The sequence below is a fragment of the Rhodococcus sp. 15-649-2-2 genome (assembly GCF_002258645.1).
Lineage (GTDB): Bacteria > Actinomycetota > Actinomycetes > Mycobacteriales > Mycobacteriaceae > Rhodococcoides.
On sequence record NZ_NPFM01000030.1, the window covers coordinates 115,344 to 173,014 of the forward strand.

Below are 57,671 nucleotides of genomic sequence, written 5' to 3' on the forward strand. Positions count from 1 at the left end.
CCCATGCGGCCGGACGCGCTGCGCCGGGGGACACCGTCCTGCTGGCTCCCGCGGCTGCATCACTGGACATGTTCGTCGACTACGGCTACCGCGGCCGCAGCTTCGCCGAGTCGGTCCAGCGCCTCGATGCCACCGATATCGGATCGCTGCGCTCGTGACCACCGCTGCTCGGCCGCCGCGCTCTCCTCGCCGCACCTCGCCGCCCCGCACTCGAATCGGCCTGTGGTTCGGCCGTCCGTTGGCGTCGTTCCACCTCATCGTCACGATCGCCGTACTGCTGACGGTGCTGGGCCTGGTGATGGTTCTGTCGGCGTCGTCCGCCGAGTCCTTCGCGGCCGACGAGTCCGGATACGCGCTGTTCACTCAGCAGTTGATCGGCGTGGCACTGGGAGTCGTCGCGTTCTACGTCGCTCTCCGACTCCCGGTTCGGTACCTCAGGAAGCTGTCTTTTCCGCTGTTCCTGGTCTCGATCACGATGTTGATGCTCGTGCTGATTCCGGGAATCGGTGCCGAGCGTCAGGGTGCGCGGCGTTGGTTCGACTTCGGCGTCGTCTCGTTCCAGCCGTCCGAGCTGGCCAAGGTGGCGCTGGTGCTGTGGGGTGCGCACCTGTTGGCTTCGCGTCGCAGCGAACACGGCAACATCAAGTCGTTGCTGGTGCCGCTGCTGCCTGCTGGTCTGCTGATGTGTCTGCTGGTGGTGTTGCAGCCGAACCTGAGTACGGCCATCGCCCTCGGCATCATCCTGGTGGCGCTGCTGTGGTTCGCCGGCCTCAACGCCCGTTTGTTCGGTGCGGTGCTGATGACGGGTCTGGCGCTGGCGACTGTGCTCGCGTTCACCGCCGGCTACCGCTCCAACCGCGTGAAGGCCTGGCTCAACCCGGGAGAAGACACCTCGGGATTGTCCTATCAGTCGACCCAGGCGAAATACTCGCTGGCCGACGGCGGTTTGTTCGGCCGCGGGTTGGGGCAGAGTCGTGCGAAGTGGAGCTATCTTCCCAACGCGCACAACGACTTCATCTTCGCCATCATCGGTGAAGAACTCGGCACGATCGGCTGCCTTGCGGTCATCGGCCTGTTCGGCCTGTTCGTCTACACGGGCCTGCGCATCGCCATGCGTTCGGTCGATCCCTTCCTGCGCCTGTTGACGGCCGGTGCCACCTGCTGGGTGTTCGGTCAGGCCATGATCAACATCAGCTATGTCGTTGGTCTGCTACCGGTGACCGGTCTGCAGCTGCCACTCGTGTCGTACGGCGGTACGTCGACGGCAATCACCCTGTTGATGTTCGGCATCATCGCCAGCGCTGCCCGCCACGAGCCGGAAGCGATTGCGGCCTTGCACTCCGGGCAGGAGGGCCGGATCGCTCGTGCCCTCAAGCTTCCGTTGCCCGCGGTGTTCTCGCCGCAACGGGCCGCGATGGCTCGCTCGAAGTCCACTCGCCCCACCCTGGCCGCTCAGGACCGCAAGCGTCTCGAGGCCCGCAGGGGCAAAGACGGACGAGGAGCGCGGGCACCCGAGCCAGGTCGTACCCGGGTATCGAGTTCTCGGGCCGACACGATGTCGCACGCAGCGACCGACGGACGCGGCGATTCGCTCCGTGGCCGGGCTCGCCGCACCGAACCGCAGCGTCGTGAGCCGTCCGCCGGGTACCCCGCAGGATCCCGGACGTCCCCCCGGCCCCGTCCCGAACCTCAGACTTCGTACCGTCCGCGTCCGGAACCACAACCCGGTCGCCCACCCGTTCGTTCGGGTGAGCGAGGATATCGACGGTGAAGCAGACCTCTCGACCGATCTCAGTCGTGGTCGCCGGAGGCGGAACCGCCGGGCACATCGAGCCGGCGCTCGCCGTGGCCGACGCCCTCCGCGTCCTCGACCCCACCGTCACCGTCACCGCTCTCGGCAGCAGCCGCGGCCTGGAGACGACGCTCGTTCCGGCCCGTGGGTACGCCCTCGAACTGATCCCGCCGGTGCCCCTGCCGCGTAAGCCCACCGTCGACCTGTTGAAGCTGCCGGTCCGCGTCGTGCGGTCGGTACGTCGAACCAGGGAGATATTCGCGGCCGTCGAGGCCGACGTGCTCGTCGGATTCGGTGGTTACGTCGCGTTGCCCGCCTATCTCGCCGCGCGTGGACGGCTGCTCGGTCGCGGTGGCCGACTTCCCGTCGTCATTCACGAAGCCAATGCCAGGGCAGGCATCGCCAACAAGGTCGGGGCTCGGTCCGCTCGACGGGTGCTCGCGGCCGTTGCAGGATCGGGTATCGCGGCGCGCGGCGCAGCCGACGCGGAAGTGATCGGAATTCCCGTGCGCCCCACCATCACCGAACTCGACCGCGTGGCGGTGCGCGCACAGGCCCGGGAACACTTCGGTCTGCCCGAGCACGGCCCGGTGCTGCTGGTGTTCGGTGGTTCGCAGGGAGCCCGATCACTCAACGACGCAGTCTCCGGTGCCTCGACTGCGCTCGCCGAGGCGGGCATTTCGGTTCTGCACGCGCACGGACCGAAGAACTCGCTGGACGTCGAGCAGCGCAACCCGAACGCTCCGTACGTCGCGTTGCCGTACATCGACCGCATGGATCTGGCGTACGCGGCCGCGGACCTGGCCATCTGTCGTTCCGGTGCCATGACGGTCGCCGAGGTGTCCGCGACCGGTCTGCCCGCGGTGTACGTACCCCTGCCACACGGAAACGGCGAGCAGGAGCTCAACGCCCGTCCGGTCGTCGACGCCGGAGGTGGCATCCTGGTGTCCGATGCGACACTGACCGAGCAGTACGTGACCGACACGGTGATCGCGCTGCTGAACGACACGGAAAAGATTGCTGCTATGTCCCGGGCCGCGGCCGGTGCCGGGCACAAAGGAGCAGCAGCGGCCGTAGCGCAGATCGTGCTCGATACTGCGCACGCGGCGAGACGCTGATCCGGGCGGTGTCGCGCATGCGAAGAGAACGAGGGAGACGTCCGCGTGACAATTGACGGTGCGGCGATGTCGGAATTGCCGGCAGAGCTCGAGCGAGTGCACATGGTGGGTATCGGTGGTGCGGGAATGTCCGGTATTGCGCGCATCCTGCTGGCTCGCGGCGGGCAGGTATCGGGATCGGACGCCAAGGAATCACGTGGTGTGCTCGCGCTCCGTGCACGTGGTGCGCAGGTTCGCATCGGTCACGACGCCAGTGCGCTCGACATGATCGACGGCGGCCCCACCGTCGTGGTGACCACCCATGCCGCTATTCCCAAGACCAATCCGGAGCTGGTCGAGGCCCGGATGCGCGGAATTCCAGTGGTTCTGCGGCCGGCCGTGCTGTCCTCTCTCATGCAGGGCTACCGCACATTGTTGGTCTCGGGCACCCACGGGAAGACGTCGACCACCTCGATGCTGGTGGTTGCGCTACAGCATTGCGGGTTCGATCCGTCGTTCGCCGTCGGGGGAGAGCTCAACGAGGCGGGGACCAACGCGCACCACGGAAGCGGCGACGTTTTTGTGGCCGAGGCGGACGAGAGCGACGGTTCGCTGCTGCAGTACACGGCCGACGTGATCATCGTGACCAACATCGAGGCCGATCACCTGGACCACTTCGGCACCACCGAGGCCTACGTGCAGGTGTTCGACGACTTCGCCGCTGTGCTGCGCCCCGGCGGCGTGCTCGTGGCATGCATGGACGATCCGGGTTCGGCAGCGCTCGCTCGCCGGGTGGTCGAGAAGAACCTGCCCGGCGTGACCGTGCTCGGCTACGGTTCGTCCGACGTCGACGCCGGACCGGTCGAGATGGCCGTTCGTCTGTTGGCGTGGGAGCCCGAGGACATCGGCGGCGTCGCGCAGCTGCAGATCGCCGGTGAGGATGCGGCGCGCACGGTTCGGCTCGGTGTTCCTGGACGGCACACCGCGCTCAATGCGCTTGCGGCGTTCGTCGCGGCGCGTCAGGTGGGTGCCGGTACCGAGGAACTGTTGGCCGGGCTCACCGGCTTCGGCGGGGTTCACCGACGTTTCCAGTTCACCGGTCGAGAGCACGGCGTCCGAGTGTTCGACGATTACGCACACCACCCCACCGAGGTCCGTGCGGTGTTGACGGCAGCGCAGGCTCTCGTCGCCGGCCAGGACCGCGCAGGTCTCGAGCGAGGGCGCGTCGTGGTGGTGTTCCAACCGCACCTGTATTCACGGACCGCGACGTTCGCCGAGGAGTTCGGTGCTGCGTTGTCGTTGGCGGACGAGATCGTGGTGCTCGATGTCTACGGTGCGCGCGAGGAGCCGTTGCCCGGTGTGACGGGAGCACTGGTTGCCGCCTCGGTGACCAAACCGGTGAACTATCAACCGGATCTGTCGTTGGTGGCCAAGCAGGTCGCTCATCTGAGCAGGCCGGGCGACGTGGTCATCACCATGGGTGCCGGTGACGTGACGATGCTCGGTGGTCCGATTCTGGACGCACTTCGCTCGAAAACCGATTTCGGTGCTGCGACCGGCCGCGACGTACCGAAGGATCGGCCGGCGCAGTGAACCGCCGCTCCGATCGAGTTCGTTCTTCGAGGTCGGGAACAGCTGCAGCAGAGGATGATTCGCCATCGCCGATGAGCGACAAGCAGGCGCGCGCCCTGGCCAGGGAACACGAGCGCGCTCGGGTGAAGCGGTCGCGTCGCAAGGCCATCCTGATTGCGCTTGCCGTCGTCGTCGTGGTGGTGGGATCGGCTGCGCTGGTGTACTTCACGCCGCTGCTCTCGGTTCGGAGCGTCACGGTCGCGGGGGAGTCCTCGGTGTCCGAGCAGGAGATCCTCGATCTGCTCGACGTTCCCGCCGGTCTTCCGCTGGTTCGGGTGGACACGGCTGCGGCGGCGCAGCGGGTGGCGACGATTCCGGCGTTGGCGACGGTGCGCGTGCAGCGTAAGTACCCGTCGACCGTGCAGGTGACCGTCGAGGAGCGAACGCCGGTGGCGTTCTTCGATTCTCCGGACGGCACCCATCTGCTCGATTCCACCGGCGTGGATTTTGCGATCGCACCTCCGCCGCCCGGGGTTGTGCGGCTGGTGACCGAGAATCCGGTGTTCGGTGATGCGGTGACGAAAGATGCTCTGGCGGTGCTCGATACGCTGCCGCCGCTGTTGCGAGATCAAGTGGGAGAGCTGCGCGCGAGCACCTTGTCCGACATCTCGGTTCTGTTGCTCGACGGACGAACCGTGGTGTGGGGTAGCAAGGACAACTCCGAACGCAAGGCTGCGGTGGCGATCGCGTTGCTGTCGCAGCCCGGTCAGATTTTCGATGTGTCGAGTCCGGATCTACCCACCACGAAGTAGTTTCGGCGCTAGTGACGCATATTTCCGGCGCGGCGTCGGCGCGCCTAATGGCGATAGCCGTCGGGGATGAATAGCGTTCCGAGCAGTTCAGTACTTGACATAACTCTAAGCCTGTGGTTTAGGTTGAGGGTTTTCCACATTTCACGCAACAACCCATGGAAGGCGAGAGCCCATGACGCCCCCGCACAACTACCTCGCCGTAATCAAGGTCGTCGGCATCGGCGGCGGCGGCGTGAACGCGGTCAACCGCATGATCGAACAGGGACTCAAGGGAGTCGAGTTCATCGCGGTCAACACCGACGCTCAGGCCTTGCTGATGAGTGACGCAGACGTCAAGCTCGACGTGGGCCGCGAACTGACCCGCGGACTCGGCGCAGGTGCCGATCCCGAGGTGGGTCGCCGCGCAGCAGACGATCACAAGGACGAGATCGAAGAGGTGCTCAAGGGTGCCGACATGGTCTTCGTCACCGCAGGAGAGGGCGGCGGCACCGGTACCGGCGGCGCTCCCGTCGTCGCCAACATCGCTCGCAAGCTCGGCGCACTGACCGTCGGCGTCGTCACTCGGCCGTTCTCCTTCGAGGGCAAGCGTCGTGGCGGACAGGCCGATACCGGCATCCAGCAGCTTCGTGAATCCTGCGACACGCTCATCGTCATCCCCAACGACCGCTTGCTCCAGCTCGGCGATGCAGCGGTGAGCCTCATGGATGCATTCCGCAGCGCCGACGAGGTTCTGCTCAACGGTGTCCAGGGCATCACCGACCTCATCACCACCCCGGGCCTGATCAACGTCGACTTCGCCGACGTCAAGGGCGTCATGTCCGGCGCAGGCAGTGCGCTGATGGGCATCGGTTCCTCCCGCGGCGAAGGTCGCGCGATCAAGGCGGCCGAATCGGCGATCAACTCGCCGTTGCTCGAAGCGTCGATGGAAGGTGCACGCGGAGTGCTCCTGTCCATCGCCGGCGGCTCGGACCTCGGTCTGTTCGAGATCAACGAGGCTGCGTCGCTGGTGCAGGAAGCAGCCCACATCGATGCCAACATCATCTTCGGAACGGTCATCGACGATTCGCTCGGCGACGAGGTTCGGGTGACCGTCATCGCCGCCGGCTTCGACGGTGGCACCCCGACGCGCCGCCCGGTCGAAGCGGCCACGTCCACGCGCGGTCCGATCGGATCGGCCCGCTCCGGTGAGGTGTCCTCGCGCACGAACGAGAGCTCCGAAGGTGCTGTGTTCCGTGACCCGGTCGGTGCACCGAGTGGCAGCAGCCTGCCGCCGCTGAACTCGTCGAGCTCGTCCAACCGTGAGTCGTCCAGCCGGGAATCCGGCGGCGGGCAGGGCCGCGAGGGTGTCGGCTCCGGCCGTCGAGTGCCGATCGCCGAGGACGAGGGCGAAGACGAAGTCGACGTACCGTCCTTCATGCGGCGGTGAGCGGTACCGCATCCGCTGGTCCGTTCCGCGTTCGACGCGTCTCGACAACGAGAGCGGGCGGTGTCTCGGCACCCCCGTTCGACACCTTCAATCTCGGTGATCACGTCGGCGACGACCCGTCGGCCGTCGAGGCCAACCGCCGTCGTCTCGGCGAGAGATTGGGAATGGGCGTCGAGCGGCTCGTCTTCATGGAACAGGTCCACGGACGCACCGTCACGGTGGTCGACGGTCCCGTGGCCGAGCCGGTGCCGATGACCGATGCAGTGGTGACGACGCAGCGTGACCTCGGGCTGGTGGTGTTGACCGCCGATTGTGTACCGATCCTGCTCTCCGACGAGGAAGCCGGAGTGATCGCCGCTGTGCACGCAGGTCGGGTCGGTGCCCGTATCGGCATCGTGCCTCGGGTCGTGGCGGCCATGGTCGAGCTCGGTGCGGTGCCCGCGAGGATCGGTGCATTTCTCGGCCCGGCCGCGAGTGGACGCCAGTACGAGGTGCCCGCAGCGATGCGCGCGGACGTAGACAAGCATCTCCCCGGCAGTGCGACGACGACGGTTCGCAACACGCCGGGACTCGACATCCCCGCCGGTGTCCGGGCCCAACTGCTCGCGGCGGGAGTGTCCGCAGTGGCGCAGGATCCGCGCTGCACCATCGAGGACAGAACTCTGTTCAGCCACCGCCGGGAAGGGTCGACCGGCCGGATCGCCAGCGTGGTGTGGATGGACAGTGCATCGACGGACGATCGAGCCGCAGCGGTCGATCGCTGAGTCGGCAGAAGGGGATGTCATGAGCGAACCCATCGATGATGGCGGGCCGGTCGCGGACCGTGCGGTCGAGATCGAGACGGCGTTGACGTCGGTGCGGGAGCGGTTGCGCCGCGCCTGTGTCGATGCAGGCCGGACGCCCGCTGACGTGGCTCTGCTGCCGGTGACCAAGTTCTTTCCGGCGTCGGACGTGCGCACCCTGTACCGGCTCGGTTGCCGCGACTTCGGCGAATCCCGAGAGCAGGACGCATCGCCGAAGGTTGCCGAGACGGCCGAGGATTTTCTCCCCGATCCGCCGCGGTGGCACATGATCGGGCATCTGCAGCGAAACAAGGCGAAGTCCGTCGCGGCCTGGGCCCATTCCATCCATTCGGTGGACAGTGCGAGGCTCGTGGCGGCATTGTCGAAAGCGACCACATCCGCTCTGGACGAGGGCGTGCGTCGGTCGGAACTCGACTTGCTTCTTCAGGTCAGTCTCGACGGCGATGTGCACCGCGGAGGCGTCGAACGTGACGAACTCCACGAGCTTGCCGAGGCTGTGTCGAACGCAGCAGGGTTGCGTCTGGCGGGGTTGATGGCGGTGCCGCCTCTCGACGCCGAACCGGAGGCCGCGTTCGCCGACCTCGAGAATCTCCACCATCGTCTGTTGCACGATCATCCCGAGGCACTCGAGCTGTCTGCCGGTATGACCGGAGACCTGGAAGCTGCTGTGCGCCACGGATCGACGTGCGTGCGTGTCGGTACCGCAATACTCGGGGCCCGGCCGATAACCTCGCAATAACAGTCCACGGATCACATCAGTCACAACAGACACTTGCGAACCTGGGGATCGACGGTAGACACACTCCACGGAAGGCAGAACGATGAGCACCCTGCACAAGTTCAAGGCGTACTTCGGCATGGTTCCGCTCGCCGACTACGAGGACGACTACCTCGACGATCCGGACGCGCGACGCAGCTCCCGTGGTGGGCGTGACAGCTACGACGACATCGACGAGCGTGAGTTCGTGAAGCCGTCGTTCGGTGGATCTCGGCACGCTCAACTCGACGACGACTACGACGACTACGAGGCTCCCCGGCCGGCCGCCACCCTGGCCCCGATCGGCGGCCGAGGACGTACATCGGCGCCGTCGACCCGAGGTACGGCCACTCGCGGAGCCCTGGCCATGGACACCCGTATGGATGTGCGGGCGGAACCTCGACGCAGCCCGATCGTCGACGACGGAGGTCCGCTGTCGAAGATCACCACGCTGCGTCCGCGCGACTACAGCGAGGCCCGCACCATCGGCGAGCGCTTCCGCGACGGCACTCCGGTGATCATGGACCTGGTGGAGATGAGCAACGCGGACGCCAAGCGACTGGTCGATTTTGCTGCCGGTCTGGCCTTTGCGCTCCGTGGTTCCTTCGACAAGGTAGCGACGAAGGTCTTTCTGCTCTCGCCCGCCGATGTCGATGTATCGCCGCAGGAGCGCAGGCGCATCGCTGAAACCGGTTTCTACAGCCAGCAGTGAGAGTTTCTCTGTTCGGAGCGGTAGTTCGAGGCTGTGACCAGCGCACTTTGCTCAGCCTGGCGAAGTCAGGCAGAGTATAGCCGTGATCGTGTTCACGGTGATCAACATCGTATTGTTTCTTTTCTGGCTCCTTCTCATCGGTCGAATCATCGTCGAGTTCATCAGGACTTTTGCGAGAGATTGGCAACCGACGGGAGTGGTCGTCATCTTGCTCGAGGCGATCTTCACGGTTACCGACCCGCCGGTGAAGTTTCTCCGCAGGATCATTCCGCCGCTCAACCTCGGTGGAGTTCGGCTGGATCTGTCCATCATGGTCCTGCTGTTCGTCGTCTTCATCGCGTGGAATGTGACCAGCGGTCTCGCGGCCTGAGGCCGAAGATGGAATGTTAGAACGTAGGACGCGCGCAAGCTGCGTGTCCTGTGTGACAGAATGGACGCCAGTTACAGTTTGATTGTTCTGCACTCGCGCGGAATGGCATATAACTGAATGCTTGCTCTACCGCCCCAAGACGCGTGAAGGGATCCTTCCATGCCGCTGACTCCAGCTGATGTGCACAACGTAGCGTTCAGCAAGCCGCCTATCGGTAAGCGTGGTTACAACGAAGACGAGGTCGACGCTTTCCTCGACCTCGTCGAGCAAGAGCTGTCGCGACTGATCGAAGAGAACGCCGACCTCCGCCAGCGAGTCGGTGAGCTCGATCAGGAGCTCGCGGATGCCAAGAGCTCGGTTCGGCAGAACCCGCAGCCCGCTCAGGTCGCGGCACCGAAGGTCGAGCCGCCGCGCCCGGTGGATCCCCCCAAGCCCGCGCCTGTGGTCCAGCAGCCTGCACCGGTCGCACCCGTTGCCGCAGCCCCGCAGCAGAGCGGCGACTCCAACATGCAGGCCGCCAAGATCCTCGGCCTCGCTCAGGAGATGGCCGATCGTCTCACCGGTGATGCCAAGTCGGAGTCCGAGCAGCTGCTCGGCAATGCTCGCACCAACGCCGAGCGTCTGGTGTCCGATGCCCGCACGCGCTCCGAGTCGATGATGTCCGAGGCTCGGCAGAAGTCCGAGTCGCTGCTCTCCGACGCACAGACCCGCTCCGAGACCCAGCTTCGTCAGGCCAAGGAGAAGGCCGACGCACTGCAGGCCGACGCCGAGCGCAAGCACACCGAGATCATGGCGACGATCAACCAGCAGCGCTCCGTTCTCGAAGGCCGCATCGAGCAGCTCAAGACGTTCGAGCGCGAATACCGGGTGCGCCTCAAGTCGTACCTCGAATCTCAGCTCGAAGAGCTCGAGAATCGTTCGTCGGCTCTGCCCGTCGACAACGGCCAGGACAACTTCAATCAGGACAACCAGTCGTCCGGGTACAGCCAGTCGTACGCCAAGGGCAACTGACGCTCGACTGCGCCCGCCGACGCTGCCGATGACGGCAGCGTCGGACCCGGTTGTCATGGCGAATGGTGAGCGAGGAATCCCGTGTTGGTCCTGACTCTCGGCGCAGCGGCGATCGGTTTCGGATTCTTGGTTCTCGCCCTGATGACGGGGTCCGTCGTGTGGGCCTGGGCGTGCATAGTGGTGTGCATCCTCGGAGCGATTCTGCTCCTGGTCGGCGCGCTCACCGGCCGTCGACCACCGCCAGAACTCGACAGGTAGCATCACCTTCAGGACAGGTAGGTTCAGGCGTCGATCCGGCCATCACCGGGGAGCCTTCGGAAGAACGACGTCGATGCGAAGCGCCGAGGTGTTTCGGATGGACGTTCAGTAGAACCGAACGGGTGAGCCCGTCACAGCTCACGTGGAGTGGCTCGCTCCGACGGCAGGAACGTCGAGTGCGAGCAAGCGGGGTGGTACCGCGGTATCGGCGTCCAGATCGTCGAATGTCGTCCCCGTGCCAACGGATGTCGCGTCTCGTACGCGTCCGGCACGGAGGAGACAGATATGACTGATTCGAGCTCACGTCCCACGAGCGAGTCGTACCCGCTGGTGGATCTGGCCGAAGGTCGATCGGGAAGTGTTCCGTTCCCCGATCTCGAGCGCATCGTGCTGCACGAGTGGGCCGAGGACGGTACGTTCCGGGCCAGCATCGACAACCGCGCAGATGCCGAGGAATTCGTCTTCTACGACGGTCCTCCGTTCGCGAACGGCCTGCCCCACTACGGACATCTGCTCACCGGCTACGTCAAGGATCTCGTCCCGCGCTTCCAGACCATGCGCGGCAAGAAGGTCGAGCGTCGGTTCGGTTGGGACTGCCACGGTCTGCCCGCAGAGCTGGAAGCGGAGAAGCAGCTCGGCATCAAGGACAAGTCCGAGATCGACGAGATGGGCCTGGCGAAGTTCAACGCCTACTGCAAGCAGTCGGTACTGCAGTACACCGACGAGTGGCGGGACTACGTCACCCGGCAAGCGCGGTGGGTCGATTTCGACAACGACTACAAGACCCTCGACGTCGACTTCATGGAGTCGGTCATGTGGGCGTTCAAGACGCTGCACGACAAGGGCTTGATCTACCAGGGCTACCGAGTTCTGCCGTACAGCTGGTACGAGCAGACGCCCTTGTCCAATCAGGAGACGCGCCTGGACGACGCATACAAGATGCGTCAGGATCCCGCGGTCACCGTCACGATGCCGTTGACGGCTCCCGGCTCACCGCTGGACGGCGCGAACGCACTGATCTGGACCACCACTCCGTGGACCCTTCCGTCCAACTTGGCGATCGCGGTGCACCCCGATGTGCACTACGTGCAGGTGCGAGGCACGGACGGCGAGCGTTACGTGCTTGCCGCTGCGCGTCTTCCGCACTACGCGAAGGAACTGGGGGAGGAGCCGGAGGTGCTCTCGGAGCACACCGGCACCGAGTTGGTCGGACTCACCTACGCACCGCCGTACGACTTCTTCCTCGGCCACGAGAACGCACACCGCGTGCTGCAGGCCGACTACGTCACCACCGATTCGGGCACCGGAATCGTGCACCTCGCACCCGCTTTCGGTGAAGAGGACATGGACGTCGCCACCGCGAACGGTATCGAGGTGGTGCAACCGCTCGACGCGGGCGGAAAGTTCACCTCGCTGGTGCCGCCGTACGAGGGTCTGATGGTGTTCGATGCCAACCCGGTGATCATCAAGGACCTCAAGGCCTCGGGCCGCCTGCTGCGGCACGAGACCATCGAGCACTCGTACCCGCACAGCTGGCGCAGCGGTCAGCCGCTGATCTACATGGCGGTTCCGTCGTGGTTCGTCGCGGTCACCAAGTTCCGTGATCGGATGGTCGAGCTCAACCAGGAGATCACCTGGGTGCCCGAGCACATCAAGGACGGCCAGTTCGGCAAGTGGCTCGAAGGTGCACGAGACTGGAACATCAGCCGAAACCGATACTGGGGCAGCCCCATTCCGGCCTGGACGTCCGACGACCCCGCCTACCCTCGTCTCGACGTGTACGGCAGCCTGGACGAGCTCGAGCGTGACTTCGGTGTGCGTCCGACGGATCTGCATCGTCCGTACATCGACGACCTGACGCGACCCAACCCGGACGACCCGACCGGTAAGTCCACGATGCGTCGCGTTCCCGAGGTGCTGGACTGCTGGTTCGAGTCGGGCTCGATGCCCTATGCGCAGGTGCATTTCCCGTTCGAGAACGAGGAATGGTTCTCCACGCACAACCCGGGCGATTTCATCGTCGAGTACAACGGGCAGACCCGTGGCTGGTTCTACACGCTGCACGTGCTGGCGACCGCGCTCTTCGATCGGCCTGCATTCAAAACTGTTGCCGCACATGGCATCGTGCTCGGCGACGACGGTCTGAAGATGAGCAAGTCCAAGGGTAACTACCCGGACGTCAAGGAGGTCTTCGACCGCGACGGCTCCGACGCCATGCGGTGGTTCCTGATGTCGTCACCCATCCTGCGCGGCGGCAACCTGATCGTCACCGAGCAGGGCATCCGCGAGGGAGTGCGGCAGGCACTGCTGCCGATCTGGAATGCATGGAGCTTCCTTCAGCTCTACGCCTCGACGCCCGGCCAGTGGCGTACCGACTCGCCGCACGTGCTCGATCGCTACGTTCTCGCCAAGCTGTCGGCCACCCGCGACGCGATCACCGATGCGCTCGAGGGCAACGACATCGCCGGTGCCTGCGACGAGCTGCGCACGTTCTGCGATGCATTGACCAATTGGTATGTGCGACGGTCTCGTTCGCGGTTCTGGAGCGAGGACGCCGACGCGATCGACACCCTGCACACCGTGCTCGAGGTGCTCACTCGCATCGCCGCTCCACTGTTGCCGCTGATCAGCGAAGTGGTGTGGCGCGGCTTGACCGGTGGCCGCTCGGTGCACCTGACGGATTGGCCCGAGGCCGACGAACTGCCGTCGGATCCGGAACTCGTCGAGAGCATGGACGAGGTTCGTACCGTGTGCTCCACCGTGCTGGGTCTGCGTAAGGCGCAGAACCTGCGAGTGCGGTTGCCGCTGCCCGAGGTGACGGTTGCCGCCGCCGATGCGGAGCGCCTGCGTCCGTTCGTCGACATCATCGCCGACGAGGTCAATGTCAAGAAGGTCGACCTCACCGACGACGTTGCCGTACACGGAAAGTTCGAGCTCGTCGTCAACGCGCGTGCTGCGGGCCCGCGTATCGGCAAGGACGTCCAGAAGGTGATCAAGGCCGTCAAGGCGGGCGATTGGGAAGAGGATGCCGACGGTGTCGTGAGCGCAGCAGGAACAGCGCTGCTGCCCGAGGAGTACACCCGCAAACTCGTTGCTGCCGAGCCGGAGTCGACGGCACCTCTGCCCGGTAACGCCGGCCTGGTGGTGCTCGATTCCGCCGTGACCGAGGAGCTCGAGGCGGAGGGCTGGGCCAAGGATCGCATCCGCGAACTGCAGGACGCGCGTCGTAATCACGGACTCGACGTCTCGGACCGCATCGACATCGTCATCGAGGTGCCCGAGCACCGACAGGCGTGGCTGGACACTCACCGAGATCTGATCGCGCGCGAGGTGCTCGCACTCTCCCTCGTCGACGGACGCGTCGGAGACGACGGCAGCGATCTCGGTGAAGGAGTTCGGGCAGCGGTCACGAAGTCGTCGTGAGTGGAGGGCATGTGAGCGAAGGGCATGTGACCGAGAAGGCGGTGGTCGGTGCCGTTCACGAGCTCCTCGCCGGAGCTCGCGGTGGCGTCGTGCCGATCGTCGCCGCCGGTGACCCGGTTCTTCGTTCGCAGGCAGCGGCGTACGACGGGCAACTCGACGCCGACACGTTCGCGGAGTTGGTCGAGGTGATGCGGGTAACGATGCACGCCGCACCGGGCGTCGGTCTCGCTGCGCCGCAGATCGGCATTCCGCTGCAGATTGCGGTGATCGAGGATCTGTTCGATGTCGGCGAGGCGGTCGCTCGTGCGCGAGAGCGCACGCCGCTGCCGTTCCGAGTGTTGGTCAATCCCCGGTACGCGCCGGTGGGGTCGAGGACGGCAGGTTTCTACGAGGGCTGTCTCAGCGTTCCCGGATACCAGGCCGTCGTGACCCGGGCAGCCGAGGTACGGCTCGAGTGCACCGACGAATTCGGTCACGAGATCGACGAGGTGGTTCGCGGCTGGCCGGCCCGAATCGTGGCTCACGAGACCGACCACCTCGGCGGAACGCTGTACATCGACACCGCGCACACCCGATCGTTGACCACGACCGAGAACTACGGTGAACTGTGGTCGGATCCGACACCCGAACGCGCTGGTCAGGCGCTCGGCTTCACCGTCGATCCTCGCTGACCGTGCCGAACATCGCCGACGACACCCTGCGGAGTCGCCGATGGGTGCTGCACCTGGACATGGATGCGTTCTTCGCCTCCGCCGAGCAACTGACTCGGCCCACGCTCCGGGGCCGCCCGGTTCTCGTCGGCGGAGCAGGCGGGCGAGGTGTGGTGGCGGGCTGCAGCTATCAGGCGCGTGCGTTCGGAGCCCGATCGGCGATGCCGATGCATCAGGCACGTCGGCTGGTCGGTGCGAGTGCGGTGGTCCTGCCGCCGCGGTTCCCGCTGTACTCGGAGTTGAGTCGGCGGGCGTTCGAGGCACTGCGGGGGCGGATGCCCGTCCTCGAACAGCTCTCGATCGACGAGGCGTTCGGTGAGCCGATCGAACTGGGCGGCGCGAAAGTGAGCGAGGTCGAGCAGTTCTGCGCGGATCTGCGCGCCCTGGTGTTGGCCGAGACCGGTTTGGTGGCCTCGATCGGTGCCGGATCGGGAAAACAGATCGCCAAGATCGCGTCGGGCCTGGCGAAGCCCGACGGAATCACCGTCGTCGCTCCGGGAGTACAGGCCGAGCTGATGGCTGCCCTGCCGGTGCGGAAGCTGTGGGGGATCGGCCCGGTGGCTGGAGAGCGGTTGCGGCGCTTGGGAATCGATACGATCGGCAAGTTCGTGGCCACCCCCGAGTCCGAGGTGGCGTCGATTCTCGGTGCCACGATGGGGCCGAGCCTGCATCAGCTGGCGCGCGGCATCGACAATCGAGTGGTGGCCGAGCGCGCCGAGGCCAAGCAGGTCAGCGCCGAAACCACGTTCGCGCAGGATGTCATCTCTCTCGCTCAGCTGCGACCTGCCATCGAGGCCATCGTCGAGTCGACGCATCGCAGACTGCTGAAGGACGGTCGGGGTGCCAGGACGGTAGTACTCAAACTGCGCAAGTCCGACATGAGCATCATCACCAGATCGGCGACGTTGCCCTACGCGACCGTGGACAAGCAGACGATCGTGGCCACCGCACAGCGACTGGCGGTCGATCCCGTCGACGTCGGACCGATCCGGCTGGTCGGGGTCGGTCTGGCCGGGCTGTCGGCCGTTCGGCAGGGGTCGCTGTTCCCCGAACTCGAACACGAACCGGTCGTGGATGCAACAGACGCGACGGAGGAGTCGGCCGTGCCGGTGGCGGCCGCCGCGGACGTCGTCGTTCCGGACGGCCCGCGGTGGCAGCCCGGCATGGACGTCAGGCATCCCGAATTCGGTCACGGCTGGGTGCAGGGTGCCGGGCACGCGGTGGTGACCGTGCGATTCGAGACCCGCACCACCGGGCCCGGGATCGCGCGTACCTTTGCCGAATCGGACGAGAACCTGGTCGTCGCCGATGTTCTCGACAGCCTGAAGTGAGTTGTGGCAGAGCTGAGGAAACTCTGTGAGGTTTCACAGGTAGGCGTTACGGGTTGTGTCTCGACCGATCCGAGCTGACATAGTGGACTCCGGTCCGAGACGACCACTACCCGCAACGACCGACGAGTCACAGAACGATCGAGACGTGACTCAGAGTGAAAAGGACAAGCACTTGAAGCTTCGCAACACCCGACGGGCAATGGTTGCCGGTATCGCCATCGCCGGTGCACTGACCATGACCGCCTGCAGCTCCGGAGGCGACGAAACGCCCACCGCGACGACGACGACGGCTGTCACCACCTCGGCCTCCACCGCTCCCGAGGGCGGCGCGTACCCGCCCGCACCCACGGTCGAGGAGCTCAACACCCAGCTCATGCGCGGACTCGATCCCAACGTCCCGGTCGAGGAAAAGGCGGCTCTGATCCAGGGCGCGTCCGAGGACCCGGATCTGATCAACCAGGTTGCTGCGGCTGCTGTGGCCAACAACGCGCAGATCGAGATCACCAGCATCGACGACCTCGGTACCGGAGTTCTCAACGCGGGCATCACCATCACCCTCAACGGGCAGGCCAACCCGGGCACGTTCCAGTTCGTCCCCGAGGACGGCGTGTGGAAGCTCTCCAAGGAGAACGCCTGCGGCATCGTTTCGCTCGCGCAGCTGACCAGCCCGGCGTGCCCCGCACCCTGAGTCCTGCCGATCGTCTCTGACCGCACCTGAACTGCCGGTGACATCTCCCCTCGGGGACATGTCACCGGCAGTTCTTCGTTCGGAGGCTCGTACCGACTCAGGCGCTGGGAGTGGCCGTTCGGATACGGTCGGCGGCGGCCTCGGCCACGGCTGTGACAGTCGCGGGCTCGAGTCCACTCTGATCCGATACGACGATCTGCAGGACGGTCGAATCGACTACGGCCACCACGACGTCGGAGATCAACGTGAATCCCTCGCTGCTGGTGGTCAGACGAATGGAGGCGGACGCGTCACCGATCTGCGGTTGCTCGCGGCCCGCCAACGCGTAGTCGACGCTCACCCCGTCGGCATCCGTGCCGGTGAACTCGGCGCACCCGGTCCACGCCTGCTGCACCGATGCGAACGCCTCTGCTGTTCCGGTGCCCGTGTAGCTCGCCGCGTCCTCGTCGATCGACGAGAAGTTCGGCCCTGAGAAGCGAGCCACCGCGGACGACGCCGCACCGCCGAGTTGTTCCGAGACCGGTGCCAGTACGGCCGCGCACGCAGCCGGGTCGGTGCTGGACTTGTCGGGTGAGTCGTAGTCCGGGGCTGGGTCCAGCCCCAGGTCCCGGACCGGGTCCGGTATCGAGGAGAAGCCGTCCGGCAAATCGCCCAGCCCCAGCATCGATGCCGTCAGAACGGCGCTGTCGGTGATGGGTACACCGAGCAGGGGATCCGGAGCGGCGACGGCCGTGGGTGCCGGCGCGGTGGCCTGCGACGGTTCGTCCGAGCTGCATCCGGCGGCTGCGGCGAGTCCGACCAACGACAGCCCGGCCAGTAGACGCGTGGTGGTTCGTGTCATCGGTCACCCCAGGTGATCGAATCTCCGACCGTCTGCCGCAACACGGTCGTGCTGTCGGGATCGGTGTACATCTGATCGCCACCCGCGGTGATCGACCCACCGACGGGAAGCGGTTGTGTCAGGTCGATGTCCAGGGTTCCCGAGCCCGTATAGGTGTACGACGCGATGTTCAGCGTGCCGGAATTGTCGGGGAGGTTCCACACCGGTGATTCGGGTGTCTGCGTGATCGCGATATCCACGGTCGCCCGGTCGCCGTCGAGTGCTCGCAGCGTGACCGTCGTGCGCTGGTTCAGAGTGATTCCGCTCAGCACCTGCTGATCGACGGTCCACACGGCACCGACACCGACTTCTGCGTCGGGAAAGGCGACGGAGCGGTACACCGCGGCGTTGAACGAGCGTTCGATCGCTGCCCTGGCGGTATCGAGCGCGGCATCGGCCGGAGTGATGTGCAACGCAGTGATCGCTCCGGACTCGGTGGCCGCCAGCCGCGCCGTGGAGCCCTCGGACGCGGACAGTGCGTCGGTCAGGCCCTCGTCGGGTGAGGTGGCGGCCCCGATGGTCAGGTGGATCGACCGCGTCGCCCCGGTCGAGGCGTCGTCGTCCGGCACGGCATCGGCCGTCGACGCGCTCAGGGGCACCGTCAATTCGGGACTGGAGAAGTCCTGCGCCGCCCCGACGTCGATCTGTTGTTGGACGGTGGACGTGGTCGTGAGGTCGATGTTCTGCGAGTCCGTATCGGCCGTGTCGAACGCCAGCACGCGGCGTGGCTCGGCCCCGGGGTCGACGACGGTGGTGGTCGTCGGCGTCACCGCGATCGTCACCTCGTTCGTGGACGCTGTCTGCTCGGCTGCGGGTTCGGTGTCGGTGCTCGAACATCCCGCCACCAGAGCCACCGCGCAGCATGCAGCGAGGAAACCGGCACGGACGGTGCTGGAGTGGACAGTGCTGGCGCGATCGGTCGACTTCACGGCCACCAGGCTACTGACAGCCCGGCCGGTAGCCGTATCGCGCGGCACGGATGAGTGTCCGCCGCCGCCGATGCGCCATGATGGACAGGTGAGTGAAGACCGCGCCGACGACCCGACACCCGAGAGCAGCGGTGTCTCGGCACCGAACGAGACCGCGGACCCGAAGGGGACCGATTCCGACAGCGCTGTCGCCAGGCCCGTGAAGCCACTGAAAACTCGACTGCTGATCGCCATCGCGGCGGTGATTCTGCTGTTCGATCTGGTGACCAAGATTCTGGTCGTGCACTTCGTGAAGCCCGGAAACCCGATCGAGATCGTCGGCGACGTGGTGACGCTGCGGTTGGTACGCAACCCCGGCGCGGCGTTCTCCATGGCGACCGGCATGACGTGGTTGTTGACGGTGGTGGCCGTCGCTGTCGTCATCGGTGTGATCAAGATCGGCCGGACGCTGCGATCACCGTGGTGGGCGCTGGGATTGGGTCTGGTTCTCGGCGGCGCATTGGGCAACTTGATCGACCGCTTCTTTCGCGCTCCCGGTCCGTTCCAGGGCCACGTCGTCGACTTCGTGTCGGTGGGCTGGTGGCCGGTGTTCAATGTCGCCGACTCGTCCATCGTCTGCGGGGCGATTCTGCTTGTCGTGCTGAGCCTGTTCGGCTTCGAGCCGAACGGCGAACGCGTGACCAAGTCCAAGTCCGATGCCCCGGAGAAGGCCGACTCGTGAGGGAATCTCGTTCCATGCCGGTGCCCGACGGCTTGGACGGAATGCGGGTCGATGCCGGGCTCGCGCGATTGCTGGGGCTCTCGCGTACCGTCGCCGCCGCACTGGCCGAAGAGGGGTCGGTTCTGGTCGATCACGGTGCCGTGGGCAAGTCCGATCGTTTGGCCGCAGGCTCGTGGCTCGAAGTGACACTGCCCGAGCCCGCCCGTGAATTGACGATCGAAGCCGAACCGGTCGAGGGGATGGAGATTCTCTACGCCGACGACGACGTCGTGGCCGTGGACAAGCCCGTCGGTGTCGCTGCTCATGCCAGCGTGGGCTGGACCGGCCCGACCGTGATCGGCGGTCTGGCTGCTGCCGGGTTCCGAATTTCCACCTCCGGTGCACACGAGCGTCAGGGAATCGTGCACCGTCTCGACGTCGGAACCTCCGGGGTGATGGTGGTCGCGACGTCCGAGCGGGCGTACACCGTGCTCAAGCGTGCGTTCAAAGCGCGGACCATCGACAAGCGTTATCACGCTCTGGTGCAAGGACATCCGGATCCGAGCAGTGGAACCATCGATGCCCCGATCGGGCGACACGGCAGCAACGACTGGAAGTTCGCGGTGCGCGCGGACGGCAAGCCGAGCGTGACCCACTACGACACGGTCGAGGCGTTCCAGGCCGCGAGTTTGCTGGACGTGCACCTGGAAACCGGTCGCACACACCAGATTCGAGTGCACTTCTCGGCCCTGCGCCACCCGTGCTGCGGGGATCTGACCTACGGGGCCGATCCGCGATTGGCCGAACGGTTGGGCCTCGAACGCCAGTGGCTGCATGCCCGTTCGCTCGGCTTCGCGCATCCGTCCGACGGCCGCTGGGTGGAGATCGAGAGCAAGTATCCGGCCGACCTCGAACATGCGCTTGAGGTGCTCCGGAAGGCGTGATGCGCGGATTCTCGGGTGTGGTCGGTCTCGTCGCCGCTGCCACCTTGGTGGTCGGGGGCCTTGCCGTCGTCGGGAACCTGAACCCGCAACGGCAACTGGGTGTCGGTACCGACCGGCTCGGCCCGGACAGCGGTGAGCAGGTGACCGACTACCTGGCTCGCGCCGAGACGAGCCTGCTCCCAGGTGGTGCCGAACCCCGCTGGGGCTCTGTGTCGTTCGATCGCGCACTCACCGCCGAACAGGCCTATGCCGCAGCGAACGGCGTGCGCATCTCGCAGGTGCTCTTTCGAGTACCGCTCGATCGTGTGCAAACCCCGATACTCACGGTCGGCGTTCCGGGCAGTGAACGGTCGGTACTGAACGCGACCGCGCGCGCTGCCGGCCAGATCCAGGAATCGTTCGGCGCAGGGGACCGGCAGGCGCAGATAGAGGCGGTGTCGCAGCGCCGGTTGCTTGGCGGATGCGCGTGCGTGGTGACACTGGTGGTGCGGGGCACCGCGGCCGAGCTGAGCGAGGTGGCCGGCCGCGACGGAGTGCGGGCGGTGGAGGCGCTTCCACCCGACGCGGTGTCCGGGAAGTTCGCCGTCGAGCCGTTGCTTCCGGAGTACGTCGACATCGTCGGGCCGCTGCCGGACGACGGGCCGATTCCGGCGGAATGAGGGCAACTCCAGTCTCGTTCGTCACACGCGTCACGTCCTCCCAGGACACACCGACAGCTACGAAAATTCTGTCGGTTCCACCGCTTAGAGTGGGTGCATTCGCGGCTCGTATTTTCGAAAACGCACGACCTTCAGGAGAGAACCTTCGTGGCCGATTCGTTCGTTCATCTGCACAACCACACCGAATATTCGATGCTCGACGGTGCCGCCAAGATCGGGGCCATGTTCGCCGAGGCGGCGCGGTTGGAGATGACGGCGGTCGGGATGACCGACCACGGCAACATGTACGGAGCCAGCGAGTTCTACAACGAGGCCAAGAAGGCCGGTATCAAACCGATCATCGGTATCGAGGCCTACATCGCCCCGGAGTCTCGGTTCAACAAGAAGCGCGTGCTGTGGGGCGATCGGAGCCAGAAGTCCGACGACGTCTCCGGTAGTGGTGCGTACACGCACATGACGATGGTCGCCGAGAACGCCACCGGCGTCCGCAACCTGTTCAAGTTGTCGTCACTCGCGTCGATCGAGGGTCAGCTCGGCAAATGGGCGCGCATGGACGAGGAGATCATTGCCTCGCATGCGGAAGGCATCATCGCCACCACCGGCTGCCCGTCCGGCGAGGTACAGACTCGGCTCCGGCTCGGCCAGGAGCGTGAGGCGCTCGAAGCTGCAGCCAAGTGGCAGGAGATCTGGGGACCGGACAACTTCTTCCTGGAACTGATGGATCACGGCCTGTCCATCGAGCGACGCGTCCGCGAGGGCCTGCTCGACATCGGTAAGAAGCTCTCCATCCCGCCGCTCGCTACCAACGACTGCCATTACGTCACCAAGGACGCCGCCGAGAACCACGAGGCGCTGCTGTGCATTCAGACCGGCAAAACGCTGAGTGACCCCACCCGCTTCAAGTTCGACGGCGACGGTTACTACCTCAAGTCGGCCGCCGAGATGCGCGCACTGTGGGACGACCAGGTGCCCGGTGCCTGCGACAGCACGCTACTCATCGCCGAGCGAGTCCAGCCGTACGACGAGGTGTGGGCGCACCGAGACCGGATGCCCATCTTCCCGGTTCCCGAGGGCCACACTCAGGGCACCTGGCTGCGCCACGAGGTCATGACCGGGCTCGAGCGTCGGTTCCCCGACGGCCCGGCCGAGGACTACCTCGCGCGGGCCGAGTACGAGATCAAGGTCATCCTGGAAATGGGCTTCCCGGCCTACTTCCTCGTGGTCGGCGACCTGATCAACCATGCCAAGGCCGTCGGCATCCGCGTCGGGCCCGGACGAGGCTCCGCGGCCGGATCGTTGGTGGCTTATGCCATGGGCATCACCAACATCGATCCACTGCCACACGGTCTGCTGTTCGAGCGATTCCTCAACCCCGAGCGCGTGTCGATGCCCGATATCGATATCGACTTCGACGATCGCCGCCGCGGTGAAATGGTCCGCTATGCCACCGAGAAGTGGGGCAGCGATCGCGTCGCTCAGGTCATCACCTTCGGCACCATCAAGACCAAGGCGGCCATCAAGGACTCTGCGAGGGTGCAGTTCGGTCAGCCGGGCTTCGGCATCGCCGATCAGATCACCAAGGCGTTGCCGCCGCCCATCATGGCCAAGGACATCTCGGTAGCGGGCATCACCGATCCGTCGCACGAGCGCTACAAGGAGGCCGTCGAAGTCCGTGCGCTCATCGATTCCAACCCCGACGTCGCGACGATCTACAAGACGGCCAAGGGCCTCGAAGGCCTGATCCGCAATGCAGGCGTGCACGCCTGCGCGGTCATCATGTCCTCGGAGCCGCTCACCGACGCCATTCCGGTGTGGAAGCGCGCGCAGGACGGCGCGATCATCACCGGCTGGGATTACCCGTCGTGTGAGGCCATCGGCCTGCTCAAGATGGACTTCCTCGGTCTGCGCAACCTCACCGTCATCGGTGACGCGATCGACAACATCAAGGCCAACCGCGGGATCGAGATCGACCTCGACGCACTGCCGCTCGACGATCCGGCCACGTTCGATCTGCTCTCTCGCGGAGACACACTCGGCGTGTTCCAGCTCGACGGAAGCGCCATGCGAGACTTGCTGCGCCGCATGCAGCCCACCGGCTTCGAGGACATCGTCGCCGTTCTCGCCCTGTACCGCCCCGGTCCGATGGGCATGAACTCCCACAACGATTACGCCGACCGCAAGAACGGTAGGCAAGAGGTCAAGCCGATTCACCCCGAGCTCGAAGAGCCACTCAAGGTGATTCTCGGTGAAACGTACGGCCTGGTGGTCTACCAGGAGCAGATCATGCAACTCGCGCAGAAGGTCGCCGGGTACACCCTCGGCCAAGCCGACCTGCTGCGCCGCGCCATGGGAAAGAAGAAGCTCTCCGAGCTCGAGAAGGCGTACGCCGGGTTCCGACAGGGCATGTTGGACAACGGTTTCTCCGAGGCGGCCATCAAGGCGCTGTGGGACACCGTGCTGCCGTTCGCCGGCTACGCGTTCAACAAGTCGCACTCGGCGGGCTACGGGCTGGTGTCGTACTGGACCGCGTATCTCAAGGCGAACTACCCGGCCGAGTACATGGCCGGACTGCTCACCAGCGTCGGCGACGACAAGGACAAGGCCGCGATCTATCTCGCCGACTGCCGCAAGCTGGGCATCACCGTGCTGCCTCCCGACGTCAACGAATCCGAGCTGAACTTCGCGTCGGTCGGCAAAGACATTCGGTTCGGTCTCGGTGCGGTGCGCAACGTGGGCACCAACGTGGTCGCCTCGATCATCAGGGCGCGATCGGAGAAGTCGAAGTACACCGATTTCTCGGACTACCTGGGCAAGATCGACGCAATTGCCTGCAGCAAGAAGGTCACCGAATCCCTCATCAAGGCAGGCGCTTTCGACTCGCTCGACCATCCACGCAAAGGTCTGATGCTCATTCACGCCGACGCGATCGACGCGGTGATGGGCACCAAGAAGGCCGAGGCAATAGGTCAGTTCGATCTGTTCGGCGGCGAGGACGCCGACGAGTCCATCTCCGCGGTGTTCAACGTGCGGGTGCCGGACGAGGAGTGGGAATCCAAGCACCGGCTCGCCCTCGAACGCGAGATGCTCGGCCTGTACGTCTCCGGCCACCCGCTCCTGGGCGTCGAGCACATGCTGGCCGCGAAGTCCGACTGCAATATCCCGACCATTCTCGAAGGTGACATCAAGGACGGCACACAGGTCACCGTCGGCGGAATTCTGGCCTCGGTCAACCGTCGGATCAACAAGAACGGTCTGACGTGGGCGTCGGCTCAGCTCGAGGATCTGGCCGGTGGTATCGAAGTGCTGTTCTTCCCACAGGCGTACTCGGTGTTCGGTGCCGATGTCACCGAGGACTCGGTGGTACTCGTCAAGGGTCGGGTGTCGGTGCGCGACGACCGGGTCTCCTTGATCGCGAACGACCTTGCGGTACCAGATCTTTCGGCGATCGGTATCGACAAGCCACTCGCGGTCAGTCTGCCGACGCGGCTGTGCACGGCGGACAAGGTCGGTGCCCTCAAACGAGTCCTGTCCAGCCACCCGGGAACCTCGGATGTGCACCTTCGGCTGGTGAGCGGCGACAAGATCACCACGATGAAGCTGGACGACAGTCTGCGCGTCACGCCGACATCGGCGTTGATGGGAGACCTGAAGGCGCTACTGGGACCCGGCTGCTTGACGGGGTGACGCAGGCCGGGTCGGGTGTAGCTCGGTGAGGAGCAGCGTCCACCAGGCCGCGACCGCGATTGTGGCACCGGCGAGTACTGCGGCGTGCAGTGAGCCGGCGATGACGAGCGTCACGACGAACACGAATGATCCCAGCGCGAGGGCTTCCAGTTTGTAGACCGGCCACGCGATGCCTGCGATGTCGACGCTGCGCAGGGCAGCGGTGGGTCGGGGGCTCACCCGGGCGCTCGTGAAGGTCATCGCGTTCTCCTCTGCTGCGCCCGGGGTGGTGATGATTCGGCTGTCCGGCGCGCGAAGTTCAGACTATACCCATCGAAAGATTCGGTCCACCGAACTTGGCATCTGGACCAGGCAATGTGGCTGATCTCGTGGCGTCACGCGCACGAGAGGTGTTCACTGAAAGTCATGCCATTGACAGGAGAATACGAACCGAGTTCATCCGACTGGGCCCGTGAGCAGGCCGAGCGATACGAGAACTCCGGCGGAACCGAGGGCACGACGATGAACGGGATGCCGGTCGTGCTGCTGACCACCAAGGGGAACAAGAGCGGCAAGCTGCGCAAGTCGCCGTTGATGAGAGTCGAGCACGACGGCGAGTACGCCATCGTGGCCTCGTTGGGCGGAGCGCCCAAGCACCCCGTCTGGTACCACAACGTCAAAGCCGAGCCGCTCGTCGAGTTGCAGGACGGAACCGAGAAGCACGACTACGTCGCTCGCGAGGTGACCGGCGACGAGAAAGCCGTGTGGTGGGAACGCTCGGTCGCGGCCTACCCCGATTACGCGGACTACCAGAAGAAGACCGATCGCGAGATCCCGGTGTTCGTCCTCTCGCGCGTCTGAACAGGATCCGTCGGTCCGTGGAACGGTCCCGAGTGGGTGACCGTTCCACTCTGGTGGCAGCATGTGCTGGTGTCTTCATCCCCTGACCTCGCCTCCCAGCTCCCATCGTCGGTAGCCGTCACCGCTGCCGATATCGATGCCGCTGCGGTGCGAATTTCGTCGGTGGTGGCCGCAACACCCCTGCAGTTGTGCGAGCGGTTGTCGGCGGAGACCGGCGCGAGGGTCTACCTCAAGCGCGAAGACCTGCAGATCGTGCGGTCGTACAAAATTCGTGGCGCGTACAACCTGATGGACCAGCTGACCGATGCCGAGCGTTCTGTCGGCGTGGTCACCGCGAGCGCAGGCAACCATGCTCAGGGAGTGGCGTTCGCGTGTCGCTCGATGCAGGTGCACGGTCGCATCTACGTTCCCGCGAACACCCCCAAGCAGAAGCGCGACCGAATCCGAGTGCACGGCGGTGACTTCGTGGAGCTCATCGTCATCGGCGATACGTTCGATGCCGCGGCCGCAGCCGCGGCCGCCGATGTCGCCCGCACCGGTGCCACCATGGTGCCGCCGTTCGACGATCCGCGAACCGTGGCCGGGCAGGGCACCATTGCCGCCGAGATGATCGATCAGCTCGGCGGGGCACCCGATGTCGTCGTGATGCCCGTCGGCGGAGGCGGATGCATCGCAGGCATCTCCAGCTACCTTCGTGAGCGCGCACCGCAGACGTCACTGGTGGGTGTCGAACCGTCCGGCGCGGCATCCATGACCGCCGCGCTGATCGCCGGTGGTCCGGTGACGCTCTCCGAGATCGATCCGTTCGTCGACGGGGCCGCCGTCCGCCGCATCGGCGACGTGCCGTACGCAGCGTTGCAGTCGCTCGGTGCCACGGTGGTGTCCCATGCTTCGTTGCCGCTGATCACCGCGCCCGTGTTCGACAGTTCCGGCCCCGGTGCATTCCTGATCACCCAGATCGACGAGGGCGCGGTCTGTACCGCAATGCTCGAGCTATACCAGAACGAAGGCGTCATCGCCGAGCCTGCAGGCGCGTTGGCCGTTGCGGCGCTCGAGCATCTCGACATCGCGCCGGGAAGCACAGTCGTGTGCTTGGTGTCCGGCGGCAACAACGACGTCTCTCGCTACGGCGAAATTCTCGAGCGATCGCTCGTTCACCTGGGCCTGAAGCACTACTTCCTCGTGGACTTTCCGCAGGAGCCCGGCGCACTGCGTCGCTTTCTCGACGAAGTCCTCGGGCCCGAGGACGACATCACCCTGTTCGAGTACGTCAAGCGCAACAACCGGGAGACGGGTGCCGCGCTAGTCGGCATTCAACTCGGCGCTGCGGACGGCCTCTCTTCTCTCCTCGAACGTATGCGGTCATCGCACCTGCAGGTGGAGCAGCTGGAGCCGGGTTCGCCGGTGTACCGGTACCTGACCTGAGTCAGCGACCGAGCAGGCGATCGACGACGCGTTTGTGCAGTTCGGGGTCCACGGCCGGCAGGTCGAGCACGGCACCGAGGTAGATTCCGTCGCCGACGAGCCGGATGATCTCGGCCTGCACGGGATCGTCGATTTCGGTACGCAGACCCTCGTCCCACAATCGCATCATGTCGACGACGGCCTCCTGAACCTCGTCGGAATTGCCGTCCACGCTCCGCAACGCGGCCAATGTCGATCGATAGAGAGCGATCTCCTTCTCCGAGATCGAATCCGGCGGTTGCAGATACCACTCGGCCACGGACGTCCCGCCTGCTGCGGCGTCGGCGCGCTGCTCGTCCGCCTGGGCGCCGAGTCGTCGCACCATGGCCGCCACCAGAGCGTCCTTGGTCTTGAAGTGGTACAGCAGTCCGCCCTTCGATACGCCTGCGGCGGCAGCGACGCTGTCGAGGGTCACCTTGGTCATACCGTGCTCGATCAGCATCGATTCCAGTGCGTCGAGTATTCGGTCCCGCGTGTCCGATGACATGAAATTCACTTTACCGGCTGGACGGTTCGCGGTACTCTCAATCACTGTACCGGCTGGACGGTTGGTGCTCTCGAGCGTTTCGGACCCGGCGATCGCCGGCGCACCGGGCGCAGAACGTAGGAGATGTAGTGAGTGACATGCGCACCGGTTCGGTGCACGAGGTAGCCGGGGGATCCGAGCACCGGGCGACCCCGCGGGACTGGCTCGGTCTGGTGGTACTGGCGTTCGCCGTGTTGCTCATCGCTGTCGATGGCACTGTCCTCGACCTGGCATTGCCTTTCATCAGTTCGGACTTGGCACCGACCAGCAACCAGTTGCTGTGGATCATCGATGTCTATTCGTTCGTGCTGGCCGGCCTGCTCATCACCATGGGTACGCTCGGCGACCGAATCGGCCGTCGCCGATTGCTACTGATCGGTGCCGCGGGCTTCGGCATCGCCTCACTCGTAGCGGCCGTGTCGACCAGCGCGGAGATGCTGATCGCGGCCCGCGTGTTGCAGGGTATTTCCGGTGCGACACTGATGCCCGCGACCCTGGGCTTGATTCGCACCATCTTCCTGAACCCGCGTCAACGCGTTGCCGCGATCGGCGTCTGGGGTGCGATGGCCGGTGGCGGTGCCGCTGCCGGTCCGCTCGTGGGCGGTTGGCTGCTCGAGCACTTCTGGTGGGGATCGGTGTTTCTCATCAACATCCCCGTCATGCTCGTGCTGATCGCGCTCGGCCCGCTGGTGATTCCCGAGTCGAAGGACCCGAACCCGGGCCGGTTCGACCTGACGAGTTCGGCGCTGTCGATGCTCGCCATAGTGCCGCTGGTATTCGCGGTGAAGGAGACCGCAGCACACGGCTTCGACGTGGTCTACCTTCTGTCCGCGGTGGTCGGTGTGATCGCCGGATACGTGTTCGTCCGCCGTCAGCGCACTCTCGCGGCACCGATGATCGACCTGAGACTGTTTGCCAACCGGGCCTTCTCGACGGGCGTCGCAACGAACTTCCTGTCGGTGTTCGCCCTCGCCGGGGTTCTGTTCTTCGGTTCGCAGTATCTGCAGCTCGTGCTCGGCAACAGCCCGCTCGAGGCGGGTCTTCTGCTGCTGCCCGGTACCGCCGCCAGCATCGTCACCTCACTGCTGGTTGCGGTCCTGGTTCGATACTTCAGTGCGGGAACAGTTCTCGGGGTCGCAATGTTCGTCGCCGCCGCGGGTGCCGGGCTCCTGGTCGGCCTCGCAACCGACAGCGGCCCGGCCCTGTTCATTGCCGGGTTCGTCCTCGTGGGGGCCGGTGTCGGTGTCGCGCTGACGCTGACCTCCGAGCTGGTGGTCAGTGCCGTCGAGCCCGAACGGGCGGGAGCTGCCTCGGCAGTGTCGGAAACCGCATACGAACTGGGTATCGCACTGGGCGTCGCACTACTGGGCACCGTTGTCATGGCGATCTTCCGTCGCGGCATCGACGTCACGCAGCTGACCCCCGAGCTGGGGGCCAGGGCCGGTGAGACTCTCGGCGGTGCCGACGCGGTGGCCCGTGAGCTGCCGGACTCGGTGGCGACGGTCCTACTGGACTCCGCGCATGCTGCCTTCGTCTCGGGCATGCATGTCGCGGCCGTCGCCACCGCGGTGGTGCTGGCGATCACCGCCGTGTTCGTCCTGGTCAATCTACGCAGGCGTCAGGATTCCAGTACGACGACGGAGTGACCGGGAATCGTTGTGGCAGAGCCAGTTTCGTCCGATGTCGTCGGCTCCCACTCGAGCAGTGGTGAGCCGCCGACCGGCACGGTCACAGCAGATTCGGACAGATTGCACGCCACACTGAGTCGGCTGCGGCGAACGACGATCCATTTCGCGTCCTCGTCGTAGTCCACCTTCACGTGGTCCAGCCACGGGTCGGTCAGTTCGGTCCGGTCGCGGCGCAGCCTCAACAGATCGCGGTAGACGGCCAGCAGTCGTGCATGGTCGCCGTCGCCCAGTTCCGACCAGTTCAGCTTCGACCGGGTGAAGGTCTCGGGATCCTGTGGGTCCGGGATATCGCTCTTGTCCCAGCCATGTTCGGCGAATTCCGCCTTGCGTCCCTCGGCGGTCGCCTTACCGAGCTCGGGCTCTGGATGCGAGGTGAAGAACTGGAACGGCGTCGACGCTCCCCACTCCTCTCCCATGAACAACATCGGTGTGTAGGGCGAGGTCAACACCAGAGCAGCCTTGATTGCGAGCTGGCCGGGGGAGAGGTAGAAACCCGGTCGATCGCCGATTGCGCGGTTACCGACCTGATCGTGAGTGGTCGTGTAGGTCACCAGTGAACTGGCCGGAATTCGGCGCGTGTCCAGCGGGCGGCCGTGGATCCGACCGCGGAAGCTCGAATACGTTCCGGCATGAAAGAACCCCTGCCGCAGCGTGTTCGCCAAACCCTGGAGGGAACCGAAATCGCCGTAGTAGCCCTGCCGCTCACCGGAGACAGCCGCGTGGATCGCGTGGTGAATGTCGTCGTCCCATTGCGCGTCGAGTCCGTAGCCGCCACCCGACCGTGCCGTGATCAGCGAAGGATCGTTGAGGTCGCTCTCGGCGATCAGGGTCAGTGGACGACCGAGATGCGCTGACAGGGTGCGGGTTTCGATCGAGAGCTGCTCGAGCAGATGCACCGCAGTGTGGTCGACTATCGCGTGTACTGCATCCAGCCGCAACGCGTCGATGTGGAACTCGGAGAACCAACGCAGAGCGTTGTCCAGGGCGTATCGCCGAACCTCGCCCGAGTCTGCATCGGCATAGTTGATTGCCTGGCCCCAGCTGTTGGCCCCTTCGGTCATGTAGGGGCCGAAGCGTTCGAGATAATTACCGGACGGGCCGAGGTGGTTGTAGACCACATCGAGGACAACGCCGATGCCGCGGCCGTGGCAGGCGTCGACCAAGCGCTGCAACCCTTCCGGGCCGCCGTACTCCTCGTGCACGGTGTACCAGAGCACTCCGTCGTATCCCCAGTTGTGCACGCCGTTGAATCCGTTGACCGGCATGATCTCGATGAACGACACGCCCAGTTCGACCAAGTGATCGAGCTTGCCGATGGCCGCCTCGAACGTGCCCTCGTCGGTGAACGTGCCGATGTGCAATTCGTAGATCGAGGAGCCGGGTAGTTGACGCCCGGTCCACGCCGCATCGGTCCACAGCGTGGGATCGACGTCGAACACCTGGGACAGCTCGTGCACGCCGTCGGGCTGCCGCGGTGATCGCGGATCGGGCAGTGCCTTGTCTGCGTCGTCGAGCAGGTAGCCGTATCGAGAGTTCGGTGTGGCGTCGACGTCGGCATGCCACCACCCGTCCGAGGAGCGCTGCATCGGATGCACCGAGTCGTCGAGTTGCAATCGGACCGTCTCGGGGGACGGTGCCCAGACCTGGAATCGTCGTGTCGTCGGCGAAGAGGTCACTGCTGTCACTGCTGTCGATGTCACTGTGTCACCGCTTCTTCGTTGTCGCGCACCAGGAGTGCGACCGGGAGTGAGGCGAACATCTCGGCTACCGAGACGGTGCCCGTGTGTTCGGAGCCGGTGATGCGATCGCGCCAGCTGCCATCAGGCAGCGTCACGGATGTGTCGCCCCAGCCCGTCTCGGATACTCCGAGCGAGAGTCTGGTCGCCAGTGCGATCACGTCGGCGTTTCCGGGAACCGGTCCGCGTGCGAATCCGACGAGGTGCTCGGCCGCGGATCCGTCCGCGACGATCGGCGCGTAGGTGCCACCGACGAAGCTCTCCGGCCGTTCGCGGCGCACGTGCAGCGCGGAGCGAACCACAGCCAGCTTGGCAGCACCCGTATCGATCGAGAGCGCATCGGTGTTCGACGCGGCGAGCATCGATCGACGGACGGAGTAGTCGACGGGTCTGCGGTTGTCGGGGTCGACGAGCGAGTCCTCCCACAACTCGGTGCCCTGGTACACATCGGGGATGCCGGGCCCGGCCAGATTCAACAGTTTCTGACCCAGCGCATCGGAATGGCCATGGGGAGCGAGCTTGTCGACCAGCATCGTCATCGATCGAGCGACGGCACCGTCGAAGATGGCGTCGAGCCAGCTGTGTACCGCGGACTCGAACTCCTCGTCCGGAGCAGTCCACGTCGTGCGGAGGGCGGCCTCGCGGATTGCCTTCTCCGCGTAGGCTTGAACGCGCTCACGCAGCGTGGACGTGATCACTCCGTCGACCGGCCAGATGCCGAAAAGGTTCTGCCACAAAAACATTCCGGTTGTACCGTCGGGACTCGGGGTCAGTTCTTCCCAGTCCGTGATGCAGTGAGCCCACAGTTCGGGAGTCTGTGACAGCACGCCGATTCGCGCCCGTACGTCCTCGCCGCGTTTGGTGTCGTGAGTCGACAGGGTGGTCATCGCAGCCGGCCAGCGTCGCGCTCGATCGGCATTGGTCAGATGGTAATACGCTGTGCTGCAACCGAATCGGCTCGGGTCGCCGCCCACTTCCTGTAGGGAGATCAACCGGTTGGCGCGGTAGAACAGGCAGTCCTCTACGCCCTTGGCCGTGACTGCACCGCAGACCTGGTCGAAGCGGACCGGCGATTCTGCACCGGTGACGAGGGCGGTCGCCAGTGCGCCCAGACCGCCGGCCAGGTCCGGCTGCTCCTCGCCGACAGCAGCGATCACGCCCGGCAGCACGCCGGCGAGCGGCGCGTAGTCGGTCCGGTAGACCGGGACGGCCGCGACGACGGCAACGATCGCGTCGATGACGGACTCGAGGTCGACGGTGGTGCCGGACTCGCGAACCACGGCCCGAGCGAGGCGTCGCACCTCGGGGGACAGGTCGCCGCGCGCAACGGCGGTCTTGAGATCCAACTCGGTCTCGTGCAATGTCTCGGCGTCGTAGGCGATGCCCGAGCGCACCTGAGACAGAGCAGTGAGTGCATGCACGCCCTCCGGGTCGACGAACACTCCGCCGACCGCGGCCAACGCGTCGTACCCGGTCGTTCCGTCGACGGGAAGCGACTCGTCCAGCGGTTCACCGTCGGCCAGAATCTTTTCGATGACGAGCCACCGGTCGGGCCCGAGAAGTCCGCGCAGTTCGGTGAGGTAGCCGGCGGGGTCGGCCAGACCGTCGGGATGGTCGACCCGCAGTCCGTCGATCAGGCCGTCGTCGATCCAACCGGCCACCTGGCGGTGGGAGTCGGTGAAGACGTCGAGGTCTTCCTGCCGAATTCCCGCCAGGCCGTTCACGGAGAAGAACCGTCGGTATCCGATCAGCCCGTCGGACCAGCTCACCAATCGGTAGGCCTGACGGTCGTGTACGGCCTGCACATCATCGCCGTCGGTGCCGTCAGCGATGGGGAAGCGGTGCTCGTAGAACGCGAGGAGAGGCTGCTCCTCCGAGTGGTCGACGGTGAGCTCACCGACGTCGCTCGCGCTGCCGAGCACGGGGATTGCAATCTTGCCGTCGACGCCGTTGTCGGCTCCGAAGTCGATGTCGAAGTACGTCGCGTACTCGGAGTCGCGACCGCGTCGCAGCACGTCCCACCACCACGCGTTCTGCCGTGGGTCCTCCACTCCGACGTGGTTGGGGACGATGTCGACGATTATCCCCATGCCCAGCTCTGCGGCACGAGAATGCAACTGCGTCAACGCTTCTCGACCGCCCAGGGCGGCCGACACCGTCGAGGTATCGGTGACGTCGTATCCGTGTGTCGATCCGTCGGTCGCAGTAAGGATCGGCGACAGATACAGGTGTGTGACCCCGAGGTCGTGGAGGTAATCGACCACGTCGGAGGCATCGGCCAGGGTGAAGGCATCGCCCCGCAGTTGTAACCGGTAAGTACTGGTGGGCAGCGGCATGTGTCAGGCAGTCTTTCGTAGAACGAGTAGGGAACGAGCGGTGACTTCCACCGGTGTACCCGCTTCTATCGATTTCTCACCCGCTCCCGTTCGGGCTGCTGTGTCCAAGGCGACCGTCCACTCCTTGGCGTAGTTCCCGTCCGGGGTCACGAACTCGAGCGTCTCGTGATGTGCGTTGAAGCACAACAGGAACGAGTCGTCCACCACGCGCTCACCGCGCTGGTTCGGTTCCGGAATTCCTTCGCCGTTGAGGAACACGGTCAGCGACTTGCCGAAGCCGCTGTCCCAGTCCTCGGGCGTCATCTCTTCGCCCGCAGGGGTCAGCCACGCGATGTCTCGTGCCTGCTCGCCGGTTCGGATGGGACGGCCCTCGAAGAACCGGCGCCGGCGGAACACCGGGTGCTCGGCGCGCAATGCGATGGCGTTGCGAGTGAACTCGATCAGTTCGGCGTTGGTCTCGGCCAACGACCAGTCCATCCATGCCAGTTCGGAGTCCTGGCAGTAGACGTTGTTGTTGCCCTGCTGTGTTCGTGCCATCTCGTCGCCGTGAGCGATCATCGGCGTACCTTGGCTGAGCAGCAGCGTCGCCATGATGTTGCGGATCTGGCGGGCTCGGAGGTCCAGAATTTCCGGATCGTCGGTCGGTCCCTCGACGCCGCAGTTCCAGGATCGGTTGTGACTCTCGCCGTCGTTGTTGCCCTCGCCGTTGGCCTCGTTGTGCTTGTCGTTGTAGGAGACGAGATCGTTGAGGGTGAAGCCGTCGTGGGCAATGACGAAGTTGATACTTGCCCCGGGGCGACGACCGTTCGACTCGTACAGATCCGAGGATCCGGTCAGCCTCGACGCGAACTCGCCCAGCGTCGCGGGCTCCCCGCGCCAGTAGTCACGCACAGTGTCGCGGTACTTGCCGTTCCACTCCGTCCACAGGCCGGGGAAGTTGCCGACCTGGTAGCCGCCCTCACCGATGTCCCAGGGCTCGGCGATCAGCTTCACCTGGCTGACGACCGGATCCTGCTGAACGAGATCGAAGAATGCACTGAGGCGATCGACGTCGTGCAGTTCGCGAGCCAACGTGGATGCGAGGTCGAATCGGAACCCGTCCACGTGCATCTCGGTCACCCAGTAGCGCAACGAGTCCATGATCAGCTGCAGCGTGTGCGGGTGCCGGGCGTTGAGACTGTTGCCGGTACCGGTGTAGTCCATGTAGTGCTCGAGATCGCCGTCGACGAGCCGGTAGTACGCAGCGTTGTCGATGCCGCGGAAGCTGATGGTCGGGCCCATGTGATTGCCCTCGGCGGTGTGGTTGTAGACCACGTCGAGGATCACCTCGATGCCGGCGGCGTGGAACGAGCGAACCATGGCCTTGAACTCGGTGACCGCCGCACCGGGGGACTGCAGTGAGGAATATTCCGCGTGAGGGGCCAGGAATCCGAATGTGTTGTAGCCCCAGTAGTTTCGCAGTCCCTTGTCCAGCAGAACCTGATCCTGCATGAACTGGTGCACCGGCATCAGTTCGATGGCCGTGACTCCGAGGTGGTTGAGGTGATCGATGATCGCCGGATGCGCCAGCCCGGCGTAGGTGCCGCGCTCGGCCTCGGGAATGTCGGGGTGGTTGATCGTCATGCCCTTGACGTGGGCCTCGTAGATCACGGTCTCGTGGTACGGGCGTTTCGGGGCGCGATCCGCCTGCCAATCGAAGAACGGGTTGATCACGACGGTGGTCATCGTGTGACCGAGCGAATCATGCTGGGGGAAGTCGTTGTTCGGCGCGTCGTCGTGCGCGATGGGAGCTTCCTCGATGATCTCGTCGTCGGGATCGGCGAGGTCGGCGGCGTCCTCGAACGGTGCCTCGGCGTCGAGTGAATCCGCGGATTCCTCGTCGATCTGTACCTCGGCCTCGGGTTCGGGAGCGGGCGCGTCCATGTTGTACGAGAACAGCGATCGGTCGCCGTCGAACGATCCCTCGAACGCCTTGCCGTACGGATCCACGAGCAGCTTGCTCGGGTCGCAGCGATGCCCGGCTGCCGGATCCCAGGGGCCGTGAACGCGGTAGCCGTAGCGCTGACCCGGTACCACTGTGGGCAGATATGCGTGCCAGACGTAGCCGTCGGACTCCTCGAAACGGATGCGGGTCTCGGTTCCGTCGTCGGCGATCAAACACAGATCCACGGCCTCCGCGACCTCGGAAAACAGTGCGAAATTGGTTCCTGCTCCGTCGTAGGTCGCGCCGAGCGGATAGGCGGATCCCGGCCATACTGCGATGGCAGGCGTGTCGTCGGAGGCTTCGTGCAGCATGGATCAACCCTACTGTGGCGGGTGGGCCCAGGCTTACCGAGCGCGAGGCGTTCGGCTCACGGTCCGGCCCACCACCCGGTGGCCGATCCGACCTGCCGTCCCAGCTCGGTGGTCAGAGTTCGCACGTAGGTCGCGGTGAGATGATGCTCGTCACGGTAGACGAGTACGTTGCCTTGCTCGACGCGGCACACGGTCGCGTCGCAGACTGCATCGGACAGGTCGAGAGCGGAGAACCCGGGGAGTCGGAACGAGGCCGCAAGCGCCGGATTGACGGGGTCGAGCGCTTCGTCCCGTGGAATGCCGCACGAGGTGGCATTGCCGCCGTTGGCCAGGCAATCGATCGCCCGGTACGCGAGCCACGGGGTGTCCCGAACACCCAGAATTCCGACACCGTCCGCAGCGAGTTGCTGCCACACCGCGGCGTACCAGGTGGGGGTGTAATCGCCGGGGAAGTCCTCCCGCGGGCGGGTGGCGGTGGTGAACACGTAGGCAGGTTCCATCGCTGCGACGTCGGCGAGCACGGTCTGCGTCCAGTCGAGGCAATCCGGGTATTCGTTGGGGCCGAGCATCGGCATCGTGTCGATGCTCAACGGGCAGCCCATCTTCAGGAATGTGACGACCTTGAACCCGTGCTGGAGTCCGAGCGCGTCGAGGGCCGTCACCCAGTGCTCGGCGTGTGAGCTGCCCGCCAGCACGATGGTTCGGTTCGCGTCGAGGTCGCCGTAGCTACACGAGACCGCATCGCGTGTTTCGAAGTCGGCGATGCAGCCTTCGAGGGTGGTGGCAGGGAGGTCCTCGGGAGCCGAATACAGCGGGGGACGGACGGAGGCCGGCTCGGCGCGAATCCCGTCGGTCAGTTCGAGCGCCCCCGGGTGAGTCAATTCGTCGACCGATTCGTCGGCCTGTACCGCGGTGATCGACCGGTCGATGTAGACGTTCCATCCGACCGAACCGGTCGTGACGGCGAGCGCGGCGATCCCCGCGCAGGCAGTGACCGCGATCCGTCCCGGCGTGAACGTGCTCGACTGCGTGGGGCGCTCGACCAGACGCACGGTCAGCCATGCGAGTACGACCGACGCCCCGACGATGCCGAGACCCCCGAGCGCGTCTGCATGGGATCTGCCGGTGGCCGACAAGTAGAAGATCAGCAGCGGCCAGTGCCACAGGTACAGCGGAAATGCGATCGATCCGACCCAGGCGAAGAACCGGTTGGAGAGCGTTGCCGCGACGGCGGTCTCGGACCCGGCGACGATCAACGCGAGGGTCGCGAGCACCGGAATCGAAGCCAGGGGACCGGGAAACGCAGTCACACCGTCGACGACGAAACCGCACGCGACGATGACGGTCATGCCGAGAACGGCCAGGACTCCACGTGCCGTCGACGACCAGCGGGCACGTAAGGGCGAGGCGGCGGCCACCGAGGTGCTTGTTCGCGAGGCGAGCACTGCCGCCAGTGCCGCACCGAGCATGATCTCCCAGAGTCGCGCACCGGTGTCGTAGTAGTTCCACGCCTGATGCCGTCGAACACCGTCCGCCGCGTACACGAAGGACAGCACAGCGATCACGGCGAAGATCACGGCAAAGGTGCGTGGTCGAAGACTTCGTGGCCCCTCGGGTCGGGCGATGCGTCGGAGCCATGCGAGACCGAACACGACGGCAATGGCCAGCAGATAGAACTGGAACTGCACGGCGACCGACCACAGATGCTGAACGGGGCTCACCGAGGGATCGGCCGCCAAGTAGTCGTTCGCTGTTGTCGCCAGCTGCCAGTTCACGTAATAGAAGACACCGGATACGAGTTGATCACCCAGGTCTGCCCAGCGGGTGCGCGGCAGCAGGAACACCGATGCGACGGCGACTGCGAGCAGCGTGATCAGCAGCGGTGGACCCAGTCTGCGGAGCACGCGCGTGATGCGGGTGATCGGATTCAGGCTTGCCCCGGCCTCGGCCGATCGCAGTAGGGATGCGGTGAAGAAGAAGCCGGACAGCGTCAGGAAGACGTCGACGCCACCCGACACGCGACCCATCCAGATGTGGAACACGACGACGAGTGCGATCGCGACGCCGCGCAAGCCATTGAGATCTCGCCGTTGCGGTGGTCGACCCTGTGGGCCGGGTGCCGGAGCGGAAGCGCCCTGGACCGGTGTCGAGAAATCGATGGCCGAGTCGCTGTCGGTCGGGTGTACATGCATGAAGGAGAAGTGGCTCCGGCTGTCGATCGACTACTCGGTCGGATGTGCGATACCGGGCAAACAATACGTGTACGCGAGGTGAAGCACTTCTCGGAGTCTGCTTCGGGGCAATAGTCCCAGTTCGGGAGCGTAGAGGTTGATCCGGCGCATTGTCTTCTTGCGCGGATAGAGCGCGTGTGCAACTATTTGCCAAGCGCGTGCAACTACACGCGATAGCCAGATATTTACCTACGCCACTTCGTCTCAGGAGATTCGACATGCCTCTCGGCCTGCTCGCCCTCGCAATCGGAGGATTCGGCATCGGTTTGACCGAATTCGTCATCATGGGCCTACTACCGGAGGTCGCGGCCGACTTCTCGGTCACCGAAGCCACCGCCGGCTGGCTCATCACCGGCTACGCGTTGTCCGTCGTCGTCGGAGCACTGGTGGTCACCGCTGCGGTCACGCGACTTCCCCGCAAGACCGTCTTGCTCGCACTGATGTGCCTGTTCATCGCAGGCAACCTGATTTCTGCACTCTCGGGCAGCTACGACACGATGCTGCTCGGTCGTGTGGTCGCCGCACTGTGCCACGGAGCCTTCTTCGGAATCGGTGCCGTGGTCGCGGCAGGTCTGGTCGAGCCCGCAAAGAAGGCGGGAGCGATTGCCATGATGTTCGCCGGCCTCACCGCCGCCAACGTTCTCGGCGTTCCGTTCGGAACGTTCCTCGGTCAGAGTTACGGATGGCGGTCGGCGTTCTGGGCCATCACGGTGATCGGCATCGTTGCGCTGATCGGCATCGCGGCCCTCGTTCCTCGGGAAACCGGGATCGGTGAGGAGAGCGATCTGCGCCGCGAATTGCGTGCGTTCCGGTCTCCCCAGGTGTGGCTCTCCATCGCCACGACGGTGCTCGGATTCGGCGGTATGTTCGGCGCGTTCACGTATATCGCGTTCACCCTCACCGACGTCAGCGGGTTTGCGTCGAGCTCGGTGCCCTGGCTGCTCGTGCTGTTCGGTGGAGGTCTCTTCATCGGAAACTACCTCGGCGGCAAGGCCGCTGACCGCAACCTCACCGCGACGTTGCTGACGTTGCTCGGCGCGTTGACCGTCGTTCTCGTCTTCTTCGCGCTCACCGCAGAGAGTCGACCGGCGACTGTTGCCTCTCTCGTCCTCATGGGCGCTTTCGGTTTCGCGACGGTGCCGGGGCTGCAGATGCGGGTGATGTCGTTCGCGCCCGACGCCCCGACGATGGCGTCCGGTGCGAACATCGCCGCCTTCAATCTCGGAAATGCGTTGGGCGCGTGGCTCGGCGGCGTGACGATCTCGGCCGGCCTCGGCTACACCTCGCCCATCTGGGCCGGATCCGGTATCACCGTGCTCGCGTTGCTGGTCCTGTTGTTCGCAACTCGTCTGCTGCGCCGCTCCTCTTCGGGTGCCGCAGTGGACGGAGTGAGCGCAGCAACCAGTGCTGCGGGGTCGTCCACCTGAACACCGAACGAGTGAGCGAAGCCGGATATCCGCCATCGCTGCACGAGTGCGGGAACCACAACCTCTGCGGCACTGAACAGCTCGATGTCGACCGTGGTGCCGTCCTGGTTCGGTAGGACGAGCCGGCCTCCGTCCAGAGCGGGCGACACGACGCCGAACCGACGGTGGATGCGAACCGACGCGATATTCGCTCGGTCGACCCTCGCTACGACCGTGCCGGACATGCGCAGAACGAGGACTTCGGGTGAGAGAACATGCGGGTGCGCCCGAGCCAGGGCGACCGATGACGCGAGTAGCACCAGGGACGCAACCGACGCGGCTGCGACCAGCGCACTGAGCCACAGCCACGGAATCAGAAAGTGCAGAACGACCATCTCGATCACGGTGGCAGCACCGAACATCAGGGGTAATCCGAGTGTTCCGCGGGTAGCGGTGAACACGGTCGAGTCCGCGGCGATCGGCGCGTGCTGCCCGCGCGTCCAGAGCGCCAACGAGTGCCATCTACCGACCTGGACAGGGAAGTCGACCGTCATCGGGTGCCTCCGGACGGCGGGTGGTCGATGGTCTGCAGGTGCGCGGCGGCGCGGACGATCACAGTGCGCTGGGCCGGATCGGGCAGGATGTCGTCGATACTCAGCGAACTGATCTCCTCGGTGTCCACAGTGGTATCGGACGGATCGGAGGCAAGTGAATCGAGACCGAACATCGACTCCAGTTCTGCGGCGAGCGAAGCGATATCGCTCTCGGCCTCGTCCGGATCTCGGCCCTCCAGGGCGCTGAACCTGCGGAGAAGCCCGAGGTACCTCTGGCGAAGACGGTGGTCGCCGAGTGTGGTGGTCACCGTCTCGAAGAACGATGCGGGAACGGCGCCCGATATCGCCATCACCTCGAGTAGATCGCGTTCACGGATCAATGCTTCTCGGTCCGCTTCCGCGGAAGCATCGATCAGCGCGCTCAGGGCGTCGGCAACCTCGCGCGGAAGAGCGGTCAGCTGGCGATGCTCGACTGCGTCGTTCAGCAGTGCCGACAGGCGGATGTGCTTGCGCGCGAGCGCGGACTGCTCCCGTTCCATACCGACGAGAAGCGCCCTGAGATCAGCGACCACATCGGTCTCGCCCGCCGGAGACTCACCGAGGGCGGCGGCTATCTCGCCGAGTGGCATCCCGCAGTCGGCCAGCCACCGGATTCTCATCAGACGAACCACGTCGTCGATCGTGTACTCGCGATATCCGTTGGACAGACGGCGCGGCTCGTCGAGCAGGCCGAGGCGGTGGTAATGACGCACCGTTCGCGGTGTCGTTCCGACGGCCTCCGCCAGAGATCCGATTCGCATGTGGTTCAGTGTGAACCTTGACGCTACGTCAACGTCAAGTCCGTCTGCCTCGCCTTCCCAGGGCCGGGCGTGGCAGCGCGGCGTATCGTCGGGTCGTCGTGTGAGTCGTCGTGGCTCGCACCGTTCGAGGAAGAGACCTGGCTGAAGATGGTCGACGCCGATCGTTGGTACAGGGAAATGTTCGAGGCCAGCACGGTCGGATTGGCGCTTGCCGACGAAGACGGACTGCTCGTTCTCGCCAACGAGGCCTACGCAGCCATCGTCGGGTGTCCTCGTGAACGCCTGCCCGGCAGATCTTCTCGTGAGTTCACCCATCCCGACGACTTGGGCCAGCACGCCGCCATGGAGCAGATCATGGACGACGCGAAGTCTCGAGGGGAATCGGTTCACGTCGAGAAGCGCTACCTGCATGCCGATGGCACAGTGCGGTGGGGTTGGATCTCGGCCAGTGAGGTTCCGGGACCGGAGGGTCGAAGGTGGACGATGGCCGTTGTGCACGACATCACCGATCGAAGGCGCGTCGAGGACGACCTGCGCGTAGCTGCACAGACCGACGCCCTGACCGGACTGCTCAATCGGCGCGGATGGCGAGATCGGTTGCACCAGTTGACCACACCGCCGGGGGACGAGGGCGCGGTTGCGCTGGCCATGATCGATTTCGACCGCTTCAAGTTGTACAACGACAAGTACGGCCACGGCCGCGGTGATCAACTGTTGGTTCGGTTCTCCGCTGCTGCGGCAGATCTGCTCGGTGGCCGAGCCTCGATCGCGAGATGGGGTGGGGAGGAGTTCGCTCTCGCGATGCCGGGAGTGGGATCGACGACGATGGCCGCCGTGCTGACCGAGCTCGCCGCCGTCGTTCCCGACCAGCAGACATTCTCCGCGGGGCACACGACGTTGCGACGAGGCGAGTCCGTGGACGACTGCTTCGATCGTGCAGACATGTTGCTCTTTCAGGCCAAACGAGATGGTGGCGCGCGATCGTACAGCGACGGAAGCCGCCGATCCGGCGAGTGAGCGTCAGCTCGCCAGTCGGCCGAATCCGACCACGCCGGAGTCGGATCCGTAGTGCAGGGTGTGAACTCGGATCTTGCCGGCCTCGTTACCTCCGACGGTGATGGCCTCGTCTCCGTCGACCGCCACGATCACGTTGGTGTGCTGGCCGATCCAGCTGCTGTTGTCGTAGAGCACCACGTCACCCACCGACGGCGTGTAGCCACCGACGGCCTCGAATCGACCCTGCTCCTGGTAGTACTCCTGCAGGGTGTAGACGCCGGGTATGCGCCACGAACCGGAATTGGGGTTCGACAGCGGCATATCCGCTTCCTTCATGATCCAGCTGACGAAGTCGGCGCACCAGGCTTCGTCCACACCCTCGGCATAGAAGGTTCCCGGGCGCTGCTGCTCGTGCTCGGTGCGCAACAGTTCCACCACTCGGGCCTGATCGGCCGTCAGTTCACCGGTGTTCACCTCGGGAAATGCCTCGGTGTCCCACGGGAGGTATCGGCTCGGGGCCAGCCACAGAACACCAACGACCGCAACCACGACGACAGCCGTGCACGCCGCCACCCACAGAGGCCACCGTCGTCGAGTACGCGCGCTGGTGTCGATGCTCATGCCACCACGGTAGCGCGACCGGGCACACAGCTTGGCACAATGAGGACGTGACCTTCCCTCGTGACCTGCCGGCCCATGCTGTTCCAGAGCCTGTGGCGGACGCTGCCCGCGAAGCGTCGCGCATCACCGTTCTCACGGGTGCGGGGATGTCGGCCGAGTCGGGGATCGCAACTTTCCGTGACGCCCAGAGCGGGTTGTGGAAGGACTTCGATCCCAAGGATCTCGCCAGCCCCGAGGGCTGGATGGCCGACAGCGATCTGGTGTGGGGTTGGTATCGATGGCGAGCGGAACTGGTCAGACGCTCCGAGCCCAACGCCGGTCACGTGGCACTCGCACAATGGCAGCAGCGGGCGCACGTCGACATCGCCACCCAGAATGTCGACGACCTCCACGAGAGAGCCGGAGCCACGGTGTTGTCACATGTGCACGGATCTCTGTTCGAGCCGTATTGCAGCGACTGTGGGACACGGGCAGTGCTCGACGCCGGTGCCGCCGACGCACCGGCCGAGGCGGACCAGCGGGTTCCGCCGCCGGAATGTCCGTTGTGCGGCGGGCTGATTCGGCCGGGCGCGGTGTGGTTCGGCGAATCGCTACCCGAGGCCGCGTGGGACGCGGCCGAGGACGCCGTCCGACGTGCCGACCTCGTTCTCGTGGTCGGCACGTCGGGAGTCGTGTACCCGTTCGCGGGACTGCCGGCGATCGCTCGTAGCGCCGGAGCCACGGTCGTCGAGATCAACCCGGTCGAGACCGAGGTCTCGGACATGGCCGATCACCGGTGGCGCACCACTGCGGCGGCGGGGCTGCCGGCCCTCGTTGCGCGACTGTGAACACCGAAACATGCTGTCGCCTCAGCCGTTTGCACCGACCGCGCTACCTCAGGGCCGCAGTCTTTTGACCAGTAGCAGGGACAGTCCTCCGAGAAGACCGGCGATCAGCAGCGTCAGAGCTGTCTCGATCGCCTGGAACCGCCAGAACAGTCGATCCTCGTGGTACTTCGTCTCGAAGGCGTCGGCACCCTGAGCTCGGGTGCAGTCGATCTGTGTGCGAGCGTCCTCCGCGGCACGGAGATCGGCGTATTCCTCGTACTGCGCGACCGTCTCGAATTCGCTCATGTCCCGGTAGTTGTCGGGCCACGTGCACTTCTGCAGGTCGATCGCTACGGGTGTTCCCTGGCCGTCGACGTAATCCGCCGACACGTTCCATCGCGGATATATCGAGATCGATTCCAGTGGCCGGTAGTAGTCCGGTGTGCCGCCGTACATGTCGTTCATCTTCTGCTCGAGTGTCTGGGTCTCGACCGCGGGAGTCGCGTAGTGTTCGCGAATCTGCGTCGGCAGCAGCGCCAGGAAGGCAGTGGACAGCACGACAGTGGTGATCATCGCGGCGACGGTGTTCCGCATGGCCAGCGCGCATGCTGCGCCGAGCATCAGTCCGGCAGCCGTATACCCGCCCGAAACGAATCCCGTTGCGCCGAAGGTGGGGAAGTCCAGGCGTGATTCGCCGGTGCTGATGAAAGTGAACGACCCAGGCGAGGTGCGATATTTCGCCCAGTAGAGGGCGCATCCGAGCAACGCCATGGCGAGGATCGTCGGAACGAACACGACCAGTACGCGCACGCCGTACCACCGTCGTCTGCTCACCGATTGGGTAAGACCGAGTACGTGAGTTCGACGTTCGAGATCGCGGGAGAAGACGGTCACGCCGACGAAGGCACCGAGAACGACCGGCAGTGCGATCGTGAGCAATATAGCGATGGTCTGGGCGGTCTCGGCTGTGCAGTAATCCTCCTGGAACCCGAAGCATCCCCGAATCCCGGTAATCGGTGCGACGCCCCCAGCAAGTTTTGTGATCGCAATCGTGATGGTCGCCAACAGAAGTGGGGTCAGGACCCCGAGCAGAATTGTCGCGCGGAATTGTCTCCATGTCACCCAGATCATGCCGCTACCTCCGAACCGAGGTGTGCGAGTACAACGTCGTCCACGGTGGCGTCCTCGACGGTCCAGCCCGGTCGCGCTGTCTCCGGTCGAGTGCCGTGGACAACGAATACTGCTGCACTGGAACCGGATACGTCGGAGATGATGGTTCCGTTGTCAACGGTGGGTTCGGCATCGGTGCTACCGACGAGCAGGTAGTGCTCGGCGGTGACGGTATCCAGGTCACCGTCGAGTCGAATGCGGCCGTCACGCAACAGGAGTAGTCGGTCGGCGACGTCGACCAGTTCCGACAACACGTGCGACGACAGCACGATGCTCGTGCCGTTCTCGGCCGCGTCGCGCATCAATGTCCGGGCCACAGCGCGGCGGGCAACCGGATCCAGGTCTGCGAGAGGCTCGTCGAGCAGCAGTACCTCCGGGCGCCGACCCAGGGCCAAGGCCAGCGCGACCCGGGTGCGGTGGCCGGGAGAGAGTGACTTGACGCGTGCCGAGACGGCTATCCCCGCTGCGTCCACGAGTTCTGCCGCATACGCATCGTCCCAGTGCACGTTGGTGTTTCGGCCGAAGCGGAGAGTATCGGCGACGGTGAAGTGTGGATAGAGAGGTTTGTGCTGAGCGAGGTAGGAGAGGCCGGGCGCGATGCCGCGCTGGCCCACGGCTTCGCCCAGTACTCGAATGTTCCCGGAGTCCGGTGTGAGCAGTCCGACCGCCAACGACATCAGAGTCGACTTGCCTGCGCCGTTGGAGCCGACCAACGCTGTGACGCTTCCTCTTTCGATGGCAAACGAGCAGTGGTCGAGGACGGTCTTTCGGCGGAACGACTTGACCACCTCGTCCATGGTGAGAACTGCGTCGGTCATGATCCGTCTCTTTCCGGTCGGTCGAAGTGGGTGTCGAGGGCAGCGGTGACGATGGCCTCGAGGTCCGGTCTGTCCAGTCCTGCTGCCAGGCAATGGCGAATCCAGCGGCTCAGTTCGTTCTCGAGGGCCGATCGTTCGGCCATGCCGGGTTTCGCCAGGGAGGCGACGACGAAGGTTCCCGATCCGGTCCGTGGTTCGACCAGGCCTTCTCGTTCGAGTTCGCGGTAGGCCTTGAGCACGGTGTTCGGGTTGATGGCGAGCGCCGTGACCACGTCTTTCGCTGTCGGGAGCTTGTCGCCGACAGTGAGTGATCCGAGGCGCAGGGCCTGTTTGGTCTGCAGTATCAGTTGGACATATGTGGGGATGCCGGACTGACGATCGATACGGTAAGCGATCACCAGGACCCTTTCACTAGTTGATTAGTGGAAGACGATAATGCGGACTCGTCTGTTTGTCCAGGTTGTGCGGTCAGTGGATGGTCAGGGCATCGATGAGGAATGCAGAAGGCCCGCAACCAGGGCGTCGACAACTTCGTCCGTCGAGGTGTCCGGATCGATCGGGTACGTCAGGCGGTCGAGCAGAAGGCCGTCGATCGCGTAGTGGAAGAGTGCAACTTCCTGGCGACCCCCGGGTAGTCCTGCGGCGAGGTTGAATTCGACGTCGGCAGAGAAATGCGAGCGCTGCCAGCTACCGAGCATCTCCTTGATCTCCGGTCGTCTCGATGCCTCGAGCCGCAGCTCGAACAGCGCGAGTGTCACGTCGCCGTTCGCGAGGAGTCGGGCGACGATGTCGCGGATGTACGCACCGAACAGCTCGGGGCTGGGGGGTTGCGCAGCGAGTGGTTCGTGGACCTCGGCGTCGGGGGCGAGTCTCTCGCCGATCCGCTCGATCAGTCCGGCAATGATGTCGGCGCGGGTCTTGAAATAGTTCGATGCCGTTCCCTTGGGCACAGCTGCTTCCTCGTCGATCGCGCGGTGGGTCAGTCCGCGCGCTCCTTCCGCGGCGAGCAGGCGAAGTCCGGCGTCGGCCAGTTCGGAGCGTCGGAGTGGGTTGCGAGCCATGGAAACAGACTAGCGGAACCACTACGGATGTCGTAGTCTAAAGCAACCACTACACCCGTCGTGATCGGAGAAGCTCATGCGTGAACTGGTCTACTACGTCGCCGTCAGTCTCGACGGATACATCGCTGCCCCCGACGACTCCTTCGCCGACTTCCCGATGCACGGCGACCACATCGACATGATCCTGCGTGAGTACACCGACACCATTCCGACGCTTGGCCTTCGGGCGACGGGCCTGACCCCCGACCTGAGTCGTTTCGACACCGTGCTCATGGGGTGGAACACGTACAAGGCCGGTGGAATCCATCCCCCGGAGGGTCCGTACGGCCACCTGAAGCAGTACGTTTTCTCGCGTGATCACTCGGGCGTGGAAGCGGCCGTGACGCTCACCGGTGAAGATCCCGTAGCGGTCGTGCGAAAGCTGAAGAGCGAGAATGGAAGTGGGATCTGGCTGGCCGGGGGAGGGATGTTGGCGTCGGCTGTGGCGGGCGAAATCGACAGGCTGATCCTCAAGGTGAACCCGATCCTCCTCGGCTCGGGTAAGCGTCTCTTCGCCGAGCGTGCGTACTCACCGATCCGAAGTCGCCTCGTGGCCAGTACCCCCTTCGAGTCCGGGGTGGTGGTGAACGAGTACACGGTCGATCGATGATGTGGAACCGAGGACGACGTCACACTCGGTACTGTGGAAAGGAACGTTCTTTCTTTCTCAGGTAGGGATTGCACATGGCTTTGGGCTCCGACCGGTTCTGGCGTGTACTCGGACGCTCCGCGCAGAAGGCGCAGAGCACGTCCCGTCAGCACGTCGACCGAGCCCAGGAGCACGCCGAGTGGGCGGCCGCTATGGACGACAGCGACTTGGCGACAGAGGCGATCGCACTTCGCGTCGACAACGCAGCGCGGCTCGATGTTCCGCGGTACCTCGCGTTAGTGCGAGAGGCGAGTGCGCGAACACTGTCCATGCGGCCCTTCGATGTACAGCTCCACGGTGCCGTGCGACTTCTCGCCGGCGATGTGGTGGAGATGGCGACCGGTGAGGGCAAGACGTTGGCCGGCGCCATCGCTGCCGTCGGGTACGTCTTGTCCGGGCGCGCGGTGCACGTCATCTCGGTCAACGACTTCCTTGCGCAACGCGATGCACAGTGGATGAAGCCGTTGTTCGAGGTTCTGGGTATCACGGTCGGTTCCATCGGTGAGGCGTCGAGCGCGCAGGAGCGTCGCACCGCCTATGCCTGCGACATCACGTACGCCTCGGTCAACGAGGTCGGCTTCGACGTCCTGCGTGATCATCTGGTGAACGATCGACAGGATCTGGTCTCGCCCGTCCCGGACGTCGCACTGATCGACGAGGCCGACTCCGTGCTGGTGGACGAGGCGCTCGTCCCACTGGTGTTGGCCGGTTCGGTATCGGGTGACGTCTCGACCTCGACCGTGATGGACGCAGTCCGATTGTTGGACAAGGGTGTTCACTACGACACCGATGCCGAAGGGCGGAACGTTTTCCTCACCGACGAGGGTGCCCTGCGGATCGAGAAGGAGCTCGGCGGAATCGATCTGTACTCGGAACAGCATGTCGGATCGACCCTGGTGGCGGTCAACGTGGCGCTGCACGCCCAGGTGCTGGTGCAGCGCGACGTCGATTACATCGTTCGTGACGGACGGGTTCAGCTGATCAACGCCTCGCGTGGACGCGTCGCCGAACTTCAGCGCTGGCCGGACGGGCTGCAAGCGGCAGTCGAGATCAAGGAGGGGCTTGCTCCCACCGAGACCGGCGAGATTCTCGACACGATCACCGTGCAGGCATTGGTCAATCGGTACGCCACGGTGTGCGGCATGACCGGAACGGCCATGGCGGCGGGGGAGCAGCTTCGGACGTTCTACAGCCTCGGCGTCTCGGTCATCGAGCCCAACGTGCCGACGGTGCGCGTCGACGAAAACGACCGTGTGTACGACACGATCGAACACAAGAACGCTGCAATTGCCCTGCAGGTGAAGGAGATTCACGAGACCGGGCAGCCGATTCTCATCGGAACCCATGATGTCGCCGAGTCCGAGGCTTTGGCGTCGACTCTCACGGCCTCGGGCGTGGACGTGGTGGTGCTCAATGCGAAGAACGATGCTGAGGAGGCAGCGGTCATCGCCGCGGCGGGAGTGCACGGCGCGGTGACAGTGTCGACTCAGATCGCCGGTCGCGGAACCGATATCAAGCTCGGCGGTCCCGACGGTGCCGATCGCGAACGTATTGCCGAGCTCGGCGGATTGTTCGTTCTCGGCACCGGTCGCCACACAACCGAGCGACTCGACAACCAGCTCCGGGGACGCGCAGGTCGGCAGGGAGATCCGGGTCGTTCACTGTTCTTCGGCAGCTGGGAGGACGACGTCGTCAAGAACAACATCGGCGACAAGGACGCACCGAAGGGTATCGACGACAGCGGAATGTTCACCTCGCCGGCAGCGGCCGACCGTGTCGATCACGCACAACGCATCGCCGAGGGTCAGATGCTCGAAATACATTCTCGTACTTGGCGCTACAACCAGTTGACGGCTCAACATCGCGAAATTCTGGATCGCAGCCGCGCGACGTTGCTCAACTCGGACGAGGCGTTGACCTTGCTCGAGGCGCACTCGCCTAAGCGCTCGAAAGAGCTTCGCGACACCGTCTCGGAGGAGACGCTGATCGAGGTCGCTCGCCAGATAGTTCTGTACCACCTCGATCGATCGTGGTCCGATTACCTCGCGCACCTCGCAGACGTGCGTGAGAGCATTCACCTTCGGGCATTGGGGCGCGAGAATCCGCTGGACGAGTATCACCGCATTGCGGTCGAAGCATTCAAGACGGTGTCGTCGAAGGCGATGGATCTCTCGCACGCCACCTTCGAGTCGGCCGACATCACCTCCGACGGAATCGATCTCGACGATGCCGGTTTGCGTCGACCGACGTCGACCTGGACGTACATGGTGCACGACAACCCGTTCGCGTCCCGCGGAAATGCCGGTGCGGCCGGCCTGGGGCCGATCTTCGGTGGCTGACGCGCGGCGCGCGTTGGTCGCTCTCGCGTTGGGCGTGGGCGCGGTGGCGTCCGGGTGTGCCGACTCGTACGGCGAATTTCCGGCCGACAAGATCTACACGTCCATCGACGCTTCCGACTCCTATGTGCCGGTGGACGGAACCACGATCAGGCTCGAATTCGCCGACGACCGAATCTCGGCGGAGGCCGGGTGCAACAGATTGTTCGGCACGGTCGACACCTCGCAGGGCAGGATCACCACCGATTCTCTCGGTTCCACCCGTATGGGCTGCCCACAGGCATTGATGGATCAGGACGCGTGGCTCTCGGAATTCTTGGCGTCCACGCCGCGGTGGTCTCGGAACGACGGCACCATGACCCTGGACAACGGAAGTGAACGGATCGTCTTCGCGGAGTCCTGATCGGCCGGACCTCTAGCGCCGGATCCGATCGGTTGTCGAGTGGCGGACTCCGTCGACGAAGAGCCGCAATCCGAAATCGAATCTGCTGGTCGGGTCCGGACTCTCGAAGATCGGGGACGCCTCGGGGGTGAGGGCTCCCGCGGAGTCCATCTGTAGACGCGATTGTTCGTCCACTGTCTGGCCGAGAACGTAGTACAGCAGGGTGTCGGCGGTCAGTTCCGCGTCGCGTCGCGGTAGTCCCGCGCGAATGCAGACGGCGGCAATGCGTTCGCGAATGCGATTGGTGGTCATCCTCGACGCGTAGGTCGCGGCGACGAGTTCGGCCCCGTCTCGACGGGAGAGAAGCGCGTCGCGCAGCCGATGCGCGATCTGCTCGATCTGCGTGTCCCACGCGCCCTCGGTGGGTGGGGCGTCGGCGCTGGACAGCAGATGGTCTGCGATCGCGCCGAGCAGGGTCTGTTTGTTGGGGAAGTGCCAGTACAGCGCACCGGGCTGCACGTGCAGGGACGTCGCAAGCCGTCGCATGGTCAGGTCGGCAAGGCCGTACTCGTCGAGAATGGCGATCGCGCCGTCCAGGACGTCTTGCCTGTTGAGTTGCACTGCTTCCCCCAAGTCGATCGACGCCTCGTCGCTTTGACAGTAGCCGAGGGCGGTGCCTAACGTGAACACCGTTCAACTTGAACGGTGTTCAATGTGTCGCCGTTCGACTACGAGGGGACCGGAATGGACATTTTGCGCACGGCCCGTATACAGGTGCTCGACGACGGCATCGCACTCGAACGATCTCAGGTTCTCGAGGTCCTCCAGCTCGGCGACGACCGTCTCGAGGAGGCGATGCTGCTGGCGCACGAGGTACGGATGAAGTGGTGCGGCCCCGAGGTGGAGGTCGAGGGAATCGTCAGCCTCAAGACCGGCGGATGCCCCGAGGACTGCCACTTCTGTTCGCAATCGGGGCTTTTCGCATCTCCGGTGCGCGCTGCCTGGCTCGACATCCCGTCTCTGGTCGAGGCGGCCAAGCAGACCGCGAAGACCGGGGCCACAGAATTCTGCATCGTCGCGGCGGTCCGCGGACCCGACGCCAGGCTGCTCGCCCAAGTCGCTGCGGGAATCGAAGCCATTCGAGGCGAGGTGGACATCGACATCGCGTGTTCGCTGGGCATGCTCGAGCAGGATCAGGTCGATCAGCTCGCAGGGATGGGCGTGCACCGCTACAACCACAACCTGGAGACCTCTCGCTCGTACTTTCCGAATGTTGTGACCACTCATACCTGGGAGGAACGGTGGAACACGCTTCGGATGGTGCGGGAGGCAGGCATGGAGGTGTGCTGCGGCGGCATCCTCGGGATGGGGGAGACGCTCGAGCAGCGAGCCGAGTTCGCGGCCGATCTCACCGCACTCGAGCCCGACGAAGTGCCGTTGAACTTCCTCAATCCGAGACCGGGAACCCCGTTCGGAGACCTCGATGTGCTGCCGGCATCCGATGCTCTGCGCGCCGTCGCTGCGTTCCGTCTCGCGCTGCCGCGGACGATTCTGCGATTCGCCGGCGGCCGCGAGATCACTCTCGGTGATCTGGGTGCAAAGCAGGGAATTCTCGGCGGCATCAACGCCGTCATCGTCGGCAACTACCTGACGACGCTCGGTCGTCCGGCAGAGCAGGATCTCGATCTTCTCGGTCAGCTGCAGATGCCGATCAAAGCGCTGAACTCGACTATCTGATGCGCGTATTAGGGTGGGTCGAATGACGAGCGAGACCCACTACGACCCGTACACCGGTCGGCCTGTCGACGCCGGAGCCGAGGTGGGTGCGGATTCGTCGTCGGTCGCCGTCCGGCTCGGGTTGGAGCCGCCGCGGTTCTGCGCAGAATGCGGTCGCCGCATGGTGGTGCAGATAGTTCCCGACGGGTGGTCCTCGGTCTGCTCGCGGCACGGCCTGATCGACTCGGCAGCGACGGGCAGGCGCTAGGTGTCCATGTCGGAACCGCTCGAAAGACCGCCGCGACACAGCACCCGCCGGGTTCTGGCGGTGGTGGTAGCGATATCGGTGGCGCTGTCCGCACTGGGCGGCATGCTGTGGGGCCTATTGGTGCCCGCGCAGCAGTTGCTCGTGGTGGCGCAGGACCGCGGGGCGGCTCTGACCGGTGAAAGTCTGCACCGATTCGACGCCATCGCGATCTTCTCCCTCGTCTCGTTCGCGCTCGGTCTCGTCCTCCCGGTCGGTTGGTGGCTGTGGAAGTCGGAGCGGGGTCCACGCCTTTTCGTGGCAATCTTCGTGGGTGCGCTCGCCGGCTCGATCGCTGCGATTGTGGTCGGCAATGCGATTGCCGCCCTGCGGTTCCCGAAGGCCACCGACCCTGCAGTGGGCTCGATCGTCACGGTGGCACCGAGCATCGAGACCCCACTGGTGCTGATCGTCCAGGCGCTGACGGCGTCGTTGGTCGTCCTGCTGTTGGCAGCGATGAACCCCAACGACAATCTGCAACATACCGATCCCGAACCCGAGGACGTGGACGCCGAGCCGTTCCCGCCGCCGTCGTTCGATTCGAATCGGGCCGACTGACAGTCGGCCAGGTTCACGCCTGCGGAGGACGCAATGCAGCGAACTCGTCGGTGACCCGAATGCTGTTGTCGGCAAAGCGAAACAGAGCCGGTGGCCTGCCGCCGGCTTTGCCGGACGGTGCCCGACGGCCGGTGGGTTCGATGACGCCCCGACGGCTCAGTACTCGCTGCAGGTTGGTGGCATCCACCTGGTACCCCAGTGCCGCACCGTAGATTTCGCGCAGCGACGAGATCGCGAAGTCGACCGGAGCCAGTGCAAAGCCGATATTGGTGTACGACAGCTTCGCTACCAAGCGGTGTCGGGCGTGAGCGACGACGGTTCCGTGATCGAACGACATGTCGGGCAGCGCCGAAACCGGGTGCCATGCGGTGTCCGAGGGGAGTGTCGGCTCGGCCGATATCGGCACCAGGCCGAGGAACGTCGACGCGATCCGGCGATCTCCCGGGACGCGGTCGGGTTCGCTGAAGATGGACAGCTGCTCGAGGTGCGCAACCGAGCGCACATCGACCTTCTCGGCGAGTTGACGGCGCGCGGACGCGGCGAGATTCTCGTCGTCACGCAGGGTGCCACCGGGAAGCGACCAGGTGCCGGCCTCGGGGTCGAGAGCGCGCTGCCACAGCAGCACCGCCAGTTCGGGGGTGTCCGGGTCGGAAAAGGCTCGAACTTGGAACACCGCGATGAGTACTTCGTGGACGGTGCTACGATGAATCATGTTTTCGATCATAGGTCGAAAACTCCCTCGGAGGAAATTCGGTCACCGACGACCGGATGATCGGTGAAGGAGAACCGTCATGACCAGCAGCGCTACCCGGGTGAACATCCTGGACTCGGCATTCGCCGGAGTTCGCGACATCGTCGACGGAGCAGGTGGCTACGGGGGAGTGGAGGCAACTCCGGAATGGGCGGCCGAAGTGCGACGGCTCGCCGATCTGCGCGGCGCGACGCTGCTCGCGCACAACTACCAGCTGCCCGCGATTCAGGACGTCGCGGACCATGTCGGCGACTCCCTTGCGCTCTCGCGTATGGCCGCCGAGGTCTCCGAGGACACGATTGTGTTCTGCGGAGTCCATTTCATGGCCGAGACCGCCAAGATCCTGAGCCCGCAGAAAACGATCCTGATCCCGGACCAGCGCGCCGGCTGCTCGCTGGCCGATTCCATCACCGCAGACCAGCTCCGCGAATGGAAGGCCGATTTTCCCGACGCCGTCGTCGTCTCGTACGTCAACACCACCGCCGAGATCAAGGCACTGACCGATATCTGCTGCACGTCGTCCAACGCAGTGGAGGTCGTACAGTCCATCGACCCCAGCCGCGACATCCTGTTCCTGCCCGACCAGTTCCTCGGCGCACACGTCAAGCGCGTGACAGCACGCGAGAACCTGCACATCTGGGCAGGAGAATGCCACGTGCACGCCGGCATCAACGGCGACGAGCTGGCCGAGAAGTCTCGCACCCACCCCGATGCAGAGCTGTACGTGCACCCCGAATGCGGTTGCGCCACGTCGGCTCTCTACCTCGCCGGCGAAGGATTCGTTCCGGCCGAAAAGGTCAAGATTCTCTCCACCGGCGGCATGCTCGACGCTGCCCGCACCACCGCGTCGAAGCAGGTTCTGGTCGCCACCGAGATCGGCATGCTGCACCAACTGCGCATGGCCGCACCCGACGTCGACTTCCTCGCCGTCAACGACCGTGCATCGTGTGGCTACATGAAGATGATCACCCCTGCCGCGCTGCTTCGCTGCCTCGTCGAAGGACGAGACGAGGTACATGTCGACCTCGAAACTGCGAACATCGCCAGCAAGTCGGTGCAGCGGATGATCGAAATCGGTACCCCCGGCGGCGGAGAGTGAATCCGTCCGTCGCGTGGGAAACCGGAGCTGATCTGGTCGTCGTCGGCGGCGGTATCGCCGGACTCACTGCGGCTCGTACCGCTGCCGCCCGCGGCCTCAGGGTGCTGACCGTGAGCAAGGGGAGCTCCACCGACACCGCGACGCAGTATGCCCAGGGCGGGATCGCGGTCGTCGGAGCAGAATTCGGCGATTCGATCGAATCGCACGTGGCCGATACGTGTGCTGCCGGTGCCGGACTGTGCGACGAGGACGCCGTGCGCTCCATCGTTGCCGGCGGGCGTGCGGCGATCGCTTCGCTCGAAGCTGCGGGAGCAGAATTCGATCGCGCTGCCGACGGCTCCGTCGCACGCACCAGGGAAGGCGGCCACAGTGTTCGCCGCATCATCCATGCCGGCGGCGACGCCACCGGTGCGGAGGTGCAGCGCACACTCGACGGTGCAGTGCCGACGGTGCAGTTCGACACGACCGCGCTGCGGGTGCTGACCACCGACGGCGAGGTTGTCGGTCTGCTCGTCCGCGGGCCCGACGGCCTCGGAGTCGTTCATTGCCCGACGGTTCTCCTGGCCACCGGCGGGCTGGGGCAGCTGTACTCGTGCAGCACCAACCCGGCCGGCGCGACGGCAGACGGCATCGCGCTCGCCCTCGATGCAGGCGCGCGCGTGGCCGATCTCGAATTCGTGCAGTTCCATCCCACGGTGCTGTTCGCTGCCGGGACGACGGGACGCCGTCCGTTGATCAGCGAGGCGGTACGCGGCGAGGGTGCCCACCTGGTCGATGTCACAGGCCGCGCGTTCATGGCCGGAGTGCACCCGCTGGGTGATCTTGCGCCACGCGACGTAGTGTCCCGGGCCGTTGCCGAACTGCTGCACGACAGCGGCGACGACCACGTGCTGCTGGACGCCCGCCGCGTGGAGCACTTCCACGAGCGATTCCCGACCGTGACCGCCTCGTGCTTCCAGGCCGGCATCGATCCGGCGACGGACCTGATTCCGGTGGCACCCGCAGCACACTATTCGTGCGGAGGAGTGGTGACGGACACCGCTGGACGCACCTCGGTTCCGGGCTTGCTCGCTGCGGGCGAAGTGGCGCGCACCGGCCTGCACGGTGCCAACAGATTGGCGTCGAACAGTCTGCTCGAAGGTCTTGTCGTGGGTGAACGTGCGGCAATTGTGGCTGCCGAACGGGTCGGCAGGAGGGTCGAGGTGACGGACCTCGCGTTACCCACCTATCGCCGCATCGACCGGGGCGTGCTGCAGCGCACGATGACTGCCGAGGTCGGTGTGGTTCGCGATGCAGTGGGACTCGCTGCGGCACAACGCGTCCTGGCTCAGGGTGTCGTATCGGAACCGCCGGTCGACGCCCGTGCTGTCGAGGATGCTGCGCTGACAGCCGCGGCGGAGGTCATCGTCCTGGCCGCGAACCACCGCCGGGAAAGTAGAGGGTGCCACACCCGACGCGATTTCCCCGAGAGTGCGCCATCGCAACGCCGAAGCCTGCACATCGAACGAGGTCCCGACGGACGGCTGGGGATCGTGAACGACGACGTGATGACGGGAGCAAGCTGACATGTCCGAAATCTCGACCGAGGTGAACCCGGGTGTCGACCGAGCCGAGGTGCTCGCACTGATCCGGACGGCGCTGGACGAGGATTTGCGGTACGGGCCCGACATCACTACCACGGCAACGGTTTCCGAGGACGCGGTGGCGACGGCCTCGGTCGTGTCACGCCAGTTCGGCACGATCGCCGGCCTCGACGTCGGCCTTCTGGTCCTCGACGAGGTGATCGGTCCCGAGGGGTATTCCATCGTGCATCGCGTCGAGGACGGGGCGAATGTGGAGCCAGGACAGGCCGTTCTGACGGTTCAGGCCCCGACTCGAGGGTTGCTCACGGCCGAGCGCACGATGCTCAACATCGTGTGCCATCTCTCGGGAATCGCCACCGCGACAGCAGGCTGGGTCGCCGAGGTTGCCGACACCGAGTGCAAGATTCGGGACAGCCGAAAGACGTTGCCGGGCATGCGTTCGTTGCAGAAGTACGCGGTGCGCGCCGGCGGTGGCGTCAATCATCGAATGGGGTTGGGCGATGCTGCGCTGATCAAGGACAATCACGTTGCGGCTGCCGGTTCGGTCGTCGCTGCGTTGAACGCGGTGCGGGCCGCTGCGCCGAACATCGCCTGTGAAGTGGAGGTCGACAGCCTCGAACAACTCGACCAGGTGCTTGCCGAGAACGTCGAACTCGTTCTGCTGGACAACTTTGCGCTGTGGCAGACACAGATGGCGGTTCAGCGTCGTGACAAGTTCGCTCCCGAGACCAAGCTGGAATCCTCGGGTGGGTTGACGGTCGACGTGGCACGGGATTACGCGCGGACGGGGGTCGACTTTCTTGCCGTGGGCGGTCTGACACACTCGGTGACAGTGCTCGATCTCGGTCTGGACATGTAGTCAGGCCCGCGATGTGAGGAATTCGTTCGAAGATGGAAGTACAGAGTGCCCGCCTCGACAGCTGGATCTGGGCGGTGCGGTTGTTCAAGACGCGGTCCGCTGCAGCCGCTGCCTGCCGTGGTGGGCACGTCCGCGTCAACGGAACCCCAGCCAAGCCTGGTCTGCGAATCGGCCCGAACGACGAGGTTCGGCTGCGGGTCGACGGCGTGGAGAAGATCGTCGTGGTCGTGCGGGCGATCACCAAGCGTGTCGGTGCAGCTGTCGTCCCCGAGTGCCTGATCGATCACAGTCCGCCGCCGCCTCCGAAGGAAGTTCTGGCCTCCGTACCGCGTCGTGATCGAGGAGCCGGCAGACCGACCAAGCGCGATCGTCGTGAGATCGACCGACTGCGGGGCCTGGGTCTCTAGTGCGCGCGAGCCTATTCGGTTACCTTTGGTAACGACAAGAGGCTCGTACGCGCAAGGAGGTGTGGCATGGACTCCGTCCTGTGGACCCCACGTTTCGCGGCGGTGTACTTCGTGGCAGCAGCGTTGCTACTCATTCTGTTTCTGGCTATCGACGCGTCCCTCGCCATTGCCGCACCTCTTCTGTTGATTTCATTAGGACTCGGAATCGCAGTTCTGATTCGCAATCGAAAGCGTCACCCGGTTCGCTGAGGCGCTTTGGGTTCTGTCTAGGCAGAGCTGTGCCGTGATGCTGGTGTAGGTCGTCATGCGGGTTGTCGTGGTTCCTCGTCTCCGGTGTCGTCGTGCTGGTCGGGTGGGTAGAGGACTTCTTCTGGGTGGTGTGCGTGATTGATCAGCCCGCGGCGCTTGGGGTCCATTCCCGATGGTGGATGCCACAGGGTGCGGCCTGGGTAGCGATGTCCTGCTCCGGTTTTGGTGGTTGCCCACTTGCCGGGGCCGGTGCCGACGAGTGCGTGGTGCATGTCGCAACCGAAGGTGAGGGAGTCGATGTCGGTGTAGCCGCCCTCGACCCAGTCGTCGACGTGGTGGGCTTGGCACCAGGTAGCCGGGCGGGTGCAGGAGGGGAAGCTACAGCCGCGGTCTCGGGCGATGAGCACGATGCGTTGGTCTGCGGAGGCGATGCGTTTGGATCGGCCGAGGTAGAGGGCTCTGCCGTGGTCGTCGAAGATGGTCAGGTAGTGGTGGGCGTGGGACGCCATACGGATCGCATCGCGGATCGACACTCGGGATCCGGTGGCGGTCATCGCGTATCCGCAGCCGGCGTCGAGGTCTTTGAGGGTCATGGTGACGATGGCGGTGACGGGCAGGCCGCGGTGGGTGCCGAGTGTCCCGGAGGCGAGTGTGTGCCGAAGTGCCATTTTCAGGGCGTCGTGATGACGTTCGTTCTGGGTGCGTCGATCCCGCGCTGCGGCAGCGTCGCGCATTGCGGCAGCATCCCGCGTAGCGGTGTCCGGACCTGCATCGGTTGCGTCGTCTGAGTCAGCAGGGTCGTCGGTTGCCGCGGTGTCATTGGGTGCAGATGT

54 protein-coding genes (2 of these 54 cut by a window edge) are annotated in these 57,671 nt (G+C 65.0%); 37 read left to right on the plus strand and 17 right to left on the minus strand.

From position 1 onward, the window contains the following. The 16 genes from murD to CH305_RS20185 all read left to right on the plus strand — a co-directional run. Window positions 1–158, plus strand: partial view of a UDP-N-acetylmuramoyl-L-alanine--D-glutamate ligase gene (murD, locus tag CH305_RS20115; protein ID WP_094704717.1) — the final stretch only. 1,303 nt of this gene lie to the left of the window's left edge; the window shows 158 of its 1,461 coding nt (coding positions 1,304–1,461); its start codon lies off the left edge, out of view; its stop codon occupies window positions 156–158. Next, a complete protein-coding gene (gene ftsW / locus CH305_RS20120) occupies window positions 155–1,771 on the plus strand; it encodes a putative lipid II flippase FtsW (protein ID WP_094704718.1) in 1,617 nt (538 codons plus the stop codon). The genes murD and ftsW overlap by 4 nt, the downstream gene beginning before the upstream one ends. Next, window positions 1,768–2,910, plus strand: a complete 1,143-nt coding sequence (gene murG, locus CH305_RS20125; protein WP_218828607.1) for an undecaprenyldiphospho-muramoylpentapeptide beta-N-acetylglucosaminyltransferase — start codon at window positions 1,768–1,770, stop codon at window positions 2,908–2,910. Before ftsW ends, murG begins: the two co-directional genes overlap by 4 nt. 66 nt (window positions 2,911–2,976) lie before the next feature. Continuing rightward, window positions 2,977–4,482, plus strand: a complete 1,506-nt coding sequence (murC, locus tag CH305_RS20130; RefSeq protein WP_094704719.1) for a UDP-N-acetylmuramate--L-alanine ligase — start codon at window positions 2,977–2,979, stop codon at window positions 4,480–4,482. Window positions 4,483–4,553: 71 nt separating this feature from the next. After that, window positions 4,554–5,273 carry a cell division protein FtsQ/DivIB gene (locus tag CH305_RS20135; protein ID WP_256983899.1) on the plus strand — a complete coding sequence of 240 codons (720 nt, stop codon included), beginning with the start codon at window positions 4,554–4,556 and terminating at the stop codon, window positions 5,271–5,273. 172 nt (window positions 5,274–5,445) lie between these two features. Next, entirely contained in the window at window positions 5,446–6,699 is a 1,254-nt protein-coding gene (ftsZ, locus tag CH305_RS20140) for a cell division protein FtsZ (RefSeq protein ID WP_032403952.1), read from the plus strand. Beyond that, a complete protein-coding gene (gene pgeF / locus CH305_RS20145) occupies window positions 6,696–7,463 on the plus strand; it encodes a peptidoglycan editing factor PgeF (protein WP_094704721.1) in 768 nt (255 codons plus the stop codon). Before ftsZ ends, pgeF begins: the two co-directional genes overlap by 4 nt. Before the next feature lie 19 nt (window positions 7,464–7,482). Further along, window positions 7,483–8,241, plus strand: a complete 759-nt coding sequence (locus CH305_RS20150; protein WP_094704794.1) for a YggS family pyridoxal phosphate-dependent enzyme — start codon at window positions 7,483–7,485, stop codon at window positions 8,239–8,241. 82 nt (window positions 8,242–8,323) lie between these two features. Beyond that, the gene (locus tag CH305_RS20155; protein WP_094704722.1) at window positions 8,324–8,971 is read left to right on the plus strand and encodes a cell division protein SepF; all 648 of its coding nucleotides are present in this window, start codon (window positions 8,324–8,326) and stop codon (window positions 8,969–8,971) included. Window positions 8,972–9,053: 82 nt separating this feature from the next. Next, entirely contained in the window at window positions 9,054–9,341 is a 288-nt protein-coding gene (locus CH305_RS20160; RefSeq protein ID WP_032379036.1) for a YggT family protein, read from the plus strand. 159 nt (window positions 9,342–9,500) lie between these two features. After that, window positions 9,501–10,352: a DivIVA domain-containing protein gene (locus CH305_RS20165; RefSeq protein WP_032379035.1), complete on the plus strand. Its 852-nt coding sequence runs from the start codon at window positions 9,501–9,503 to the stop codon at window positions 10,350–10,352. A gap of 81 nt (window positions 10,353–10,433) precedes the next feature. After that, window positions 10,434–10,610, plus strand: coding sequence for a hypothetical protein (locus CH305_RS29140; protein WP_032379034.1), 177 nt, complete (start codon window positions 10,434–10,436; stop codon window positions 10,608–10,610). A 285-nt stretch (window positions 10,611–10,895) separates the two neighbouring features. Then, window positions 10,896–14,033 (plus strand): isoleucine--tRNA ligase, encoded by a 3,138-nt coding sequence (gene ileS / locus CH305_RS20170; RefSeq protein ID WP_094704795.1) that lies wholly within the window; start codon window positions 10,896–10,898, stop codon window positions 14,031–14,033. Window positions 14,034–14,044: 11 nt separating this feature from the next. Continuing rightward, a complete protein-coding gene (locus CH305_RS20175) occupies window positions 14,045–14,704 on the plus strand; it encodes a peptide deformylase (protein ID WP_256983900.1) in 660 nt (219 codons plus the stop codon). 59 nt (window positions 14,705–14,763) lie between these two features. Then, entirely contained in the window at window positions 14,764–16,074 is a 1,311-nt protein-coding gene (locus tag CH305_RS20180; RefSeq protein ID WP_052058453.1) for a DNA polymerase IV, read from the plus strand. A 199-nt stretch (window positions 16,075–16,273) separates the two neighbouring features. After that, window positions 16,274–16,762, plus strand: coding sequence for a hypothetical protein (locus CH305_RS20185; RefSeq protein WP_371828279.1), 489 nt, complete (start codon window positions 16,274–16,276; stop codon window positions 16,760–16,762). Between the two features lie 97 nt (window positions 16,763–16,859). Here the strand turns inward: CH305_RS20185 and CH305_RS20190 are convergent, their stop codons facing one another. Both CH305_RS20190 and CH305_RS20195 read right to left on the minus strand, forming a co-directional pair. Next, the gene (locus CH305_RS20190) at window positions 16,860–17,603 is read right to left on the minus strand and encodes a sensor domain-containing protein (protein ID WP_032403956.1); all 744 of its coding nucleotides are present in this window, start codon (window positions 17,601–17,603) and stop codon (window positions 16,860–16,862) included. Beyond that, window positions 17,600–18,571, minus strand: coding sequence for a hypothetical protein (locus CH305_RS20195; protein WP_256983902.1), 972 nt, complete (start codon window positions 18,569–18,571; stop codon window positions 17,600–17,602). Before CH305_RS20195 ends, CH305_RS20190 begins: the two co-directional genes overlap by 4 nt. Window positions 18,572–18,659: 88 nt before the next feature. Here CH305_RS20195 and lspA point away from each other — a divergent pair, with 88 nt between their 5' ends. The 4 genes from lspA (at window position 18,660) to dnaE (ending at window position 24,558) form a co-directional block, all read left to right on the plus strand. Continuing rightward, window positions 18,660–19,292 (plus strand): signal peptidase II, encoded by a 633-nt coding sequence (lspA, locus tag CH305_RS20200; RefSeq protein ID WP_094704724.1) that lies wholly within the window; start codon window positions 18,660–18,662, stop codon window positions 19,290–19,292. Beyond that, the gene (locus CH305_RS20205; RefSeq protein WP_032379030.1) at window positions 19,289–20,215 is read left to right on the plus strand and encodes an RluA family pseudouridine synthase; all 927 of its coding nucleotides are present in this window, start codon (window positions 19,289–19,291) and stop codon (window positions 20,213–20,215) included. The genes lspA and CH305_RS20205 overlap by 4 nt, the downstream gene beginning before the upstream one ends. After that, a complete protein-coding gene (locus tag CH305_RS20210; RefSeq protein WP_094704725.1) occupies window positions 20,215–20,874 on the plus strand; it encodes a hypothetical protein in 660 nt (219 codons plus the stop codon). The genes CH305_RS20205 and CH305_RS20210 overlap by 1 nt, the downstream gene beginning before the upstream one ends. Before the next feature lie 147 nt (window positions 20,875–21,021). Next, window positions 21,022–24,558 (plus strand): DNA polymerase III subunit alpha, encoded by a 3,537-nt coding sequence (gene dnaE / locus CH305_RS20215; RefSeq protein ID WP_032379028.1) that lies wholly within the window; start codon window positions 21,022–21,024, stop codon window positions 24,556–24,558. On the opposite strand, the gene CH305_RS20220 is transcribed toward dnaE, so the two are convergent. After that, window positions 24,529–24,798, minus strand: a complete 270-nt coding sequence (locus CH305_RS20220; protein ID WP_094704726.1) for a hypothetical protein — start codon at window positions 24,796–24,798, stop codon at window positions 24,529–24,531. The two genes, dnaE and CH305_RS20220, sit on opposite strands and share 30 nt — an antisense overlap. A 165-nt stretch (window positions 24,799–24,963) precedes the next feature. Here CH305_RS20220 and CH305_RS20225 point away from each other — a divergent pair, with 165 nt between their 5' ends. Together CH305_RS20225 and ilvA are read left to right on the plus strand one after the other, a co-directional pair. Then, window positions 24,964–25,398, plus strand: coding sequence for a nitroreductase family deazaflavin-dependent oxidoreductase (locus tag CH305_RS20225; protein ID WP_032403960.1), 435 nt, complete (start codon window positions 24,964–24,966; stop codon window positions 25,396–25,398). A 69-nt stretch (window positions 25,399–25,467) separates the two neighbouring features. Then, window positions 25,468–26,823 (plus strand): threonine ammonia-lyase IlvA, encoded by a 1,356-nt coding sequence (gene ilvA / locus CH305_RS20230; protein ID WP_037151214.1) that lies wholly within the window; start codon window positions 25,468–25,470, stop codon window positions 26,821–26,823. 1 nt (window position 26,824) lies between these two features. Here ilvA and CH305_RS20235 read toward each other — a convergent pair whose 3' ends face one another. Beyond that, a complete protein-coding gene (locus CH305_RS20235) occupies window positions 26,825–27,349 on the minus strand; it encodes a TetR/AcrR family transcriptional regulator (protein ID WP_032404059.1) in 525 nt (174 codons plus the stop codon). Between the two features lie 137 nt (window positions 27,350–27,486). Between CH305_RS20235 and CH305_RS20240 the strand changes: the two genes are divergently transcribed. Further along, the gene (locus tag CH305_RS20240; RefSeq protein WP_094610191.1) at window positions 27,487–29,034 is read left to right on the plus strand and encodes an MFS transporter; all 1,548 of its coding nucleotides are present in this window, start codon (window positions 27,487–27,489) and stop codon (window positions 29,032–29,034) included. On the opposite strand, the gene treZ is transcribed toward CH305_RS20240, so the two are convergent. From treZ to CH305_RS20260, 4 genes are read right to left on the minus strand one after another with little or no spacing between them, the layout of a single operon-like run. After that, the gene (treZ, locus tag CH305_RS20245) at window positions 29,007–30,776 is read right to left on the minus strand and encodes a malto-oligosyltrehalose trehalohydrolase (RefSeq protein ID WP_256983903.1); all 1,770 of its coding nucleotides are present in this window, start codon (window positions 30,774–30,776) and stop codon (window positions 29,007–29,009) included. The two genes, CH305_RS20240 and treZ, sit on opposite strands and share 28 nt — an antisense overlap. Continuing rightward, window positions 30,773–33,148: a malto-oligosyltrehalose synthase gene (gene treY / locus CH305_RS20250; RefSeq protein ID WP_094704727.1), complete on the minus strand. Its 2,376-nt coding sequence runs from the start codon at window positions 33,146–33,148 to the stop codon at window positions 30,773–30,775. Before treY ends, treZ begins: the two co-directional genes overlap by 4 nt. Before the next feature lie 3 nt (window positions 33,149–33,151). Then, the gene (gene glgX / locus CH305_RS20255) at window positions 33,152–35,443 is read right to left on the minus strand and encodes a glycogen debranching protein GlgX (RefSeq protein WP_094704728.1); all 2,292 of its coding nucleotides are present in this window, start codon (window positions 35,441–35,443) and stop codon (window positions 33,152–33,154) included. Between the two features lie 56 nt (window positions 35,444–35,499). Then, window positions 35,500–37,635, minus strand: a complete 2,136-nt coding sequence (locus CH305_RS20260) for an acyltransferase family protein (protein ID WP_094704729.1) — start codon at window positions 37,633–37,635, stop codon at window positions 35,500–35,502. Window positions 37,636–37,892: 257 nt separating this feature from the next. Here CH305_RS20260 and CH305_RS20265 point away from each other — a divergent pair, with 257 nt between their 5' ends. After that, complete coding sequence (locus CH305_RS20265) at window positions 37,893–39,101, plus strand: MFS transporter (RefSeq protein WP_037150802.1); 1,209 nt, start codon at window positions 37,893–37,895, stop codon at window positions 39,099–39,101. A 529-nt stretch (window positions 39,102–39,630) separates the two neighbouring features. Here CH305_RS20265 and CH305_RS20270 read toward each other — a convergent pair. Then, the gene (locus CH305_RS20270) at window positions 39,631–40,434 is read right to left on the minus strand and encodes a MerR family transcriptional regulator (RefSeq protein ID WP_094704730.1); all 804 of its coding nucleotides are present in this window, start codon (window positions 40,432–40,434) and stop codon (window positions 39,631–39,633) included. A 69-nt stretch (window positions 40,435–40,503) separates the two neighbouring features. Between CH305_RS20270 and CH305_RS20275 the strand changes: the two genes are divergently transcribed. Then, a complete protein-coding gene (locus CH305_RS20275) occupies window positions 40,504–41,451 on the plus strand; it encodes a GGDEF domain-containing protein (RefSeq protein WP_032403966.1) in 948 nt (315 codons plus the stop codon). Window positions 41,452–41,454: 3 nt separating this feature from the next. Here CH305_RS20275 and CH305_RS20280 read toward each other — a convergent pair whose 3' ends face one another. Beyond that, window positions 41,455–42,051 (minus strand): CHAP domain-containing protein, encoded by a 597-nt coding sequence (locus tag CH305_RS20280; protein ID WP_094610198.1) that lies wholly within the window; start codon window positions 42,049–42,051, stop codon window positions 41,455–41,457. 47 nt (window positions 42,052–42,098) lie between these two features. On the opposite strand from CH305_RS20280, the gene CH305_RS20285 reads away from it, so the two are divergent. Further along, window positions 42,099–42,878, plus strand: a complete 780-nt coding sequence (locus tag CH305_RS20285) for an NAD-dependent deacylase (RefSeq protein ID WP_283164518.1) — start codon at window positions 42,099–42,101, stop codon at window positions 42,876–42,878. A gap of 48 nt (window positions 42,879–42,926) precedes the next feature. Here the strand turns inward: CH305_RS20285 and CH305_RS20290 are convergent, their stop codons facing one another. The 4 genes from CH305_RS20290 to CH305_RS20305 all read right to left on the minus strand — a co-directional run bounded on the left by CH305_RS20290 (window position 42,927) and on the right by CH305_RS20305 (window position 45,906). Then, a complete protein-coding gene (locus tag CH305_RS20290; RefSeq protein WP_094704731.1) occupies window positions 42,927–43,988 on the minus strand; it encodes a hypothetical protein in 1,062 nt (353 codons plus the stop codon). Beyond that, window positions 43,985–44,845 (minus strand): ABC transporter ATP-binding protein, encoded by an 861-nt coding sequence (locus CH305_RS20295; protein WP_094704732.1) that lies wholly within the window; start codon window positions 44,843–44,845, stop codon window positions 43,985–43,987. Before CH305_RS20295 ends, CH305_RS20290 begins: the two co-directional genes overlap by 4 nt. After that, a complete protein-coding gene (locus CH305_RS20300) occupies window positions 44,842–45,243 on the minus strand; it encodes a GntR family transcriptional regulator (protein WP_032379018.1) in 402 nt (133 codons plus the stop codon). Before CH305_RS20300 ends, CH305_RS20295 begins: the two co-directional genes overlap by 4 nt. 81 nt (window positions 45,244–45,324) lie before the next feature. Then, window positions 45,325–45,906: a TetR/AcrR family transcriptional regulator gene (locus CH305_RS20305; RefSeq protein ID WP_094704733.1), complete on the minus strand. Its 582-nt coding sequence runs from the start codon at window positions 45,904–45,906 to the stop codon at window positions 45,325–45,327. 76 nt (window positions 45,907–45,982) lie between these two features. Here CH305_RS20305 and CH305_RS20310 point away from each other — a divergent pair, with 76 nt between their 5' ends. From CH305_RS20310 to CH305_RS20320, 3 genes are all read left to right on the plus strand, one after another. Next, window positions 45,983–46,555 (plus strand): dihydrofolate reductase family protein, encoded by a 573-nt coding sequence (locus CH305_RS20310; RefSeq protein WP_032403972.1) that lies wholly within the window; start codon window positions 45,983–45,985, stop codon window positions 46,553–46,555. A 74-nt stretch (window positions 46,556–46,629) separates the two neighbouring features. Further along, window positions 46,630–48,933 (plus strand): accessory Sec system translocase SecA2, encoded by a 2,304-nt coding sequence (gene secA2 / locus CH305_RS20315; protein WP_094704734.1) that lies wholly within the window; start codon window positions 46,630–46,632, stop codon window positions 48,931–48,933. Then, window positions 48,926–49,333, plus strand: a complete 408-nt coding sequence (locus CH305_RS20320; protein WP_052077718.1) for an META domain-containing protein — start codon at window positions 48,926–48,928, stop codon at window positions 49,331–49,333. The genes secA2 and CH305_RS20320 overlap by 8 nt, the downstream gene beginning before the upstream one ends. A 12-nt stretch (window positions 49,334–49,345) precedes the next feature. Here CH305_RS20320 and CH305_RS20325 read toward each other — a convergent pair whose 3' ends face one another. Continuing rightward, entirely contained in the window at window positions 49,346–49,933 is a 588-nt protein-coding gene (locus CH305_RS20325) for a TetR/AcrR family transcriptional regulator C-terminal domain-containing protein (protein WP_032404063.1), read from the minus strand. 123 nt (window positions 49,934–50,056) lie between these two features. Here CH305_RS20325 and bioB point away from each other — a divergent pair, with 123 nt between their 5' ends. From bioB to CH305_RS20340, 3 genes are read left to right on the plus strand one after another with little or no spacing between them, the layout of a single operon-like run. Then, complete coding sequence (bioB, locus tag CH305_RS20330) at window positions 50,057–51,049, plus strand: biotin synthase BioB (RefSeq protein WP_094704799.1); 993 nt, start codon at window positions 50,057–50,059, stop codon at window positions 51,047–51,049. A gap of 22 nt (window positions 51,050–51,071) precedes the next feature. Next, complete coding sequence (locus CH305_RS20335; RefSeq protein ID WP_094620050.1) at window positions 51,072–51,296, plus strand: hypothetical protein; 225 nt, start codon at window positions 51,072–51,074, stop codon at window positions 51,294–51,296. Window positions 51,297–51,302: 6 nt separating this feature from the next. After that, window positions 51,303–51,890, plus strand: coding sequence for a DUF2567 domain-containing protein (locus CH305_RS20340; protein ID WP_094704800.1), 588 nt, complete (start codon window positions 51,303–51,305; stop codon window positions 51,888–51,890). A gap of 13 nt (window positions 51,891–51,903) precedes the next feature. Here CH305_RS20340 and CH305_RS20345 read toward each other — a convergent pair whose 3' ends face one another. Beyond that, entirely contained in the window at window positions 51,904–52,602 is a 699-nt protein-coding gene (locus CH305_RS20345; RefSeq protein ID WP_032404066.1) for an NUDIX domain-containing protein, read from the minus strand. Between the two features lie 79 nt (window positions 52,603–52,681). Here CH305_RS20345 and nadA point away from each other — a divergent pair, with 79 nt between their 5' ends. The 5 genes from nadA to CH305_RS20370 all read left to right on the plus strand — a co-directional run bounded on the left by nadA (window position 52,682) and on the right by CH305_RS20370 (window position 56,838). Further along, a complete protein-coding gene (gene nadA / locus CH305_RS20350) occupies window positions 52,682–53,740 on the plus strand; it encodes a quinolinate synthase NadA (RefSeq protein ID WP_256983907.1) in 1,059 nt (352 codons plus the stop codon). Beyond that, window positions 53,737–55,305, plus strand: coding sequence for an L-aspartate oxidase (locus CH305_RS20355; RefSeq protein ID WP_094704735.1), 1,569 nt, complete (start codon window positions 53,737–53,739; stop codon window positions 55,303–55,305). Before nadA ends, CH305_RS20355 begins: the two co-directional genes overlap by 4 nt. 1 nt (window position 55,306) lies before the next feature. Further along, the gene (gene nadC / locus CH305_RS20360; protein WP_032403976.1) at window positions 55,307–56,182 is read left to right on the plus strand and encodes a carboxylating nicotinate-nucleotide diphosphorylase; all 876 of its coding nucleotides are present in this window, start codon (window positions 55,307–55,309) and stop codon (window positions 56,180–56,182) included. Window positions 56,183–56,214: 32 nt separating this feature from the next. Beyond that, window positions 56,215–56,589, plus strand: coding sequence for an RNA-binding S4 domain-containing protein (locus CH305_RS20365; RefSeq protein ID WP_037150788.1), 375 nt, complete (start codon window positions 56,215–56,217; stop codon window positions 56,587–56,589). Window positions 56,590–56,655: 66 nt separating this feature from the next. Then, on the plus strand, window positions 56,656–56,838 hold the full coding sequence (locus CH305_RS20370; RefSeq protein ID WP_037150787.1) for a hypothetical protein: 183 nt from the start codon (window positions 56,656–56,658) through the stop codon (window positions 56,836–56,838). A 53-nt stretch (window positions 56,839–56,891) separates the two neighbouring features. On the opposite strand, the gene CH305_RS29550 is transcribed toward CH305_RS20370, so the two are convergent. Continuing rightward, a protein-coding gene (locus CH305_RS29550) for an HNH endonuclease signature motif containing protein (RefSeq protein WP_256983909.1) crosses the window boundary here: on the minus strand, window positions 56,892–57,671 show its 3' portion. Its footprint extends 321 nt past the window's final position; the window shows 780 of its 1,101 coding nt (coding positions 322–1,101); its start codon lies beyond the right edge, outside the window; its stop codon occupies window positions 56,892–56,894.

What these genes read in the sequence shown, in the direction of transcription:
- murC (WP_094704719.1), top strand. Translation starts at nt 2,977, where the DNA reads ATGTCGGAATTGCCGGCAGAGCTCGAGCGAGTGCACATGGTGGGTATC.
- CH305_RS20135 (WP_256983899.1), top strand. Translation starts at nt 4,554, where the DNA reads ATGAGCGACAAGCAGGCGCGCGCCCTGGCCAGGGAACACGAGCGCGCT.
- ftsZ (WP_032403952.1), top strand. Translation starts at nt 5,446, where the DNA reads ATGACGCCCCCGCACAACTACCTCGCCGTAATCAAGGTCGTCGGCATC.
- CH305_RS20150 (WP_094704794.1), top strand. Translation starts at nt 7,483, where the DNA reads ATGAGCGAACCCATCGATGATGGCGGGCCGGTCGCGGACCGTGCGGTC.
- CH305_RS20155 (WP_094704722.1), top strand. Translation starts at nt 8,324, where the DNA reads ATGAGCACCCTGCACAAGTTCAAGGCGTACTTCGGCATGGTTCCGCTC.
- CH305_RS20165 (WP_032379035.1), top strand. Translation starts at nt 9,501, where the DNA reads ATGCCGCTGACTCCAGCTGATGTGCACAACGTAGCGTTCAGCAAGCCG.
- ileS (WP_094704795.1), top strand. Translation starts at nt 10,896, where the DNA reads ATGACTGATTCGAGCTCACGTCCCACGAGCGAGTCGTACCCGCTGGTG.
- CH305_RS20180 (WP_052058453.1), top strand. Translation starts at nt 14,764, where the DNA reads ATGGATGCGTTCTTCGCCTCCGCCGAGCAACTGACTCGGCCCACGCTC.
- CH305_RS20185 (WP_371828279.1), top strand. Translation starts at nt 16,274, where the DNA reads ATGGTTGCCGGTATCGCCATCGCCGGTGCACTGACCATGACCGCCTGC.
- CH305_RS20190 (WP_032403956.1), bottom strand. Translation starts at nt 17,603, where the DNA reads ATGACACGAACCACCACGCGTCTACTGGCCGGGCTGTCGTTGGTCGGA.
- CH305_RS20210 (WP_094704725.1), top strand. Translation starts at nt 20,215, where the DNA reads ATGCGCGGATTCTCGGGTGTGGTCGGTCTCGTCGCCGCTGCCACCTTG.
- CH305_RS20220 (WP_094704726.1), bottom strand. Translation starts at nt 24,798, where the DNA reads ATGACCTTCACGAGCGCCCGGGTGAGCCCCCGACCCACCGCTGCCCTG.
- CH305_RS20225 (WP_032403960.1), top strand. Translation starts at nt 24,964, where the DNA reads ATGCCATTGACAGGAGAATACGAACCGAGTTCATCCGACTGGGCCCGT.
- CH305_RS20235 (WP_032404059.1), bottom strand. Translation starts at nt 27,349, where the DNA reads ATGTCATCGGACACGCGGGACCGAATACTCGACGCACTGGAATCGATG.
- CH305_RS20240 (WP_094610191.1), top strand. Translation starts at nt 27,487, where the DNA reads ATGCGCACCGGTTCGGTGCACGAGGTAGCCGGGGGATCCGAGCACCGG.
- treY (WP_094704727.1), bottom strand. Translation starts at nt 33,148, where the DNA reads ATGCCGCTGCCCACCAGTACTTACCGGTTACAACTGCGGGGCGATGCC.
- glgX (WP_094704728.1), bottom strand. Translation starts at nt 35,443, where the DNA reads ATGCTGCACGAAGCCTCCGACGACACGCCTGCCATCGCAGTATGGCCG.
- CH305_RS20260 (WP_094704729.1), bottom strand. Translation starts at nt 37,635, where the DNA reads ATGCATGTACACCCGACCGACAGCGACTCGGCCATCGATTTCTCGACA.
- CH305_RS20265 (WP_037150802.1), top strand. Translation starts at nt 37,893, where the DNA reads ATGCCTCTCGGCCTGCTCGCCCTCGCAATCGGAGGATTCGGCATCGGT.
- CH305_RS20270 (WP_094704730.1), bottom strand. Translation starts at nt 40,434, where the DNA reads ATGCGAATCGGATCTCTGGCGGAGGCCGTCGGAACGACACCGCGAACG.
- CH305_RS20280 (WP_094610198.1), bottom strand. Translation starts at nt 42,051, where the DNA reads ATGAGCATCGACACCAGCGCGCGTACTCGACGACGGTGGCCTCTGTGG.
- CH305_RS20290 (WP_094704731.1), bottom strand. Translation starts at nt 43,988, where the DNA reads ATGATCTGGGTGACATGGAGACAATTCCGCGCGACAATTCTGCTCGGG.
- CH305_RS20295 (WP_094704732.1), bottom strand. Translation starts at nt 44,845, where the DNA reads ATGACCGACGCAGTTCTCACCATGGACGAGGTGGTCAAGTCGTTCCGC.
- CH305_RS20305 (WP_094704733.1), bottom strand. Translation starts at nt 45,906, where the DNA reads ATGGCTCGCAACCCACTCCGACGCTCCGAACTGGCCGACGCCGGACTT.
- CH305_RS20310 (WP_032403972.1), top strand. Translation starts at nt 45,983, where the DNA reads ATGCGTGAACTGGTCTACTACGTCGCCGTCAGTCTCGACGGATACATC.
- secA2 (WP_094704734.1), top strand. Translation starts at nt 46,630, where the DNA reads ATGGCTTTGGGCTCCGACCGGTTCTGGCGTGTACTCGGACGCTCCGCG.
- bioB (WP_094704799.1), top strand. Translation starts at nt 50,057, where the DNA reads ATGGACATTTTGCGCACGGCCCGTATACAGGTGCTCGACGACGGCATC.
- CH305_RS20335 (WP_094620050.1), top strand. Translation starts at nt 51,072, where the DNA reads ATGACGAGCGAGACCCACTACGACCCGTACACCGGTCGGCCTGTCGAC.
- CH305_RS20340 (WP_094704800.1), top strand. Translation starts at nt 51,303, where the DNA reads ATGTCGGAACCGCTCGAAAGACCGCCGCGACACAGCACCCGCCGGGTT.
- CH305_RS20345 (WP_032404066.1), bottom strand. Translation starts at nt 52,602, where the DNA reads ATGATTCATCGTAGCACCGTCCACGAAGTACTCATCGCGGTGTTCCAA.
- nadA (WP_256983907.1), top strand. Translation starts at nt 52,682, where the DNA reads ATGACCAGCAGCGCTACCCGGGTGAACATCCTGGACTCGGCATTCGCC.
- nadC (WP_032403976.1), top strand. Translation starts at nt 55,307, where the DNA reads ATGTCCGAAATCTCGACCGAGGTGAACCCGGGTGTCGACCGAGCCGAG.
- CH305_RS20365 (WP_037150788.1), top strand. Translation starts at nt 56,215, where the DNA reads ATGGAAGTACAGAGTGCCCGCCTCGACAGCTGGATCTGGGCGGTGCGG.
- CH305_RS20370 (WP_037150787.1), top strand. Translation starts at nt 56,656, where the DNA reads ATGGACTCCGTCCTGTGGACCCCACGTTTCGCGGCGGTGTACTTCGTG.